At 39.1% G+C, this 57,671-nt stretch carries 56 protein-coding genes, 1 pseudogene and 1 riboswitch (2 of these 58 only partly in view); of the genes and pseudogenes, 40 read left to right on the top strand and 17 right to left on the bottom strand.

Annotated elements, in window-relative coordinates; all coding sequences use genetic code 11:
* Positions 1 to 101, bottom strand: the beginning of a protein-coding gene (locus tag J7W16_RS03295) for a DUF3891 family protein (protein ID WP_210595757.1). Its footprint begins 661 nt before the window's first position; only the first 101 of its 762 coding nucleotides appear in the window; the start codon lies at positions 99 to 101; its stop codon lies off the left edge, out of view.
* Positions 102 to 286: 185 nt separating this feature from the next.
* Here J7W16_RS03295 and J7W16_RS03290 point away from each other — a divergent pair, with 185 nt between their 5' ends.
* Positions 287 to 1,627 (top strand): multi antimicrobial extrusion protein MatE, encoded by a 1,341-nt coding sequence (locus J7W16_RS03290; RefSeq protein WP_210595756.1) that lies wholly within the window; start codon positions 287 to 289, stop codon positions 1,625 to 1,627.
* A gap of 1,785 nt (positions 1,628 to 3,412) precedes the next feature.
* On the opposite strand, the gene J7W16_RS03285 is transcribed toward J7W16_RS03290, so the two are convergent.
* Together J7W16_RS03285 and J7W16_RS03280 are read right to left on the bottom strand one after the other, a co-directional pair.
* Positions 3,413 to 3,604: an alpha/beta-type small acid-soluble spore protein gene (locus J7W16_RS03285; RefSeq protein WP_210595755.1), complete on the bottom strand. Its 192-nt coding sequence runs from the start codon at positions 3,602 to 3,604 to the stop codon at positions 3,413 to 3,415.
* Positions 3,605 to 3,703: 99 nt separating this feature from the next.
* A complete protein-coding gene (locus J7W16_RS03280) occupies positions 3,704 to 4,312 on the bottom strand; it encodes a DedA family protein (RefSeq protein WP_210595754.1) in 609 nt (202 codons plus the stop codon).
* Between the two features lie 186 nt (positions 4,313 to 4,498).
* Here J7W16_RS03280 and J7W16_RS03275 point away from each other — a divergent pair, with 186 nt between their 5' ends.
* Both J7W16_RS03275 and J7W16_RS03270 read left to right on the top strand, forming a co-directional pair.
* On the top strand, positions 4,499 to 5,536 hold the full coding sequence (locus J7W16_RS03275; RefSeq protein ID WP_210595753.1) for an FUSC family protein: 1,038 nt from the start codon (positions 4,499 to 4,501) through the stop codon (positions 5,534 to 5,536).
* Between the two features lie 128 nt (positions 5,537 to 5,664).
* Positions 5,665 to 6,582: a DMT family transporter gene (locus J7W16_RS03270; protein ID WP_210595752.1), complete on the top strand. Its 918-nt coding sequence runs from the start codon at positions 5,665 to 5,667 to the stop codon at positions 6,580 to 6,582.
* A gap of 48 nt (positions 6,583 to 6,630) precedes the next feature.
* Here J7W16_RS03270 and J7W16_RS03265 read toward each other — a convergent pair whose 3' ends face one another.
* On the bottom strand, positions 6,631 to 7,365 hold the full coding sequence (locus J7W16_RS03265) for a hypothetical protein (RefSeq protein ID WP_210595751.1): 735 nt from the start codon (positions 7,363 to 7,365) through the stop codon (positions 6,631 to 6,633).
* A 169-nt stretch (positions 7,366 to 7,534) separates the two neighbouring features.
* Between J7W16_RS03265 and J7W16_RS03260 the strand changes: the two genes are divergently transcribed.
* The 5 genes from J7W16_RS03260 (at position 7,535) to J7W16_RS03240 (ending at position 13,684) form a co-directional block, all read left to right on the top strand.
* Positions 7,535 to 7,966 (top strand): VanZ family protein, encoded by a 432-nt coding sequence (locus tag J7W16_RS03260; protein WP_210595750.1) that lies wholly within the window; start codon positions 7,535 to 7,537, stop codon positions 7,964 to 7,966.
* 484 nt (positions 7,967 to 8,450) lie between these two features.
* Entirely contained in the window at positions 8,451 to 9,182 is a 732-nt protein-coding gene (locus J7W16_RS03255; protein WP_210595749.1) for an HAD family hydrolase, read from the top strand.
* 42 nt (positions 9,183 to 9,224) lie between these two features.
* Positions 9,225 to 10,469: a helix-turn-helix domain-containing protein gene (locus tag J7W16_RS03250; RefSeq protein WP_210595748.1), complete on the top strand. Its 1,245-nt coding sequence runs from the start codon at positions 9,225 to 9,227 to the stop codon at positions 10,467 to 10,469.
* Between the two features lie 384 nt (positions 10,470 to 10,853).
* Positions 10,854 to 11,951 carry a S8 family peptidase gene (locus J7W16_RS03245; RefSeq protein WP_210595747.1) on the top strand — a complete coding sequence of 366 codons (1,098 nt, stop codon included), beginning with the start codon at positions 10,854 to 10,856 and terminating at the stop codon, positions 11,949 to 11,951.
* A gap of 203 nt (positions 11,952 to 12,154) precedes the next feature.
* The gene (locus J7W16_RS03240; RefSeq protein ID WP_210595746.1) at positions 12,155 to 13,684 is read left to right on the top strand and encodes an AbgT family transporter; all 1,530 of its coding nucleotides are present in this window, start codon (positions 12,155 to 12,157) and stop codon (positions 13,682 to 13,684) included.
* Positions 13,685 to 14,121: 437 nt separating this feature from the next.
* Here the strand turns inward: J7W16_RS03240 and J7W16_RS03235 are convergent, their stop codons facing one another.
* Positions 14,122 to 14,919, bottom strand: coding sequence for an SGNH/GDSL hydrolase family protein (locus J7W16_RS03235; RefSeq protein WP_210595745.1), 798 nt, complete (start codon positions 14,917 to 14,919; stop codon positions 14,122 to 14,124).
* A 212-nt stretch (positions 14,920 to 15,131) separates the two neighbouring features.
* Here J7W16_RS03235 and J7W16_RS03230 point away from each other — a divergent pair, with 212 nt between their 5' ends.
* From J7W16_RS03230 to J7W16_RS03215, 4 genes are all read left to right on the top strand, one after another.
* Positions 15,132 to 15,809: a peptidylprolyl isomerase gene (locus J7W16_RS03230; RefSeq protein WP_246879807.1), complete on the top strand. Its 678-nt coding sequence runs from the start codon at positions 15,132 to 15,134 to the stop codon at positions 15,807 to 15,809.
* A gap of 885 nt (positions 15,810 to 16,694) precedes the next feature.
* Positions 16,695 to 17,579 (top strand): YitT family protein, encoded by an 885-nt coding sequence (locus J7W16_RS03225; RefSeq protein ID WP_419095808.1) that lies wholly within the window; start codon positions 16,695 to 16,697, stop codon positions 17,577 to 17,579.
* A gap of 115 nt (positions 17,580 to 17,694) precedes the next feature.
* A complete protein-coding gene (locus J7W16_RS03220; RefSeq protein WP_210595743.1) occupies positions 17,695 to 18,255 on the top strand; it encodes a tyrosine-type recombinase/integrase in 561 nt (186 codons plus the stop codon).
* A 23-nt stretch (positions 18,256 to 18,278) separates the two neighbouring features.
* Positions 18,279 to 19,748: a potassium/proton antiporter gene (locus J7W16_RS03215; protein ID WP_210595742.1), complete on the top strand. Its 1,470-nt coding sequence runs from the start codon at positions 18,279 to 18,281 to the stop codon at positions 19,746 to 19,748.
* A gap of 187 nt (positions 19,749 to 19,935) precedes the next feature.
* Here the strand turns inward: J7W16_RS03215 and J7W16_RS03210 are convergent, their stop codons facing one another.
* Positions 19,936 to 20,259 carry a hypothetical protein gene (locus J7W16_RS03210; RefSeq protein WP_210595741.1) on the bottom strand — a complete coding sequence of 108 codons (324 nt, stop codon included), beginning with the start codon at positions 20,257 to 20,259 and terminating at the stop codon, positions 19,936 to 19,938.
* A 108-nt stretch (positions 20,260 to 20,367) separates the two neighbouring features.
* Here J7W16_RS03210 and J7W16_RS03205 point away from each other — a divergent pair.
* The 7 genes and pseudogenes from J7W16_RS03205 to J7W16_RS22090 all read left to right on the top strand — a co-directional run.
* Positions 20,368 to 21,012 (top strand): annotated as a pseudogene (locus J7W16_RS03205) (M14 family metallopeptidase); the annotation flags it as partial.
* Between the two features lie 249 nt (positions 21,013 to 21,261).
* A riboswitch (cyclic di-GMP riboswitch) is annotated at positions 21,262 to 21,350 on the top strand.
* A gap of 31 nt (positions 21,351 to 21,381) precedes the next feature.
* Entirely contained in the window at positions 21,382 to 21,513 is a 132-nt protein-coding gene (locus J7W16_RS22095; protein ID WP_283246006.1) for a hypothetical protein, read from the top strand.
* Positions 21,514 to 21,928: 415 nt separating this feature from the next.
* Positions 21,929 to 22,918 carry a UDP-glucose 4-epimerase GalE gene (gene galE, locus J7W16_RS03200; RefSeq protein ID WP_210595739.1) on the top strand — a complete coding sequence of 330 codons (990 nt, stop codon included), beginning with the start codon at positions 21,929 to 21,931 and terminating at the stop codon, positions 22,916 to 22,918.
* A 237-nt stretch (positions 22,919 to 23,155) separates the two neighbouring features.
* Entirely contained in the window at positions 23,156 to 24,322 is a 1,167-nt protein-coding gene (locus J7W16_RS03195) for a nucleotide sugar dehydrogenase (RefSeq protein ID WP_210595738.1), read from the top strand.
* Positions 24,323 to 24,549: 227 nt separating this feature from the next.
* Positions 24,550 to 26,370 carry a cell wall-binding repeat-containing protein gene (locus tag J7W16_RS03190; RefSeq protein WP_210595737.1) on the top strand — a complete coding sequence of 607 codons (1,821 nt, stop codon included), beginning with the start codon at positions 24,550 to 24,552 and terminating at the stop codon, positions 26,368 to 26,370.
* A gap of 213 nt (positions 26,371 to 26,583) precedes the next feature.
* Complete coding sequence (locus tag J7W16_RS03185) at positions 26,584 to 27,018, top strand: ferritin-like domain-containing protein (protein WP_210595736.1); 435 nt, start codon at positions 26,584 to 26,586, stop codon at positions 27,016 to 27,018.
* Between the two features lie 902 nt (positions 27,019 to 27,920).
* Positions 27,921 to 28,052, top strand: coding sequence for a hypothetical protein (locus tag J7W16_RS22090; protein WP_283246005.1), 132 nt, complete (start codon positions 27,921 to 27,923; stop codon positions 28,050 to 28,052).
* Positions 28,053 to 28,184: 132 nt separating this feature from the next.
* Here the strand turns inward: J7W16_RS22090 and J7W16_RS03180 are convergent, their stop codons facing one another.
* A complete protein-coding gene (locus J7W16_RS03180) occupies positions 28,185 to 29,081 on the bottom strand; it encodes an oxidoreductase (RefSeq protein WP_210595735.1) in 897 nt (298 codons plus the stop codon).
* A gap of 136 nt (positions 29,082 to 29,217) precedes the next feature.
* Between J7W16_RS03180 and J7W16_RS03175 the strand changes: the two genes are divergently transcribed.
* Positions 29,218 to 30,192, top strand: a complete 975-nt coding sequence (locus J7W16_RS03175) for a ComEC/Rec2 family competence protein (RefSeq protein WP_210595734.1) — start codon at positions 29,218 to 29,220, stop codon at positions 30,190 to 30,192.
* Between the two features lie 265 nt (positions 30,193 to 30,457).
* Complete coding sequence (locus tag J7W16_RS03170; protein WP_210595733.1) at positions 30,458 to 31,195, top strand: HAD family hydrolase; 738 nt, start codon at positions 30,458 to 30,460, stop codon at positions 31,193 to 31,195.
* A gap of 66 nt (positions 31,196 to 31,261) precedes the next feature.
* Here the strand turns inward: J7W16_RS03170 and J7W16_RS03165 are convergent, their stop codons facing one another.
* The gene (locus J7W16_RS03165) at positions 31,262 to 31,978 is read right to left on the bottom strand and encodes a ZIP family metal transporter (protein WP_210595732.1); all 717 of its coding nucleotides are present in this window, start codon (positions 31,976 to 31,978) and stop codon (positions 31,262 to 31,264) included.
* Positions 31,979 to 32,106: 128 nt separating this feature from the next.
* Between J7W16_RS03165 and J7W16_RS03160 the strand changes: the two genes are divergently transcribed.
* The 6 genes from J7W16_RS03160 to J7W16_RS03135 all read left to right on the top strand — a co-directional run bounded on the left by J7W16_RS03160 (position 32,107) and on the right by J7W16_RS03135 (position 36,250).
* Positions 32,107 to 32,244 (top strand): hypothetical protein, encoded by a 138-nt coding sequence (locus tag J7W16_RS03160; RefSeq protein ID WP_210595731.1) that lies wholly within the window; start codon positions 32,107 to 32,109, stop codon positions 32,242 to 32,244.
* Between the two features lie 480 nt (positions 32,245 to 32,724).
* Complete coding sequence (locus J7W16_RS03155) at positions 32,725 to 33,375, top strand: hypothetical protein (protein WP_210595730.1); 651 nt, start codon at positions 32,725 to 32,727, stop codon at positions 33,373 to 33,375.
* 32 nt (positions 33,376 to 33,407) lie between these two features.
* On the top strand, positions 33,408 to 33,608 hold the full coding sequence (locus tag J7W16_RS03150; protein WP_210595729.1) for a hypothetical protein: 201 nt from the start codon (positions 33,408 to 33,410) through the stop codon (positions 33,606 to 33,608).
* Between the two features lie 146 nt (positions 33,609 to 33,754).
* On the top strand, positions 33,755 to 34,957 hold the full coding sequence (locus J7W16_RS03145; protein WP_210595728.1) for a hypothetical protein: 1,203 nt from the start codon (positions 33,755 to 33,757) through the stop codon (positions 34,955 to 34,957).
* Positions 34,958 to 35,017: 60 nt separating this feature from the next.
* Positions 35,018 to 35,638: a hypothetical protein gene (locus J7W16_RS03140; RefSeq protein WP_210595727.1), complete on the top strand. Its 621-nt coding sequence runs from the start codon at positions 35,018 to 35,020 to the stop codon at positions 35,636 to 35,638.
* Between the two features lie 39 nt (positions 35,639 to 35,677).
* Positions 35,678 to 36,250, top strand: coding sequence for a histidine phosphatase family protein (locus tag J7W16_RS03135; RefSeq protein WP_210595726.1), 573 nt, complete (start codon positions 35,678 to 35,680; stop codon positions 36,248 to 36,250).
* A gap of 102 nt (positions 36,251 to 36,352) precedes the next feature.
* Here the strand turns inward: J7W16_RS03135 and J7W16_RS03130 are convergent, their stop codons facing one another.
* Positions 36,353 to 37,837, bottom strand: coding sequence for an arabinan endo-1,5-alpha-L-arabinosidase AbnB (locus tag J7W16_RS03130; protein WP_210595725.1), 1,485 nt, complete (start codon positions 37,835 to 37,837; stop codon positions 36,353 to 36,355).
* A gap of 280 nt (positions 37,838 to 38,117) precedes the next feature.
* Between J7W16_RS03130 and J7W16_RS03125 the strand changes: the two genes are divergently transcribed.
* Positions 38,118 to 38,750 carry a helix-turn-helix domain-containing protein gene (locus J7W16_RS03125; protein WP_210595724.1) on the top strand — a complete coding sequence of 211 codons (633 nt, stop codon included), beginning with the start codon at positions 38,118 to 38,120 and terminating at the stop codon, positions 38,748 to 38,750.
* 24 nt (positions 38,751 to 38,774) lie between these two features.
* Positions 38,775 to 39,749, top strand: coding sequence for an LCP family protein (locus tag J7W16_RS03120; protein WP_210595723.1), 975 nt, complete (start codon positions 38,775 to 38,777; stop codon positions 39,747 to 39,749).
* Positions 39,750 to 39,867: 118 nt separating this feature from the next.
* Here J7W16_RS03120 and J7W16_RS03115 read toward each other — a convergent pair whose 3' ends face one another.
* The gene (locus J7W16_RS03115; RefSeq protein WP_210595722.1) at positions 39,868 to 40,440 is read right to left on the bottom strand and encodes a LysM peptidoglycan-binding domain-containing protein; all 573 of its coding nucleotides are present in this window, start codon (positions 40,438 to 40,440) and stop codon (positions 39,868 to 39,870) included.
* 173 nt (positions 40,441 to 40,613) lie between these two features.
* Between J7W16_RS03115 and J7W16_RS03110 the strand changes: the two genes are divergently transcribed.
* Positions 40,614 to 40,991: a cupredoxin domain-containing protein gene (locus J7W16_RS03110; protein ID WP_210595721.1), complete on the top strand. Its 378-nt coding sequence runs from the start codon at positions 40,614 to 40,616 to the stop codon at positions 40,989 to 40,991.
* A gap of 1,240 nt (positions 40,992 to 42,231) precedes the next feature.
* Here the strand turns inward: J7W16_RS03110 and J7W16_RS03105 are convergent.
* The 3 genes from J7W16_RS03105 to J7W16_RS03095 all read right to left on the bottom strand — a co-directional run bounded on the left by J7W16_RS03105 (position 42,232) and on the right by J7W16_RS03095 (position 44,316).
* The gene (locus J7W16_RS03105; protein ID WP_210595720.1) at positions 42,232 to 42,591 is read right to left on the bottom strand and encodes a DUF2188 domain-containing protein; all 360 of its coding nucleotides are present in this window, start codon (positions 42,589 to 42,591) and stop codon (positions 42,232 to 42,234) included.
* 113 nt (positions 42,592 to 42,704) lie between these two features.
* Positions 42,705 to 43,166: a YtxH domain-containing protein gene (locus J7W16_RS03100; protein ID WP_210595719.1), complete on the bottom strand. Its 462-nt coding sequence runs from the start codon at positions 43,164 to 43,166 to the stop codon at positions 42,705 to 42,707.
* Positions 43,167 to 43,230: 64 nt separating this feature from the next.
* On the bottom strand, positions 43,231 to 44,316 hold the full coding sequence (locus J7W16_RS03095; protein ID WP_210595718.1) for a YkvI family membrane protein: 1,086 nt from the start codon (positions 44,314 to 44,316) through the stop codon (positions 43,231 to 43,233).
* 107 nt (positions 44,317 to 44,423) lie between these two features.
* Here J7W16_RS03095 and nagA point away from each other — a divergent pair, with 107 nt between their 5' ends.
* From nagA to J7W16_RS03060, 7 genes are all read left to right on the top strand, one after another.
* Positions 44,424 to 45,617, top strand: coding sequence for an N-acetylglucosamine-6-phosphate deacetylase (gene nagA, locus J7W16_RS03090; RefSeq protein ID WP_346726892.1), 1,194 nt, complete (start codon positions 44,424 to 44,426; stop codon positions 45,615 to 45,617).
* Positions 45,618 to 45,743: 126 nt separating this feature from the next.
* Positions 45,744 to 46,328 (top strand): glycerol-3-phosphate responsive antiterminator, encoded by a 585-nt coding sequence (locus J7W16_RS03085; RefSeq protein ID WP_210595716.1) that lies wholly within the window; start codon positions 45,744 to 45,746, stop codon positions 46,326 to 46,328.
* 143 nt (positions 46,329 to 46,471) lie between these two features.
* Positions 46,472 to 47,845, top strand: coding sequence for an alkaline phosphatase family protein (locus tag J7W16_RS03080; RefSeq protein WP_210595715.1), 1,374 nt, complete (start codon positions 46,472 to 46,474; stop codon positions 47,843 to 47,845).
* Positions 47,805 to 48,740, top strand: coding sequence for a carbohydrate ABC transporter permease (locus J7W16_RS03075; protein ID WP_210595714.1), 936 nt, complete (start codon positions 47,805 to 47,807; stop codon positions 48,738 to 48,740). The genes J7W16_RS03080 and J7W16_RS03075 overlap by 41 nt, the downstream gene beginning before the upstream one ends.
* Positions 48,741 to 48,750: 10 nt before the next feature.
* Positions 48,751 to 49,590 (top strand): carbohydrate ABC transporter permease, encoded by an 840-nt coding sequence (locus J7W16_RS03070; RefSeq protein ID WP_210595713.1) that lies wholly within the window; start codon positions 48,751 to 48,753, stop codon positions 49,588 to 49,590.
* A 51-nt stretch (positions 49,591 to 49,641) separates the two neighbouring features.
* Entirely contained in the window at positions 49,642 to 50,973 is a 1,332-nt protein-coding gene (locus J7W16_RS03065; RefSeq protein WP_210595712.1) for an ABC transporter substrate-binding protein, read from the top strand.
* Between the two features lie 14 nt (positions 50,974 to 50,987).
* On the top strand, positions 50,988 to 51,809 hold the full coding sequence (locus tag J7W16_RS03060) for an HAD-IIA family hydrolase (RefSeq protein WP_210595711.1): 822 nt from the start codon (positions 50,988 to 50,990) through the stop codon (positions 51,807 to 51,809).
* A gap of 245 nt (positions 51,810 to 52,054) precedes the next feature.
* On the opposite strand, the gene J7W16_RS03055 is transcribed toward J7W16_RS03060, so the two are convergent.
* Complete coding sequence (locus tag J7W16_RS03055) at positions 52,055 to 52,489, bottom strand: VanZ family protein (RefSeq protein ID WP_210595710.1); 435 nt, start codon at positions 52,487 to 52,489, stop codon at positions 52,055 to 52,057.
* A 197-nt stretch (positions 52,490 to 52,686) separates the two neighbouring features.
* Here J7W16_RS03055 and J7W16_RS21860 point away from each other — a divergent pair, with 197 nt between their 5' ends.
* Positions 52,687 to 52,794 (top strand): putative holin-like toxin, encoded by a 108-nt coding sequence (locus J7W16_RS21860; protein ID WP_283246016.1) that lies wholly within the window; start codon positions 52,687 to 52,689, stop codon positions 52,792 to 52,794.
* A 484-nt stretch (positions 52,795 to 53,278) separates the two neighbouring features.
* Complete coding sequence (locus tag J7W16_RS22085) at positions 53,279 to 53,404, top strand: hypothetical protein (RefSeq protein WP_283246004.1); 126 nt, start codon at positions 53,279 to 53,281, stop codon at positions 53,402 to 53,404.
* Between the two features lie 42 nt (positions 53,405 to 53,446).
* Here J7W16_RS22085 and J7W16_RS03050 read toward each other — a convergent pair whose 3' ends face one another.
* Positions 53,447 to 55,129, bottom strand: coding sequence for a methyl-accepting chemotaxis protein (locus tag J7W16_RS03050; RefSeq protein ID WP_210595709.1), 1,683 nt, complete (start codon positions 55,127 to 55,129; stop codon positions 53,447 to 53,449).
* Positions 55,130 to 56,166: 1,037 nt separating this feature from the next.
* Positions 56,167 to 56,349: a hypothetical protein gene (locus tag J7W16_RS03045; protein WP_210595708.1), complete on the bottom strand. Its 183-nt coding sequence runs from the start codon at positions 56,347 to 56,349 to the stop codon at positions 56,167 to 56,169.
* A gap of 95 nt (positions 56,350 to 56,444) precedes the next feature.
* Between J7W16_RS03045 and J7W16_RS03040 the strand changes: the two genes are divergently transcribed.
* Positions 56,445 to 57,470, top strand: coding sequence for a potassium channel family protein (locus J7W16_RS03040; RefSeq protein ID WP_210595707.1), 1,026 nt, complete (start codon positions 56,445 to 56,447; stop codon positions 57,468 to 57,470).
* A 36-nt stretch (positions 57,471 to 57,506) separates the two neighbouring features.
* Here J7W16_RS03040 and gloA2 read toward each other — a convergent pair whose 3' ends face one another.
* On the bottom strand, positions 57,507 to 57,671 hold the final stretch of the coding sequence (gene gloA2, locus J7W16_RS03035) for an SMU1112c/YaeR family gloxylase I-like metalloprotein (protein ID WP_210595706.1). It continues 222 nt past the right edge of the window; only the last 165 of its 387 coding nucleotides appear in the window; its start codon lies beyond the right edge, outside the window; the stop codon is at positions 57,507 to 57,509.

Raw genomic sequence — 57,671 nt, 5'->3', positions numbered from 1 at the left:
ATATAGGCGGTATTCCAATGCTTGCAAATATCGCCAGAAAGCTTTCCATGATGATGCTGTGGGATCATGACCCACTCTTCTTCGCGTTCATAGACAATCACAGCTAACACCTCACTTTAGATTTTGTTTAATTCATTATAGTTTCTTATCATAATGAATTAAAAGTTTCGTATTTGTATCCGTTTTCATCATTGGTCACACAAACTCATTTAAGTCCTGTATAATGACTAACATACTATTGAGATTAACTCAATTTTTCTACTAGGAAAATGGAAAGAAGGCTTTTATGGGAATTCAAAATGAAGAAGTATTGAAAACAACAAGAATCCTCGCGTTTTTTGTTCCATTAGGTTTATCAGCTATTTTAGTTACGTTATCTCATATTATTATAAATGGAACACTAGCAAGAGGTGAGAACGCAGAGGTAATCATTGCTAGCTTTGTGATTGCGATGAGCTTGTTTTCGATTATGGAACGCTTAGGTGTATTACTCAGAAATGCTTGCTCGGCATTGGTTCGTGACAAAGTCTCATTTAAAATGATGACAATTGTGGCAGTCTATGTTGTTTCAGCATTAATGCTAATTTCAGCCATTATTGCGTATACACCTATTGGCTGGTGGATCTTTTCGACCGTATTTGGTGCTGATCCAGCAATGATTAGTCAAATTGTTGGTGTGTATCAAATTCTTATTATTGTGACGTTATTCTCCGCGATTCGCTGCCTGTTTCAAGGCGTGATTATTTTAAATCGCCAGACGAAGTGGTTAACGATCGGGATGGTCATTCGGTTGATCGCGATGTATTTATTATCATTATATTTCATCCATTTTGGTGAAATTAACGCCAAAACAGGTGCCTACATCTTTTTAGCTGGAATGATGATTGAGAGTCTTGTTAGTTATATAGAAGGTCGTGTATTAGTGAAGAAAATGGTTCAGAAAGATCACGAACATCATATTACGACGAAAACCCAAATCTTTCGGTTCTATAATCCACTCATTTTATCCTCGCTCATTATTGTCATGGTTGGACCGGTCATCAATATCTTTCTTGGCAAGACGTCTGAAATTGAGTTAGCTATTGCATCCTATGCTCTTGCACTAAGTATTACCCAGCTATTCTTAAGCTTTTTTAGCTATACCCATCAAATTGTATTAACATTTTACAAAAAACATCCTGACAAAGTAAGAAGCTTCGTCTTAATGATTGGATTCATTCCTGCAGTTATTTTGGCGATCTTTTGCTTTACGCCGATTGGGGCTTTTGTAATTGAAAATGGACTTGGTGCAAATGAACGATTGGTTGCAGCTACATTGGAATGCTTAAAGGTGTTTATGCTAATGTCGCTTGTCTTTCCTTTTATTGATTTCTGCAATGGCTTGTTAATGTTCAGGAGCGAAACAAGAATTATGGTCTTTTCCCAATCCGCCAATTTAATTGCGACATTCTTGATTATGTTGGTCTTTGCAACGATTGCTCCATCATGGAATGGGACGATTGGAGCATTAGCCCAGTCAGTAGGTATGGTTGCGGAGCTTGCAGTCTTGCTGTGCATTTTAGGCAGGGCTAGTGTTAAACGAGGTAAAAGGAATAAATCGAAAGCAGTTGAGAGTCATGTTGGATAATAATTAAAATACTAAGCTAAAAAGGAGAGGAATTAATAGGGCGATACTGAGACAAACAATGGCTGATACCTTTGATTGTGTAATTATGCGTTGATCTCCTTCTTTGATGTTCTCTATAAATGTAAGAGTAAAATAAAAACAGAATATAATAAAAAGTATTGAAACAAGGCTTATCCAACTCGAAACTTCAAAATTCATTGTGACCTCCTGGATCTTGATCTATTATCCGTTATTATAATAGTTTCAACATCAATAAGCTGTAATCCTTCTTGGGTGATGTTGCGGTGGGGGCGGCTCATAAAAGTGCGAATCAGGCTCATAAAGTGGCAGAATCGGCTCATAAGTAGGTCAACCCCGCTCATAAAAGCAGGAATTTGGCTCATAAAGGTGGTCTTGTCGACGATTAACCACTGAATATGGCGTCGAGGAGTTCTGTATCTTCTGAAAACCGTGCGACAATGGCTGGAATTTCGTTAAACTAGAGCATTTTAGCAAGGGGAATTGAATAAAAAGCCAGCCGAAGAGGGTGCGGCTCATAAAAGTGCGAATCAGGCTCATAAAGTGGCAGAATCCGCTCATAAGTAGGTCAACCCCGCTCATAAAAGGAGGAAGTTGGCTCATAAAACAGCCTCCGCCAAGGATTAAAGGCTGAATTCAGCATCGAGGAGTTCTGCATCTTTGAAAATCGAGCAACATTGGTTGGATTTTGATGAAACTAGATCACTTTAACAAGGGAAATTGAATAAAAAGCCAGCCAAAGTGGTGCCGCTCATAAAAGAGTGAATCCGGCTCATAAAGTGTCCGATCTGGCTCATAAGTAGGTCACCTCCGCTCATAAAAGCAGAGATTTGGCTCAAAAAGCAGCCTCCGCCAAGGATCAAAGGCTGAATTCAGCGTCAAAGACATCAGCATCTCTGAAAATCAGGCAACATTGGCTGGATTTTCATTAAACTTGATCATTTAACAAGATAAATTGAATAAAAAGCCAGCCGAAGAGGGTGCGGCTCATAAAAGAGTGAGTTACGCTCATAATGTGTTAGATTTGGCTCATAAGTAGGTCAACCCCGCTTATAAAAGCAGGAATTTGGCTCATAAAGGTGGTCTTGTCGACGATTAACCACTGAATATGGCGTCGAGGAGTTCTGCATCTTCTGAAAACCGTGCGACAATGGCTGGAATTTCGTTAAACTAGAGCATTTTAGCAAGGGGAATTGAATAAAAAGCCAGCCGAAGAGGGGGCGGCTCATAAAAGTGCGAATCAGGCTCATAAAGTGGCAGAATCGGCTCATAAGTAGGTCAACCCCGCTCATAAAAGCAGGAAGTTGGCTCATAAAACAGCCTCCGCCAAAGATTAACTGCTGAATTCAGCATCGAGGAGTTCTGCATCTTTGAAAATCGAGCAACATTGGTTGGATTTTGATGAAACTAGATCACTTTAACAAGGGGAATTGACTAAAAAGCCAGCCGAAAGTGGGTGCGGCTCATAAAAGAGTGAATCCGGCTCATAAAGTATCAGATTCCGCTCATAAGTAGGTCACCTCCGCTCATAAAAGCAGAGATTTGGCTCAAAAAGCAGCCTCCGCCAAGGATCATTCGCTGAATTCAGCGTCAAGGAGACCAGCATCTCTGAAAATCAGGCAACATTGGCTGGATTTTCATTAAACTTGATCATTTAACAAGATAAATTGAATAAAAAGCCATCCAAATCCGATGCAGCATCTATAAAAAGTAAGATAGTAAAGTAAAATAGCCAGGAGCCTTGATGAAAAGGCTCCTGGCTACTATTTATTGCTCCTGATTCATAATTTGGTTTTCAGCCATCATGATCAAACGCTTTGTCATTTCGCCGCCAACCGAACCATTTGCACGAGCGGTCGTATCGGCACCTAGTTCAACTCCTAATTCATTCGCAATTTCCTGTTTCATGGAATCGAGAGCTTGTTCTACACCTGGCACAAGTAATTTGTTTCTTGCCATTTTGCAGCACCTCTTTGCATTGTTTTAGGAACGAGTGAGCACCGACTAGACGCTCAATTATTAGTATGTCCAATTGTTGAACTTAAATAAATGAGTACGTTACTTTCTTCTTTTACGAAGAAATAAGATGATAAAGATAACAAGTCCAATGGCAATTAATGAATAAGCGCCAGTTGAGTAAAGCTTGAAATAATAGAGGATATCTTCCCATGACTCACCAAGCATTACACCAAGAGAGACGAGTAGAATATTCCAAATTAATGTTCCAATCGTTGTGAAAATTAGAAAGACAACGATATTCATCCTAGACATACCGGCTGGAATGGAAATAAGGCTTCGTACTAATGGAATCATTCGACAGAATAACACCGTCCAATAGCCATACTTATCAAACCAAGCATCTGCCCTCCGAATATCTTCCTTTTTTACACGCAGAAGATGTCCCCAGCGATCGACGAGTCGCTCGAGCTTTTCGGTATTCAGAAAAAGACGACCGATTCCGTACAGAATTAAGGCGCCTGCAACAGATCCACCCGTCGCGGCAGCAATGACACCAGGTACGGTCACGCTGGTATATGTCGTCATGAATCCACCAAATGGTAGAATGGCTTCAGAAGGAATTGGCGGGAAAATGTTTTCAAACGCAATCATTAAGAAAATCCCAATATAACCATACTGCTCCAAAAAATCAGTTATCCAATTATGCACGTATTATTCATCCTTCTTGGTCGTATTCTTTACTTATCGTCTACCTTTTTTGGAGGTGGAGTTAAACGATATTATACACAATAGAATAGTAGGTTGAATATAGTTAATTTGTTTTCAATTGCAGAAGATTCATTCCTCATCTAATATAGTAAGTAGGTAGGACGATTCAAGGGAAGGGTGAGTGAAATGACGTTAGGTCCAAGAATAGTAAAAACAGGTCTAGCCGTCACGGTTGCATTATATGTATGCTCGCTCCTTGGGCTTGAACCAGCCATTTTTGCTGGAGTCGCGGCGATCCTAGCTGTCCAACCATCGATTTATCGTACGTGGAAACAGATGATTGATCAGATTATTACAAATACAGTTGGGGCAGCGATTGCTCTTTTGTTTATACATTTAGTTGGAGATAACCCGATTGCGGTTGGTCTTGTGATTATGATTGTGATTTCCTTTAGTTTGAAAATGAAAATGGAAAGTACAATTCCATTAACACTTGTAACTGTGCTTGCCATTATGAGTGCACCAGGAAATGAGGATATCTTTTTCACATTAAATCGTTTCCTCATCATTCTAATTGGAACGTTTTCAGCCATTCTTGTTAATGTGTTTGTCTGGCCTCCTAAATATAGAAAGACATATCTTCAAAAGGTTCAACAGGCATTTACAGACATGTCTTTGCTCGTTAGAACAGCCATCTCAAATGAACTAACAGAGACCACCTATCAAGAGCAAACGAAAAAGTTTAAAAAGGATGTTCAAAAGCTAGAGGACCTATTTAAAATGTTTGATGAAGAACGAGGAAAGCTTGGCAGGTTGAATCAACTACATGCTAGAGAGGTCGTTGTCTTTAAGCAAATGCTCAAAACGATTCAAAAGGGAGAGCAGCTGTTAGAAACGATTGAGGAGCATTACTTTCAAAGTAAGGTTGATGAAGAAGTTGATCAATTATTTGATGACCATCTTGAGCAGCTGGTGAAGCAGCATGAAATCCTACTATTGAAATATGAAGCAAAAATGAAAGAGGACGATCATCACCTTGAAGAAGAGCTGCAAAATCAGCGAAGTGTCTTTTTCGAACAGGCATTAGACCTCCAAACTGACAATAAGGACCAGAACCAAAGGCTGATGATTATTACAGCTTCAATTAATGATTATAGCTTCCACTTAATTCGTTTGAATCATGTCGTGGAGCAGTATTTGAAGGTCAGTCATGGGACGCGTTAAGTATAAGAAAAACATCCATTTAGAGGGTGTTTTTTTTGTTTAGTTTAATGTCTTTAATGAAATTCATCCCATTATGTGTGTGAAAAATGATACAATGGCACACGAAAAAGAAGGGTGGGTGTTTTCCTTTGCGTTCTTATGTATTTCTTATTATTACAATGATCCTTTTTTCGGGGAATATTTTAATTGGGAAGGCAATTAATGATCTTCCACCGGTGACAATTACGTTCGTTCGTTGCTTCATCGCTTTCTTCATTTTGCTACCATTTAGCATCAAAGAATTAAGAAGGAATCGAGATCTCTATCTTCGAGAATGGAAGCCGCTCGTTGGAATGTCGTTAACTGGTATTGTCTTGTTTAATTTCTTTTTGTATGCCTCACTTCAGTACACAACATCCACAAACGTTGCTGTTATTGAAGCGACAACACCAGTGTTTGCAGTGGTACTTGGAATTATCTTCTTAAAGGAACGACTAAACGGGCTACAATATGTCGGAATCGTTTTGTCACTTGTTGGTGCCCTGTGGGTTATCACAAAAGGGTCGTGGGCAGTTCTAAGTCAGCTTCAGTTTAACGTGGGTGATCTTCTTGTTCTCGTCGCTATCATGGCATGGACGATTTATTCATTGCTAATTAAGCAGCATAATCATAAGTTTCCTCTGATTGGAAGTCTTGTGATCATGTTATTTTTAGCTACGGTCGTCCTGTTGCCATTTGCTGCGCTTGAGTGGAGCTCCGAAATCCTTGATTTGCTTAACACGGAGAGGATTCTCGGATTACTTTATTTAGGGATTTTTCCGTCTGTTATCGCATTGATTTTTTGGAATAAAGGTGTTGCGGCAATTGGGCCATCAAGGGCGTCTGTATTCCTAAATCTCTTACCTGTTTTTACAATTGTTGGGGCTGTCGTCTTTTTAGAAGAAACCGTAACATTTGTTCAATTAATTGGTGGTGCCTTAGTCATTGGAGGAGTCTATTTGTCAACAAGGGAAACAAAGGCTAGTAGAGTGGAAATACAGGAAATGAAAACAGGGGTTACTAAGTAAAAGAGTGCTACAAAAGGTAGTAAATCCTTTTTGTAGCACCCTTAATCGTTATCCATATTTTTTAATTTTAGGAGTTAATGATGTGATGAAATGATGCATACTGTCTAGACATTGCTTAGCGTGCTCAATTTCTATCATAGTGCTTTTTAACTTTTCTTTTGCTAAAATCTGATTTTCAAAAACAGCGTACTTTCTCCCTACCTCATCTGGTGAAACGATCACCGCATCTATTTGTGTCAGTTCAACTAAATATTTAGTTAGAGCCGTTTCTGAAATGGATAACCCATATCTCAATAGCAATAATTTTTGAATATTTATGGTACTTAGCTGGGTATTTTTCTTTTTTAGCTCAATAAAAATAAGTGAGAGGGAAACTGTCCGTTGATCTAGTATTTTATTAAGGAATTTCGTCTCCTCAATTGTATGAAAACCTATGAGAGTGGTGAATTCACCTTGGCAGGCCTCTTCCATAACAAGAAGCGCTTGCTGATTTTTTGAAATTAGTTCTTTCCAGATCGGAACACTCCTTTTTAAAAATTGCTGTCCGTTTTTAGTGATTTGGAACTTTTGAAGTTTCTTCGTATTGGTTGTTGGCATGATTAAATTCTCATTCCAAAGATATCGTAATTGATTCCGTATCTGCTTGTTTAGATCTTCATTAAATTTAAAAAAACCATCAAACGTTGGTATGTTGTTTCGAATAGAAACACGATCCTGTTCACCTGTTGTAAATCGTTCTAAGATGATAAGAGCTAAAAGTGATTGTCTTGATAGGCTACTCATTTGATCTCCCTTCTACTGCATCCGCCTTTAGGGATTTCTATAACCTCCATTCCCTGAAAGAGAGTAGTGCAAACAATGAATCTTAAGGGAATCATGTTGATTGCAGTCTAGTAGGTAGAAAGTGAATGAATATGCTATGATAAAAAGTAAAAAAGTGGGAAAGTGATCTATGAATAAATTTCTCCTAACCGTCTGGACTTGTCTACTATTTATGTTTACGTTTAACTCCGATTTCAAAGGACTTTTGCTCGAGCGTCGCATTCGTTTTAATTTCACAACAGAACCTAACTTCTCGCATCTGTTCGACTTCTATACTCTCAGTGATCTCAGCAATCTAGTGATCTTGCAGAAAATAGGTCATTTTTTCTTCTTTTTTATCCTAGCCTTTTTCCTACTTCGAGTTTTTAAACGAGTCAATATCGTGATTCGTTTAGGGATTGCTGTTGCGATACTAACCGAGTGGGTGCAAGCCTTTTCGATGCGGGAGGCAAGACTACAGGATGTCCTAATAGATGTGGCTGGTGTTTTGACGTTTATTGTTATTTATCTTGTCATGAAGGCACGTCTAACTACTCCGTATGGCCATGTTAAAAAGTGGTGAAAGAAAGGAAGATAGAGTAGCACCCTATGCATATATGCTAGGGTGTTTTTATTTGGTTTGTCAAAGGTTCGGGGAGAGTTATTCAGCTTACTTAGGTGCATAAACTAGCGGATTTGGCTCATAACGTTACAAATATGGCTCATAACATCCTGAATTCGGCTCATAACGGACAAGATCCCGCTCATAAATGAAGAAATCCGGCTGATCTTGCTGTCATTTCTATCATTTTATTCGATTTTAAGATGAAATAAAGAGAGTAATAGAAAATAAATATAAATAAAGTTATAAAAATGGATGTATGACCGAGGATTTACTATTAAGGGTTTGGGTTATTGATGCTCAGTTCGCTTAAAGCGAAAAGCAGCCGGAGAGCAATTCATTCATAATAAACAAAAGGTCTATAGAAAATCTGATTGGCTTAAAAATGAAGTAGATGTTTAAGACAAAAGAAGGTTCAAAACAATATCTGTTAAAGGAGAGAGTCATGTTGAAAGACATTAAGTTAGTGCTATTTGATTTAGATAATACTTTATTTGACTTTGAAACCTATTGGACGATAGCGACTAAAGAGTATTTTTATCTCTCAGATATTACAAGGAACTTACCTTTTGAGGAGTTCTTCTCTCGTTTTTCATACTACGATCATTATTTCTGGGAGCGCCATCTTCTAGGTGAGCAATCTTTGGATGAAGTTAGACAGCAACGCCTCATGCACACATTAATCCATTTTAATATTGTAATAAATGCTGAAGAAGCTGATGCTTATTTTAAAGGTTTCTTCAATCTACTGCTTTCGCTGATAAAGAGAGATGAAAAGGTTCATTCTTTTCTAAAGGATTTAAAACAATCGTTTAAAGTCGGTATTGTGACAAATGGAAAAGTAGATGAACAGCGGGCGAAGCTCTCGAGATTAGGATTATTTGAACTATTTACAGAAGATGAGATTTTTATTTCAGAGGACATGGATGTAGAAAAGCCCCACGAGGATGCTTTCTTTTCACCTTTGTTAAAATTTAATGTAAGTCCTACAGAGGTTATTTATGTTGGTGACTCTTGGAGTAGTGATATTGTTGGAGCGATTAATGCTGGAATCGATGCTGTCTGGCTTAATCCAAAGGGGCTTGAACCAAGAGGTAATCTCAAACCATTACTTATAAAAAGCAGTCTAATGGATTTGCAGGACTGTGATCTTTTTAGAATGAAAGTTGGGGTTTAGATACAAAAAAATTGGTGAATTGACCTTATATGGAGTTGAACAATGCTAGGGAGCCATATACATTATTTCCGAGTAAAAAAAGGACTGACACAAGAACAATTAGCAGAAGGAATTTGTTCAGTGTCCTATTTAAGTAAAATAGAAAATAATTATACGATTCCGAGTGAAGAAATTTATGTATTACTGCTACAGAAGCTGGGCGTTAGTTTTGCAGCTAGTCTCGAGCAAAACAAGCAATTTAGGACGATGCTCACAGAGTGGAAAGAAATGTTAGTAGAAAGAAAGTCGAGCTCTAGTGATCACTATCATATACTTAGAAAAGATGTCAAAAAAATATTTGAATTTGAGCTTATTTTATTCTTTCATATCATGGAAATACGATACTTCTTGCAAGCAAAGGATTTTAAAAAAGCTGAATCTGTAAAAAGAAAAATCATTCATTATTTAGAAGAATCTAGCCCTGAGATTAAAGGAGATTTTCTGTATGTCATCGGTCTTCTTTCCTTCTATCATGGGAACATTCAGGAAGCAATTGTGTATTATTATAAGGCCCAGTCTTATTATAGTCAGCCATTAGATCAGGCTGAATTAGATTACCGATTAGGACTTGTTTATACGCAATTATCCAAAGTGATGAAAGCCAACTTACATCTTGAAAAAGCATTGCAATTGTTTTCGCGAGACTATTGTTTCGAAAGATGTATTGACTGCCATATCGTTCTTGGAGTGAATTTTCGAAAAGCAAGAAAATACGAAGAGGCACGAAGTCATTTTCAGAAAACGTTAAAGCTTTTTCGGCATCAGGAAGAGCCTGCTAGATTGGCAATGATTTGTCACAATCTTGGATATGTATCCTATGAAGAAGAGAACTATGAAGAGGCGGTTTCTTCTTTTGAAAAGAGTATTGAGTTAAATGTCGAGAATAATATCTATAAGCTCCAAAGCTATTATTTACTCTCAAGAACTTTTATGAAAATGAATGATAATAGAGCAAAGGTTTCGGTTGAGAAGGCAAAGGAGTTACTCACTCACTTCAATGACCCGAAATTAGCAGAATATGAATTGCATCTAGAAGTTATTTCATATCAGCTTGAGGAAAGGGAAGCTTCGGAGCTTATTGATTTGCTATCAAAACAAGTCATTCCTTTCTTTTTAGACATTCAGCATTTTGAATTTTCCACCGAATACATCAAGTTATTAGCGAATACCTATTTCGGTGAGAGAAAATATAAAAAAGCTAGCGAGCAATTCAAACGATTGATTGAATTAAGCGAAAAGGAGGGATAAGGATGAAGAAAATCGTCATGATCATGACAGTTGTGATTAGTATTGTAGGCAGTCAAGCAGGAGACGTGATTGTTAAAAGTGGACACGATAACTTACCAGACACTGTTACCCAAGCTAAATAGTATTTAAAATAGTCTAACCTCGTACATTGTACGAGGTTTTTTTTCGTGTTGGTCTTTTGAAAATTGTGTGAAATCACGTAAAAAGATGGCTAATTTTAGTCTAGTAATAGGAAAGTTGAATCAATAGAGGAAAACTAGTGAATAGTAACCTTGAAATCTACTAGAATAATCAGTTCGTTTTCCCAATAGGTGCCAAGCGTGACGCGTGTTACGATGGATTTAACCAAGAGTACTTGGTAATTTATTTAGGGGAGGATTTCGAATGAAGTTAAAATGGTCTAGCATTCTCGTTCCACTCGTTCTAGTCTTATGTTTTCTTTTCCCATCAATGACAAGTGCAGCTGTTGAAAAGGAAGACTACCTTATTGGTTTTAAAAAGGCCAATGAAATTAGTGCACAAATGGCGGTTGATCTCCGCGGTGGAGATGTTATTCATGAATACGAACATATCTCAGTCTTACATGTTGAACTACCTCCGCAAGCAGCGAAGGCATTAGAAAAGAACCCGAATATTGAGTACATTGAAAAGGATGAAGAGGTTGAAGCGGCCGCCCAGTCCATTCCTTGGGGTATTACACGAGTTAATACTCAAGCGGTTCACTCGACAAGAAACTTTGGACAAGGTGTCAAGGTTGCTGTATTGGATAGTGGAATTGCTTCACACCAAGACTTACGAATTGCGGGCGGAGTGAGCTTCGTCGCCACGGAATCAAGTTATCAGGACTATAACGGACATGGTACACATGTTGCAGGTACGATTGCTGGATTAAACAATAATCTTGGAGTTTTAGGTGTAGCTCCTTCAGTTGAATTATATGCAGTCAAAGTATTAGATCAAAGTGGTAATGGAAGTCACAGTAATATTGCTCGTGGAATTGAATGGGCTATGAATAATGATATGGATATTGTAAACATGAGCTTAGGAGGCCCAACTGGATCAACAACGCTTCAACGGGCGGCAGATGCAGCTTATAATCGTGGTGTCTTGCTAATTGCCGCAGCTGGTAACACAGGTAGAAGTGGTGTAGGTTATCCTGCACGCTATAGCTCCGTTATGGCGGTAGCAGCAACGGACTCAAATAATGCACGTGCTTCCTTCTCGACATATGGACCGGAAGTAGAAATCTCTGCCCCAGGCGTTGGAATCAATAGCACTTATCCAACGAATAGCTATACTAGCCTCAATGGAACATCAATGGCCTCTCCGCATGTTGCAGGGGTAGCTGCTCTTGTGAAGGCAAAATACCCATCAGCTACAAATGCACAAATTAGACAGCATCTACGTAACACATCTACGTATCTAGGAAGCTCTACTTATTATGGAAGTGGATTAGTTAATGCTCAAAGTGCTGTTAATTAATAATTACAAATAAAGGAGAGCCATCTAAATCATTTAGATGGCTCTCCTTTTCGAAATAGTAGAATATTATTCTATTATTTCGAAAGGTACTAAAATTCCGAATACATCCATATACCTTTACAAAAAGCATTTATTATCTTTATACTAGTAAAGTATTTTTAGTGGAATTGTCAGAATATTGAGTAGATGGAAGGTGTTTCAAAATGAAGAAATCTAAGGGGAATGGTTTATTCCTGCGTTCTTTAGATACGATAGAAGTCGTTGGGAATAAACTGCCGCATCCGGTAACGTTATTCTTTTATTTTGCGTTAGCGGTTGTTCTACTTTCAGCCATTTTTTCTGCAGTTGGCTTACAGGTTAATGATCCGATGAATGAAGGCGAAGTATTACAGGTGAAGAACCTACTAAGTAAAGATGGTATCGCCTATATGTTCACAAGTGCGGTAACGAACTTTACAGGGTTTGCACCACTTGGAACGGTGCTTGTAACAATGCTCGGGATTGGTATTGCTGAGCGCTCAGGTCTGATTAGTGCAATGTTACGAGGTCTAGTAACATCTGTTCCAAGACAGTTAATGACAGCAGCCCTTGTGTTCGGTGGAATTATGTCAAGCATGGCTGCAGATGCTGGTTATGTTGTTTTAACGCCACTTGGCGCTGTTTTATTTGCAGGGCTTGGTCGTCATCCACTTGCTGGTCTAGCGGCGGCATTTGGTGGTGTATCTGCTGGGTATAGTGCGAATTTATTATTAACATCACTTGATCCGCTGTTAGGCTCACTTACACAGGAGGCGGCAGCAACAATTAATCCCGTCTATGCTGAATCGATGAACTTTGCAATGAATTATTATTTCATGATTGTCTCCGTTTTTGTCCTAACGATTGTTGGTACGTTTGTAACGGAGAAAATTGTTGAACCAAGACTTGGTACATTTAAAGGAATTGTAACTGATAAAGTTGATTATTTATCAGATGTTGAGAAAAAAGGCTTAATCGGAGCACTTATTTCATTTATTCTTACAGGTGCAGCACTTTCTCTACTCGTTCTACCAGAATGGGGACCTCTTCGCGGAGAGGGAGATTTGATTGATGCACCGTTCTTCTCATCACTTGTTCCGGTCATTTTGATTACCTTCTTCATCCCTGGTTTTGTTTACGGGAAAATTACAAAGGCAATCAAGGATGATAAGGATGTCGCTGATCAATTATCAGAAACGATGGCAACAATGGGAGCGTATATTGTCCTGGCGTTCGCAGCTGGTCAATTCGTTGCCTACTTTAATGAAACAAATCTCGGTCGAATTCTAGCAATCAAAGGAGCGGAATTCTTACAGGCAACTGGGTTCACTGGAATTCCTTTATTGCTAACATTCATTGTCGTAGCTGGCTTCATTAACCTATTCATCGGAAGTGCATCAGCCAAATGGGCGATCATGGCTCCAGTCTTTGTTCCAATGATGATGGGTGTCGGCTACTCACCTGAATTAACGCAAATGGCCTACCGCATTGCCGATTCAACTACAAATGTCATTTCACCATTAATGCCGTATTTTGCGATTGTGATTGCATTCGCTCAGAAATATGATAAGAAAATTGGTATTGGAACATTAATCTCAACAATGCTACCATACTCAATTGCCTTCTCAATTATCTGGGTATTAATGTTGATTATCTGGATGTTCCTAGGAATTGATCTAGGGCCAGGTTCACCAATTCATTATCCATCTAATTAATTGAATGATTTCTAGTAAGCTGCCTCTTCGGGGGTGGCTTTTTTTGTGGGGTGGCTGTGGTGGGAGTTTAGTTGGTATATAAAATAAATGAATGAAAAGTTAGTGGAAGTGTGTACGGCTTCAGAAATGAAAAGCCAGCGAAAAGTGGGTGCGGCTCATAAAGTAGTGAATCTCGCTCATAAAGAGGCAGATTTGGCTCATAAAACATCGGATCAGGTTCATAAAGAGATAAATTCCGCTCATAATCGAAGCTGCATGGTGGAAGAGTATTTGCATTTAGCTTGAAGAAGTGAATAATGAATGAAAAGCCAGCAAATGTGGGTGCGGCTCATAAATGCCGATCCAACTCATGATTATATGAATAGCTTTTCAGGAGAGCCTGGTTTTGGATGACTCCAAACAAAAAACAAGCATCTTATTAGATGCTTGTTTAGCCTTTATTCATTTAACAGATAAGGAACCATAAAGTCAGCCCAAACTTGGTGGCCTTGTTCATTAGGTCTGTTATTTTCTAAGAGTTCACTAATTGTAGCATCATCAGTGTTTGGCCAGTTTTGCCAGTGATTCGCGTACAAATACTCATTTTCTTCAGCAAAATCTTGTAGAGCTTCAATTTGCTGTGCATAGAAGGTTGGTTTGAAAATTGGGTTTGGTGGCATCAGAACAATCGTTGTTTCAGGTAATTTGCTTTCAAGTTCAGTAATTATTTGCTCTAGGTAATAAAGGGTATCATCAATTGATAGAACGCCATTATCGTTAAAGACAAACGGTTCGAAAAGTAAGAGATCTGGATTGCTTGTAATGACTTGCTCGACATAGTCGCCTTCGATTACCTCACTAGTCGGAATATCATCGACATCAATCACTGTTGTGTTTAGTGTTTGTTCTGGTAGAGATGTAACTAATGCTGAAGTCATGAGGTTTGGCCATGTTTTTTCTGATGCGATCCCATTGGAAAGCGATACCGAGCCAAACGCAGTAATGTTAATTGCTTCGCCCTGTTGCTTATGTGAAGTCGCTTCTTTCAAAATGCCAGTAATTGCAATGGTTTCTTCTTCGTCAGCTGGTTCCTGTTCATGTTCAACTTCCTCAGTCGTGGCTGTGGACGTGCTACTTATTTGCTCCTCTTGTGCATGTGTTGCTATCGAATCAAGCTTCTGGCTGTAATAAAAATGACCAACCAGCACGATGAGGATACATCCAATAATTGATAGTACAAAAAGTAAATTTTTCAAAATGTGTTTACACCTCACTAATTATAGGAACTGCCTAATAAAATAAATAAAATTTTTGGCGAAAAAACAAGAATAATGTCTCTAATTATTATAGAGAAGAAAAAGGTAAAGGGGAAGGATTAATTTATACAATGGAAATAAATGTATAATCAATAGATAAAAGAGTTTACATGATATACTATCTAAATCAAGAGGCTTAGGAGGAAAAAACGATGAAAATGACAATGCAGAAAGATAAGGTTCTATTGCTTATGATTGCAGCGCTCTTCTATTTGATGACAGGCTGTGGAACCCAATCTGAAGATCAAGAAACAACAGGAGCAGTGCCGACAGAGCAGCCAGCAGAAGAGCAAGTGGTTGACTTTTCAAATGAAGAAAATCCTATTGTCACAATAACGATGGAAAATGATGAGGAAATCATGGTTGAGTTATATCCAGAAGTGGCTCCCAATACAGTGGCAAATTTCATTTCATTAATTGAAACAGGTTATTACGATGGTGTGATTTTCCACCGGGTTATTCCTGGATTTATGATCCAAGGCGGTGATCCCGTAGGTAATGGATCAGGTGGCCCCGGCTATTCAATCGCAGGTGAATACGCATCGAATGACTTTGAAAATCCACTTGCTCATCACCGTGGTGTAATCTCAATGGCAAGATCCGGTGAACCCAATTCAGCAGGTTCGCAATTCTTTATAATGACTGAACAAGCACCACATCTTGATGGTGAATATGCGGCATTTGGGAAAGTCGTTGAAGGAATGGAAACCGTTGATGCAATTGTAAATGCTAAAACGAAAGGCGAAAAGCCAATAGAGGATCAGATTATGAAGACTGTAACTGTTGATACTAAAGGGATTGACTATCCAGATCCAGTTATTATTGAGTAGAAGAGGACAAGCTTAGTCATGGCGACTAAGCTTGTTTTTTTGCGAGCTTATTTTGGGTGGGGCTATAAAAAAGTGGATATGGTTTATAAGTCATCAAATCGTGCTCATAAGACAACTGAATGCGGCTTAAATGTCGCATTCAGTTCAAAAAAAGTTCTCTTCCTCCTAATCTCACTATCAAAAGCACTAAAGTTAATGTGCTTGGGCTCATAAAAAGCTGAAACCGGCTCATAAGTCATCAATACCCGCTCATAAAAAGCCAAATCCGGCTCATAAGCCATCAAATCCCGCTCATAAGACAACTGAATGCGGCTTAAATGTCGCATTCAGTTCAAAAAAAGTCCACTTCCTCCTAATCTCACTATCAAAAGCACTAAAGTTAATGTGCTTGGGCTCATAAAAAGCTGAAACCGGCTCATAAGTCGTCAATACCCGCTCATAAAAAGCCAAATCCGGCTCATAAGCCATCAAATCCCGCTCATAAGACAACTGAATGCGGCTTAAATGTCGCATTCAGTTCAAAAAAAGTCCACTTCCTCCTAATCTAAATATCAAAAGCACTAAAGTTAATATGCTTGGGCTCATAAAAAGCTGAAACCGGCTCATAAGTCGTCAATACCCGCTCATAAAAAGCCAAATCCGGCTCATAAGCCATCAAATCCCGCTCGTAAAACAACTGAATGCGGCTTAAATGTTGGATTCAACTCAAAAAAAGCCACTCCCCCTAATCCCATACCCAAATTACTTAAAATTAGATGCAACGCTAGACTTTTTCTCCTCTTTCTCTAGGTAGAAATATTTCCAGCGGTCCTCAACTATGGTTATAATAGAAGGAAATGATCAGTGACTGTTGGTGAAGGGGGTTTTTTGTTGGGAGAGAGTTCATTGCAGCGACAGGTTGAGACTGAATTGCGACACCGGAAGGCTAGTAAGCAAAAAGTGATTAAGCGTACGTTTTTTGTTTTTATCGGTGCGATCATGATGGCGTTGGGGATTGAGGTTTTCTTAGTTCCGAATATGATCATGGATGGCGGGATTGTTGGTATTTCAATTATTTTGTTTAACTTAACTGGGATTAAGCTTGGTGTATTTATCTTCTTATTAAATATTCCTTTCTTCTTTTTAGGGTATAAACAGATCGGTAAGACGTTTGCGTTTTCTACAGTCTTTGGCATTACCGTTCTATCACTTGCGACTAGTTACTTTCATCATGTTGCGGCTTTCACAGAGGATATGCTGCTTGCAACGGTCTTCGGTGGAATGGTTCTTGGAGCAGGGGTTGGCTTAGTTATCCGCTATGGTGGGGCGCTAGATGGAAGTGAGATTCTTGCTATCCTTCTAAATAAAAAGTTCCCTTTTTCCGTTGGCGAATTTATTATGTTTTTTAACATTTTTATCTTTGGTTGGGGTGGCTTTGTTCTTGGCTGGGACCGGGCGATGTACTCATTGCTTGCTTACGTGATTGCATTCAAAACGATTGATATCGTGATTGATGGCTTTGATGAATCGAAATCAGCCTGGATCATCAGCGACAAGCACCAGGAAATTGGAGACGCTGTTGTCTCGCGTTTGGGGCGTGGTGTTACATATTTGAACGGAGAAGGTGGCTACTCCGGTGAGGAAAAGAAGGTAATCTTTTGTATTGTTACTCGGCTTGAAGAGGCAAAACTCAAGTCGATCGTTGAAGAGCTTGATGCCTCAGCGTTCTTAGCTGTAGCGGATATTAATGAGGTGCGTGGCGGACGATTCAAGAAAAAGGATATTCACTAATTGCGATTGCCTCTAAGGCAGTCGCTTTTTTTGAAGCCAGAGAAGGCATGTTACGTGATGATGTTACATAATATATGTTAATATTATAGTTAAGTAACTATTTAAGAGGTGTGAAATGGAATATGTAGAACCGATTAAGGATATTCAAACAATTGAAAGGATGAAGGAAATCCTTAAAAATAGGTCTCATCGTGATTATCTCTTATTTGTTTTTGGGATAAACACGGGAATCCTCGTCAGTCATTTACTTCGAATGAAGGTGTCTGATGTGTTTGAAGATAATCATGTCAAAGACTACTATTCTTTGCAGGAACAAAAGGCAACAGAACCAAAGCTATTTTATATTAATGATAAGCTCAAGCGTATAGTAGCAGATTATATTAATGAATTTACGTTACAAGCAGATGATTTTCTCTTTAAGTCGCAGAAGAACAACTTACCGATTACTAGGCAGCAAGCATATCGAATCATAAATAATGTCGCTAGAGAGGTTGGCCTATCTGAAAAAATCGGCACACATACATTACGAAAAACATTTGGATATCATGCCTATCGTAAGGGGATAGCTGTTTCGTTGCTGCAATCAATTTTTAACCATGCGACACGTGCAGAGACTTTACGGTATATCGGTGTTTATGGGGAACAGCTGAACGTTCAAATTGACGTAAACTTATAAGGGTACGGGCAGAGGAGGAGTCTATGTTAGATCTAAATGTTGATTATTTTATTTTATTAGCAGCATTACTACTAATTATTGGTGTCTTAACGACTAAGTTCTCGACACGGTTAGGGGTGCCAGCACTTGTTCTTTTCTTATTAGTTGGGATGGTAATGGGCAGTGATGGTCTAGGCTTAATCTATTTTGATAACCCTAAAGTTGCCCAATTGGTCGGGATCTTGGCTCTAGTTGTCATCTTATTTGAAGGTGGGTTGCAGACAAAATGGTCCTCGATTAAAGGGGTTGTCAAGCCTTCATTAACACTCGCTACGATAGGGGTTCTTTTAACAACAATAGTCGTTGCGATTGCCGCGAAATTAATTTTTGATGTTTCCTGGCTTGAGGGTTTATTATTTGGAGCGATTGTTGGTTCAACCGATGCAGCCGCGATCTTCGCGGTTTTAAAGGAACAGAATATTCGTGAGAAGCTTAGTTCGACGCTTGAGGCTGAGTCTGGGACAAATGATCCGATGGCTGTCTTTCTTACCTTATCGCTGATCGAATTAATTACTGCTGAGACACCATCTTATCTCCTGCTTGCTGGTTCATTTATTTGGCAAATGGGGATGGGATTAGTATTAGGTTATTTATTTGGACGTTTTGCAAGCTTTGCGATCAACAAGATCAACCTAGATTCAAGTGGTCTCTATCCAATTTTCGCTCTAGCCTTCGCATTGCTTACATATAGCCTTGTTGATTTAGTTGGTGCAAGTGGCTTACTTGCTGTGTATATCGCTGCCCTTGTTATCGGGAATAATGATCTAACCTATCGACATTCGATCTTCAGATTCAATGAAGGATTTGCCTGGATGATGCAAATTTTAATGTTCATCATTCTGGGACTGCTTGTATTCCCATCACAATTCCTATCATGGGAGCTTATTTTGAAAGGGCTGCTGCTTTCAGTTATTCTTATTTTCATTGCTCGCCCGATTGCTGTTTATTTATCGACGATTAAAATGGGATTTACCCGAAATGAACGGACATTCCTTTCATGGGCTGGTCTAAAGGGAGCCGTGCCGATCGTTCTCGCCACATTCCCGATGACAATGGGGCTTGAAAACAGTCAATTGTTCTTTAATGTTGTTTTCTTTGTTGTGTTAACATCGGCATTGATTCAAGGCTCAACCATTTCAATTATTGCTGAAAAATTAGGCTTAAACGGACCGAAAAAAGTAGAAGCTCCTCATTCACTAGAGTTAGTGTCAATTGGGAAGGCGAATGCTGAAATCATTGAGTACGCCGTAAATGAGCAATCCTACATTACAGGACAGACGTTAAAGAAAATCACCTTTCCAAAGCATGTTCTAGTTAGTGCGATTATTCGGAATGGAGATCTCGTTACCCCTCATGGAGATACGATTATCCAAGCTGAAGATATTCTTTATATTCTCGTCCCGAAGAAAAGAAAAAATGAATTGAAGAGCTTTTTAAGCAAGAGGAAAGAATGAAGAAAGAGCCACCGAGGAAAAAAAGTCCTCGATGGCTCTTGTTATTTTTAAGGGAATACAGGCATGCCTAGAACAAAATGTGCAAATGAGAAGAATACAATCATCATCCCAATGCCGATAGCCAAACCAGCAATTGCTTCTTTTTGAAAGTTATATTTCATGTCAATCCTCCTTTGAATGTTAATATTCAAATATGAAGGATTTTATTTAAGACATGTCCTCTTTTTATCGTTAGTAAATTATAAAGGTACTTTCGCTTTGATTCAGGGCTACTAAGAAACGGCTTAGGCACAAAGAGAACAATGCCCTCTAAAGCCTTTCGATCTGTAAGCACTGACTTCCGTTCAGATAGAAAGGGCTGGAACGATTGACCGAGGTAGAACTCGTCGACTGAATCGGATGTGGCAAGAAGCTCATCGCCAGCATGCCCAGAAGAACCAATAGCAATCGTGTCATAACTGAAAGCAACAAATAGAACAAGCAAGACAACGAGTACTTTTAACCCTTTCAAGAGCCTACCTCCTTACGAATAATATTCCTTATTATAGCCTGTATTTATCAAATCGAATAGGAAAATTTTCAATAGGTTGCATGATGGCAAATAGCTGTTGATAAACAAGCACTCACTACAAATGGAACAATGCGTGGCTTACAAATGTCCGAGTATTATAATGAGGTTCTCCTTTCGATTGTTCCAATGGTCAATCCGGATGGTGTCGATCTTGTCATTAACGGTGCCCCGAGACAGGAGCCTTATCGTTCCGAGGTTCTTGAGATTAATAACGGAAGCACTGATTTTTCCGGGTGGAAGGCGAACATACGTGGAGTAGACCTCAACAATCAATACCCAGCCCTATGGGAGGAAGAGGCTGAAACGAAGCCAGATCAACCAGAACCAAGGGATTATCCAGGCGAGCGTCCACTGACGGAGCCAGAAGCTCTTGCCTTAGCTGATTTGGCCAGGACTTCAAACTTTGATCTTGCACTGGCTTATCATACACAGGGTGAAGTAATTTATTGGGGCTTCCAAGGACTTGAACCGCCAGAGTCTGAGGTAATTGTTAATGAGTTCAGCAGAGTAAGTGGATATCGCAATGTCCAATACGTGCAAAGCTATGCAGGCTACAAGGATTGGTTTATTCAGGAATTCAGAAAACCTGGCTATACTGTTGAGCTGGGAAGAGGGGTTAATCCGCTGCCGTTTTCTCAGTTTGATGAAATCTATGAGGAGAATATCGGGATTTTTCTTGTGGCATTGCAGTAGAGTCGTGTTGGTTTCGGTGAGGTTGATAATAGGATACATTCGAATACAAAGTAGCATATTTGGCTCAGTTAATAAGTAACTTGAATTAGTACAAAAAAGCCTATCAAGCAGATGTGTCACAAAATATTAATTAAATAGAACTGGGACATAAGTAATTAATAATTGGAAATTCGACTGATTTTTACAAAAAAATAGTAATTCGCTCGACAGGTTTCAGCATTAAATACAATTTACTTATGATAAATTAATAATAAGAAAAGGCATAACCGTCGAAAGGCGGTGTCGCAAAGCTATAGGGGCTAAAGTCTCAAAGAAGATTATGCCAGCCAGCTACCTCCAATTCGAAATTTGAAAAAGGGGTTATGTCAGATGCCGTATTATTCATTTAAAGAAATTTGGACACCATTATTTATTCTAGGAATTCGTTTCTATAAGTGTATTGAAAATGATCGAATGTATATTAAGTTTGGTAAGGGAAATAGAAAACCAATTACGAGATAATATCAATTTAACTGTTCATATAATAGCGAGGCTAGGACATAACTAAAGTTTCTAACTAAAATACCGAATAATGCAATTGGGTAGTGGATGAAATATACGAAGATTCCTGCGGGGATGAAAAAGCCAAAGGTGAGACCCTGAAGGCTTCACGCGGAAAGAGAAGTATATTTCAGGGGACGGTTTACGTCCGCTAACCACCATTGTTCGGATTTTCTAATCGTTAGATCACTTTTGTCCTAGTCTCTTTTTCTCTTTTTAAGAGTTACTCAGCAGAAGTGGAAAATTCCATCCCGCTACTGCTTATTCTTTCTCTTCTTAAATAATTTTACAATCACTTGCAGAAGCCTCCAACTGGTACTAAGATAAGAGAATATAAGAATAGGTTCAAACTATTAGAAGACTGAGGTGCTTTGATATGAATATTTTAGTCACAGGCGGTGCCGGTTACATAGGATCACATACATGTTTGGCTTTGTTAGAGGCAGGTCACGAGGTAATCATTGTTGATAATTTAAGTAATAGTAAGGTTGACACTATTGATAAAATCAAGGAGTTAACTGGCAAGGAAGTAACCTTCTACGAGATAAATGTAGCGGATGAGGCTGCAGTAACTGATGTCTTTTCTAAGCACACTATTGATGGTGTGATTCACTTTGCTGGACTTAAAGCTGTAGGTGAATCTGTAGAAAAGCCATTAGCCTATTACTATAACAACCTTGTTAGTACAATGGTGGTTGCCAAAGTCTGTCAAGAATTCGGTGTAATGAAGTTTGTATTTAGTTCGTCGGCAACTGTTTATGGTGAAAACCAAGTTCCTTTTATAGAGACGATGGAACTATTGCCAACAACAAATCCTTATGGTGAAACAAAGGCAATCAGTGAACGAATATTAACAGACATTACTAAGTCGAACCCGAAGTTTTCTGTAGCTCTTCTTCGCTATTTTAATCCTGTAGGTGCACATGAAAGTGGGTTACTTGGCGAGTCACCTAATGGAATTCCTAATAATCTTATGCCTTATGTGACACAAGTAGCTAAAGGGAAACTCAACAAGCTTAGAGTATTTGGGGACGATTACCAAACGATTGATGGCACAGGGGTTAGGGATTATATCCATGTGTTAGATTTGGCGGAAGGTCATGTAGCGGCCTTAGACCATTTAACTGAAGGGACTCACATTTATAATTTAGGAACTGGGCAAGGGACTAGTGTATTAGAGCTAGTAAGTGCATTTGAACAAGCGAACGATATTCAAATCCCTTATGAAATTGTGGACAGACGCCCAGGAGATATTGCCAATTGTTATGCAGATGTTTCAAAAGCTAAGCAGGAACTGAACTGGTCTGCTAAACGTGATGTGATTGCAATGTGCCGTGACTCGTGGAGATTCGAAAATAATCATTAAGATATAGGAATTAGTACTATAAATTAGCGTTTTATCAAAACCCAATGAAGTTCCTGTCTTGCACGTTTCATGATGTAAGATGGGGACTTTTTTTGTTAATGAAGGATTGAATAGAATTAATATTTACTCAAAATAGGTATTTTTAGTATAATAGGCATTGAGTATTTTTATAGTAAGTATGTGGTAGGGTATCATGATATAATGAGTAATTGAATTAATTAAAGGATGTGTCCTAAATTGAAAATAGCAGTTGCTGGTACGGGGTATGTTGGGCTATCAAATGCTGTATTATTAGCACAACACAATGAGGTTGTTGCTCTTGATATTGTTAAAGAAAAAGTAGAGATGATTAATAGAAGAGAATCTACGATTGCCGATAAGGAAATTGAAGAATTTCTCACTGAAAGAGAACTAAACCTTCTAGCAACGACCGATCCTAAGATTGCTTATGGAGAAGCGGATTTCGTTATTATTGCAACGCCGACTGATTATGATCCAGAGAAGAACTTTTTTAACACGAAGTCTGTAGAAAGTGTGATTGAAACGGTACTGGCTATTAATCCTGATGCTGTAATGGTTATTAAGTCAACGGTTCCGGTAGGTTATACAGCAGAGATAAAGAGAAAATTTAATACAGAGAACATTATGTTTTCACCTGAATTTCTACGTGAAGGAAAGGCATTGTATGATAATTTGTATCCATCCCGAATTATCGTTGGTGAACGATCAGCTCGAGCTGAGGCTTTTGCTGCTCTTTTAATGGAGGGAGCGATTAAGAAAGATGTTTCCGTTCTTTTTACGGATTCAACTGAAGCTGAAGCAGTGAAACTCTTTTCTAATACGTACTTAGCATTACGAGTGGCTTATTTTAACGAGCTTGATACGTATGCTGAGTTAAAAGGCTTGAACACCAAGCAAATTATTGAGGGAGTTGGACTAGATCCACGAATTGGTGACCATTACAACAATCCTTCATTTGGTTATGGAGGATACTGTTTACCAAAGGATACAAAGCAACTCCGTGCAAACTATGAAGATGTTCCTAATAACATTATTAGTGCGATTGTAGATGCAAATACAACTAGAATGGATCATATTGCTCAAGCGATATTGAGCAAAAACCCGAGTATTGTAGGGATTTATCGCTTAACAATGAAGATGGACTCGGATAATTTTAGGGCGTCATCAGTTCAAGGTGTTATGGAACGAATTAAGGCGAAGGGTATTGAAGTGGTAATCTATGAGCCTGTATTAGAAGAAGATTCATTCTACCATTCCCGTGTAATACGTGATCTGGAAGAATTCAAGTCGATCTCAGATGTGATCGTTTCTAATCGTCTTGATGATGAGTTAGCCGATGTCGAGGATAAAGTCTACACAAGGGATTTATATAATAGGGATTAAAAGATATCGAGACCTGTTGTAAGTCGGTCTTAGAAAAATATAATCAGAGCCGTAATGACCAATTGGTTATTACGGCTTTTTATTGTTGTATGTCTGTTTTTATTATTTAAATATGTAAATGATCATTTTCCCTTTCGACGAGTCTCTAAATCTAGTATCATAGGAAGAGTATACAATTATAGTAAAAAATGTATATAAATTTGAAATAGAAAAGGAGAATTGCTAGAATGAAAAATTTCATACCTAAGGTAGTCTTTATTTTGACCGTATTGTTATTCACTTTTCCGCTATTCTCTTTTGCGGAAGAATGTCAAACAGGGACGTGTACAAATCCAACATATCAAGAGATTAATAGGTTATTAACAGAAAAAGCGTTAGAATATCATATTCCTCCAGAAATAGTAAAGGCTGTTGCCTTCACTGAGTCCGACTGGGATCAGTTTAAAAATAATCAACCGCATATATCAGAAGATGGTGGAATTGGGATTATGCAGATTACAGACAATGAAAACCAGTTTAACTTCAATAGAGAAAAACTAAAGTATGATATTACTTATAATATTGAAGCAGGGCTAAAGGTCCTTAATTATAATTTTCATGAGCGCAGTGGTATAGCTCATGGTGGTGATTTACCGGCTATTAACGAGATGAACCCAAATGTTATTGAACACTGGTACTTTGCAGTGATGGCCTATAATGGTCGAGTTCAAGTTAATAGTCCAGTTTATAAAGATAGTGGTAATCGAAATATGAACTCATATCAAGACAAAGTGTTCACTCGGATTGAAAATACAAATCCAGGTTTATCACTAGCAAGAGAGTTAATAGAGGTGAAGGTTAGTGATTTAGAATACCGAACGGGAGGAACCCTTACCTTTAAAAAAGATTATCAAGTTAGTAGCAAGCTACATTCAACCAACCAAAGGTTTCAAAGATACGACTTAGTTGTTGCTAAACCGAAACTAAATATTAGAACGAACCCGCTTACAACGTCGCGTTCTCTTGGTGAAGTAGGGAATGAAAATGTGTTGACTGTTGTAGAAACATTTAAATATGATCAGTCAACAGCTACGAATGCAGCTCGTAGCAATAACTTTGTCTGGTACCCTGTGGAAGCATCTAATAATAGAAATGGATATGTGGCTTCTAGTTATCTTCAGCCATTCGGCAAACGAATTAAAGGTCCAGATCGCTATGCTACTGCAGTTGAAATTTCAAAGCAGGGCTGGGATCAAGCAAGTACGGTTGTGTTAACAACTGGCCAAAATTTTCCCGATGCACTATCAGGGGCCCCGCTTGCTTATAAGCTAGATGCTCCGATTCTAGTAACGAAAAGCGATCAACTCGTGGCCTCAACAAAGGCAGAAATCCAACGTTTGAAAGCAACTAATGTTGTGATCCTTGGAAGTGAAGCCGCAGTTTCGGGAGACGTGGAAAAGAGTTTGAGAAGTATGGGAATTTCAATCAAACGTATTGGTGGATCAGATCGCTATGAAACAGCTAAGTTGATTGCTGATGAATTAGGAAGCTCTAAAACGACAGCGATTGTTGCCTCAGGTCGCAATTTCCCAGATGCGTTAGCTGTTGCTCCATATGCGGCACAGAATGGCTACCCGATTCTACTTAGTAAAGAGGATCAACTTCCCACATCAACTGAAGCAGCTCTTAAGGCACACAATATACAGGAAACAATTGTAGTCGGCGGGACGGCTGTTATTTCTAATTCGATTAAAAACCAGCTTCCGAAGGCAACCCGAATTAGTGGAGCGGACCGTTATAAAACAGCTGTTGCAGTCTTGAAGGAATTAAACCATACTAGCGATCAAGGTCAAGTGTATATTGCTACAGGAAGTAACTTTGCCGATGCGTTAACAGGCTCAGTACTAGCTGCTAAAAAAGGCAGCCCTGTTCTACTTACAGGTGGCTGGAATGTGGTCGATGGTGATGTACTTGATGTAATTGGACAAAATGAGATAGACTTCTTTAATATTCTTGGTGGTTCCTCTGCAGTAAGTGAGGACGAAATAAATCGTTTAAATATTCAATAAAAATGAAGGCCATCTCTTAGGAGATGGCCCTTTATTTTTATAATTAATTTGACTCAATTGGGAAGAGGCTAACAAAACTGTGTCTTATCGACTGACTTGGCAGAGATGTATTCTATAAATGTTTAATACCTACAGAGCCGGGTATTAGATATATATAACATGACAAAATGATTTGTTATCGAGCAAGCAAATAACTGAAAGGATGATGTGAAAATGGATGCAAAAATGAATGAACTAATTGAAGGTTTAAACGAAGACTTAGCTAATGAATATGCGGCGAGTATTATGTACACAAATAATGCAGCGGTTGTGTCTGGTTTATACAGACAAACATTAAAGCCATTCTTTGAGGCTGAAATTTCTGATGAATTAGGTCACGCGTTGTATCTAGCAGAGAAAATCAAAACACTTGGCGGAACACCTACAACGACACCAGCTGAAGTGAAGCAACCAACAGAAGTTAAGGAAATGCTTGAAGAAGCACGCCAAGCAGAGAAAGATACCATTGAGAGATATGAAGAACGCAAGAAATTAGCAGACAGCCTAGGGCAGACGGAGCTTGTTGTGAAGCTTGAAGATATGATTGCAGATGAAACACATCATATGGAAGAGCTAGATCGCATTCTAAAAGACTCTGCATTTAACTAAGAGATAGAGGGTGACTTAAAAGGGGATGACCTTTTGGGTCACCCTCTTTTTCTATTGGGCAGTTATTTACGATAGTAAGGTATGAGTTGGAGGTAAGTGCTTTGTTTTGGCTTAGGCGAGAGAAAGCTGGAATGCGGCGAGTAAAGTAGTGGATACGGCGAGAAAAGAGGAGCATCCGGCTAGTAATTGAGCAAGAAGTGAGAGAAAGCTAGAATGTGGCGAGTAAAGTGGTGGATGTGGCGAGAAAAGAGGAGCATCCGGCTAGTAATTGAGCAAGAAGCGAGAGAAAGCTAGAATGTGGCGAGTAAAGTAGTGGATGCGGCGAGAAAAGAGGAGAATCCGGCTAGTAATTGAGCAAGAGGCGAGAGAGAGCTGGAATGCGGCGAGTAAAGTAGTGGATGTGGCGAGAAAAGAGGAGCATCCGGCTAGTAATTGAGCAAGAAGCGAGAGAAAGCTGGAATGCGGCGAGTAAAGTAGTGGATGTGGCGAGAAAAGAGGAGCATCCGGCTAGTAATTGAGCAAGAAGCGAGAGAAAGCTGGAATGCGGCGAGTAAAGTGGTGGATACGGCGAGAAAAGAGGAGCATCCGGCTAGTAATTGAGCAAGAAGCGAGAGAAAGCTAGAATGTGGCGAGTAAAGTAGTGGATGCGGCGAGAAAAGAGCAGAATATCGCTAAAAACACAGCACTTAGCGAGAAAACTCTAAAATCCCGCGAGTAAAACTCCTAACCTGGCGAGTAAAAAACCAACACAGCCGAGTAACCCGCCAACATCGGATAGTAATATCCCCAATATACCTACTCGCCTCAAAATTCAACTAATATTCTCCAACCAAACCCTGTTAAATTGATAAAATTAACAATAAATACATAGAAATGAAGAAGCACGGTGGGTAACGTTAGCCTTGATTAACGCAGGTCTAGCTCAAGGAAAAAACCGAACAGGATTCAATTGGTTCTTACTGTCATTAGTGCTTGGACCAATTGCTACGTTTATCTTGTTATTCGTTGACAAACGACCTGAAAATCAAGAATAGTTAAAAGCAGAAGCAACCAGACATCTGGGCTTCTGCTTTTAACCTTTCACAGTAAATAAGACTGGGATCTCAGCCCAGTAGCCACATATAAAATGAATGCCTCTCACTCTCAACCTATAACTTAGCCTACACTCAAATCCTGGTCCTTCTCAAAATTTGTTTTAAAACGACCTTCTCCCAAAGCTGCCAAGGTAAAAGGTGTTTTAGAACAATCGTCATCCTCAACCCGCGTCCAATCGGATAACGCAGTTTCCTAAGCTTTGGTGCTTTAGCAAGTGTGCATATAAGTGTGGCAACCTGATTTGGATCACCGTGTTTCGCTTTACCTGATTCGATATAATGTAAGATGGCTTCCATATAAGATTGATACGAGGAATTAACTGGACGACTAACCTCCATTCCGCTAGACCAGATATTTGTTTTGAATGAGCCAGGTTCGACTAGTGCTACTTGTATTCCATATGGCTTGACTTCCAATCGAAGGCTTTCTGTATAGCCTTCTAATGCATACTTTGAGGCTGCGTATGGAGATAATCCTGGGAATGCAATTTGGCCACTGATACTACTCATATTAATAATCTTACCGTGCTGCTGTTGACGCATTTTCGGGAGCACTGCTTGTGTCACAGCGATCACGCCAAATACATTTGTTTCAAATTGACGTCGGTAATCATCGATGTCGATTTCCTCTGCAAATCCACCAATCGCAAACCCCGCATTGTTTATTAGCACATCAATATGATCGATTGACTCGACCCTCTTTTTCAACTCTTCAACCGAATTCGGATCCGTAACATCTAGACAATGAACATGGATACGTTCAAGTACCTCCTGTTCAGTCACTTTTGCCTTAAATTGGTCTGCCTTTTCGGTATTTCGCATTGTTGCGATGACCTCAAACCCTTCTCTTGCTAGCATTATCGTTGTTAGCAAACCGAAACCGCTTGATGAGCCGGTAATAATCGCTACTTTTTTCAAACTAAGCCCTCCATCCCATCTGTGGACATCAGCAATCTCCAAAGCAATCATACTGGTTCTCTTGCTATCTGTCATCTGTTTGCCCGAATTAGGGCACGACCTTGCAGCAGGTGCATATCCTATAAGAAAGAGTCATTTACCCTATCGAACGTAGCGACTTAGTTGAAACGACAAAGGGGGACTGGATATGAAGGGACGTTCATTCGCACTCTTAGTAGGTTGTATGATGATGTTTAGTGTGATTCTATTGATTGTAAGCGATTACTTAGATTCGTATACCGAGCCCAACCTGATGACAACTGATTCCGTTGAGGTTATTAAGAATGATTTATTTGATCTTACGGAAGATCAGGGCAAGTTGACGATTCGTTATTTATATTTAGATGCTGAAAAAAAATCAGGTGATGCCATCGTAATCAAAACCCCAACCGGCAAAGTAGTGTTGATTGATGCTGGTATTGTTACAACTGGCTTACAAGTTAATGATTATTTAGATAGATTGCAAATCAACAAGATTGATATGGCGATTGCCACCCATCCTCATTATGATCATATTGGTGGTTATTTGACACTACTGCATGAAAAGACTGTTGACCAACTACTTATGCCAAACATTGATCATACAACAGATACGTATCAACAGTTCAGCAATCTAATTCAAGAAAAGGACGTACCGACCAAGTTCCTTTATGCAGGTGATCAGATTATTTTAGAAGAAGGAATCCGGATTGATGTCATTAGTCCAGAGAGAAAAGCGATCGCTCTAGCTAAGGAGCAGAAGCTGTCGACAACCGAAATTAATAATCTTGCCTTCGTCCTGAAGCTTACCTATAATGAAACGACATTTTTATTCACTAGTGATATCTACAAAAAACAAGAAGATCTTCTCCTACAAACAAAGCCTAATTTATTGCGTGCGGATTTTCTACATGCACCACATCATGGAGATCATACCTCCTCCTCTCAAGCATTTATTAATAAAGTGAATCCTCAATTTGCTGTAATGAGTTCAAATATTCTTCAGAGTAAAAAAGTCATTAAGCGCTATAAACAAAGCGATGTAAATGTGTTTACAACAAGCCGGATTGGAAATGTAAAAATCGAATCCGATGGGGTACGTATAAAAGTAACTCCGGAATATGTTCGAGCCTATACGAAGTAATTGTAGGATAGACAACTGAATAAATTGGTTTATTTCGCTAACCAAACAAGTCATAATTAAGCAATGGTGCATTATTATGTTAAAGTATTGGTGAATAGTAGACTGAGAAGGAGCATTCCTTTGAAAAGGATCGAATTGTTTTTTTTGTTTGTTTTTCAAATGGAGAGCGATTAATTTTCACAATAGAAATGTGGACAGAAAAGTATATTCTAGGTAAAGTTCAAAGCAAATTCAAAAAAATTTAATATCTACAGGAGACAAAGTAATGAATAAAAACAAAGCAGCATTTTTTGATATTGATGGTACATTTTATCGTGACTCCTTACTAATTGAACATTTCAAAAGACTGATAAAATATGAGATCATTTCACCGTCTGTTTGGCATGAACAAGTGAAACATACGTTTCAGGATTGGGATAAACGTCAGGGTAATTATGATGTTTACTTACTTGACGTAAGCAAGATCTATGTTGAACATTTAACAAATGTATCAAGAGAAGATATTGAATTTATTGCAAAACAAGTGATTCGTCTTAAAGCAGATCGAGTATATAAATACACGAGGCAACAGATCAAATGGCATTTAGAAAATGGTGATAAAGTCATCTTCATTTCGGGAAGTCCTGATTTCCTCGTATCTAAGATGGCTGAAAAATACGATGCGACTGATTACTGTGGTTCAACCTATCACATCAATGAAGAGGGTTTCTTCACAGGTGATGTTAAGCCAATGTGGGATTCCATTAACAAAGAGAGAATGATCAAAGAGATGGCAGAAAAACATCAAATCGATCTCTCAAAAAGCTATGCATATGGCGATACAAATGGGGATCTAACGATGTTTAAAAGTGTAGGAAACCCTGTAGCGATTAACCCAGCGAAAGAATTGTTAACGGCTATCACAGAACAAGAGGATCTACGAGAAAAGACCCGGATTGTGATTGAAAGAAAAGACGTCATCTATCATATTAATCCTAAGACGAATCAAGTTGTATTTGATTAGAGACGAGGGAGAACCCGATCCTTATTTCAGTGAAAATGGGTCGGGATCTTTTTTTACACCAAACCTTCATTGCAGCAGATCAGTCAGAAAGACCATCGTAATAAACCCTAGGATGAACGTGAGTGTGGAAGCACGTTCATTTCCATCCCCGTGACTCTCAGGTATGAGCTCCTTATACACAACAAAAAGCATCGATCCCGCAGCAAAAGCGAGCCCGTACGGAACAATACTTTGAAAGCTCTCACCGAAAATAATTCCTACAAGGCCAGCAATAAGTTCAATGACCCCCGTCAACGACGCATAGAAAATAGATTTCAGACGGCTAATCTTTTGTGTGAGTAAAAATAGAGCAACGAGAAAGCCTTCAGGAATATTCTGTAATCCAATCGCAAACGAAACAAGTGGTCCAATACCAATCTCCTGACTGTGGCTAATGCCAACAGATAAGCCCTCAGGAACATTGTGAATGGACATCGCCACCAAGAATAACACAACGCTCGATTGACTTGTTGAATCGGATGAGTGGTTGAGATCATCATGAGGGATGATGCCCTCTAGCAAAGTCAGCACCAATGTACCAATTAGTATTCCGATTATTAAGATCGTCATATTCGAGAGCTTCAATGCCGACGGAATTAACCCGTAAGCAGATGCAGCGACCATAATCCCTGCTGTGTAGGCTAACATGATGTCTTTGCCCTTATGTGAAACATCTTTTATAAATAGCACAGGCAAAGCACCAAGGCTTGTACAAAGAGAAGAAATAATAATAGGCAGTACCATTTCGTCGCTCCTCTATTCGTTATGCTTCAATCTATGTTCAGCTTGTCAAAAAAATGTTTTAATTGATTTTTAAAAAAAGTTGTTCATGAGCAACAAACCTGCATAGACTCTAATTAGAGGTGATTAAAATGGAAAAGATAAAAGTGAAAAGTAGACCTAGTGAAAAACCAGAAATAAAGCTTTTAAAAAGTAGGACAAAACGACTCTTAATCACGTTAATTCCGATTGCTTTGGCTGTTTTAATTATGTATGGTGCGAGGTTTTAAAAGGGTTCCTGAGTAAGCATCGAGGAGGTTTTTGCTGAGAGAAGCGATAAGGATTGAACCTATTCATAGCTTTCTCTCTCCTCTTGCTCACTTACTAGCCGGATGCTTCTCTTTACTCGCCGTATTCACTACTTTACTCGCCAGATTCTAGCTTTCTCTCTCCTCTTGCTCACTTACTAGCCGGATGCTCCTCTTTACTCGCCGTATTCACTACTTTACTCGCCAGATTCTAGCTTTCTCTCTCCTCTTGCTCACTTACTAGCCGGATGCTCCTCTTTACTCGCCCCATTCACCACTTTATTCGCCGAACTCTACTCAACACGACTGAACTATCAACTTTAATTCTCGAATAATAATGACGGTATTTTCGGGAAAAATAATTACACAAAAGGAAAAAAATGTTAGAATTAAGTAGTTATTAGCAGTAACTGCATATCAGCTAGTGTAAAAACATGAGTAATGAAAGGAATCGCCTGAAAAATGAACAAGCTAACAATCGTTATTTACTTTACTTTTACTATATTTATGCTAGTAGGTTGTGGAAATACAGCTCAAGAAACGATAACAGATTCACCAGAAGATAATGCTTCTTTACCAGCAAAAGAAGCAAATTCTAATGAAACAGATCTCGCTACTAGTAAAGCAGAGGAGTCAGAAGCTGCGAACTCTTCAGAAGTTACAGTTACTTCTGAAACTGACTCACCTGAAAAAAAGAGCTTAAATGTGAGCATAAACGACCAGGGAGAAACATTATTTCAGTTTTCAAACGAACAAATTGAATACGCACGAGTATGGTTGCAACTAGGACCGAATCAAGAGATAGATGAATTGAATATTCGATTTATTCGAGCGGGCGAACCTCTAAATCCAGAAGATGAAACAAGTGCTAACTATCCAGAAGATGTTATTCAACTTGCAGGTTCTCGTTTAGTTGATGGATCTGTAACTTATAGTGGTAATGGTGATGGGACAATTAATGTTTATAATGTTCCGTTACGTTGGGATGGGCAATACCCTGCTGGTGAAGAATTTTACAGAGAGATTATCGAAAACACGAAGCTCGTGGAAGTGGATATAGGCGAAGATGAGGCAATCATTAAATTAATTAAATTGCAAAATGTCCAGAATTAAATTAGCTTTGCAGTAAATATGGAGGCGATCTAATGGGAGTTTATTATTTTATCATCCTTTTCATAGGTGTTTTCTTTGTTGTCGGAGCGGGGATGCAAGCATTTAAAAGTCTTTCAATGACTAAAAAAAGTAGTGTGTTTCTAGCTATCGGTGTCTCATTAATCGGTTTATCTATCTTTTTATTTTTACCAGAGAGTTCTGATATTATCGCTGAACTTTTGGGAATTGGATAATCAGGTGTAATGAATGTTGAGTATATTTTGCAATTTAGAATACTAGTTGTCGTCAATTGAGGTTTCTTTGTGGGAGCCTCTTTATTTTGGAATGCTATTAAACAGCACAGAATGGATCAGATATATCCCCAAGGGTGTGATTTTCAATGATAGATTATCTTAGTCAGATTTACAAGGATGTAAAAGTGAATTTAGAAAATTATTGGCCAGGTTTTAAAGCTGTTCCGTTTGCACTATATGATCAAAGCAATACATATGTATTCAATCACCCATCATTCAAACATCATCAACAAGACGAGTTTCAAATCTTAAACAGAGATGATCGATTTAACGGATGTACCTTAATTATGTTTGAGGGCTATCCAACAGCTATTGTAGATTTAGAATTGTATGATGAGTATGAAGAGGTTTATTCAATTCTCGTACATGAGTTATTTCACGGCTTTCAGTATGTTCAAGGGGAAAGAAGATTTCCAGATGAAGTGAAGGGAATTACCTATCCATTATCAAAAGAGAATGTAGAATGGCGACATCAGGAGAGGGTAAATCTCTTCCATGCGTTGTTAGAAAAAAATATGGAAAAGAAAAAACAATACTTAACTGCTTTTGTTGCTTTCAGAGAAAAAAGATCGATACATATTTCTGAGCATCTAGTGTATGAAACCTTTACCGAAACAGTTGAAGGACCTGCTTGGTATGTAGAATTTAAAGGGTATAGTGAGAAAAGTCGAGTATCCTATCATTCCGTCCTCCAAAAATATGGGGATAATTTAATCGATAGGTACGAATCCACTACCAATATCCGCAGGAGCTGTTATAGCTCAGGTTTATTTATGTGCTTGTTGTTGGATGAGTTGTCTCCAGGCTGGAAGGAGCAATTTTTTGAGACGAAGGGAACCTTGTATGACTTAGTTAAGCGGCTAGTGGATGACCCATTACATACACCAATAAAAGAGATAGACATCTCGAAGGAAACGGAGGATGTCATTAAGTTCACTCTAGAGGAGAGGTTAAAACAATTTGAAATATTTAATGATCAAGATGACATCGAACTTCATATTGTTGGTCAAATAATAGCTACAGCTTTTGACCCAATGAATATAATACCATTAGAGGACCGGCTGTTACATAAGAATTTTATAAAAATAAAGATGAATGATCACGAATATCTCCTGCAGCAACCTGTTATTGGGTATTGGAATGGTGGAATACACAATATGCATACATTACAGCTGACCTTAAAAACTAATCCTATAGAACAAAAGGATTCACTTATTATCGCAGGTGTTGGAGAGATAAAGGGAAAATATATGAAGCAAGGAAATAGATATCAGTTATTTGTAGATTAAAGCACGTGACGGGCAGCGGTTATAGGAGTGGCGAAAATTTAAGAACTGGAGGTAGATTCTTTGCAGAAAAAACAATTCATTTTTGGTTTTATCCTTGTGTTTTTCTTAGCTCTAAGCTCTGGCTGCACTAATTCAGAGCTGGAGAAGAAGCCAACAATTTCAATCGACTCCGACTCAGACTATGTAACTACCTTTAAGGATTTAAATTTAGGAGTATTATATGATTTTGATTTTAAATTACCGAATGCCGATAACAGCTGGGTAAATCTGTGGGTAGAAAGATACAATGATGGAAAGCTAGATTCTCAACCATTAACGCAATTATCATACGGTAACAGCCCGACTGAAATGGAAGAGGGACATTTGGGATTTGGAATCATCAACCCGAACTCCGAAGCCCCATTAGTGTTTCTGTACGGGCCTGGTGTAAGAACTCAACCATCAGTCATTGAAAAGGAATCTAAGACAATCATGGCAAGTGCTTGGGACTACGCGATTGGTAATGAAGATGTGGAGCTGGAGTTAGGTGAAACAACGATACTAGCGGCTTATCGGGAAACGGAAAGTAACTCATTCAGAACGGTTGATTTACAGGATGAGGAAGCAGTTAAGACAATGATTCAGCAAAATGATACGGTATTATTACTAAAAATAAAAATAGAAGAAGAACCGAGAAAATAAACTACATATCGGTTTGATGTGTAGTGGAGGAGCGACAACATGAATACCGAGATCTATTTTGTTCGACATGCTCATTCTGATTTTTCTTTAGAAAATGAAGAAACAAGGGGATTATCTCCTAAGGGCTGGGCTGATGCCCAAAAGGTAACAGAGATCATGATCAAGGAGAATATCGAACATATACGATCTAGCTCCTATGTCAGAGCAAGACAGACAGTTGAAGGGCTAGCCAACTACTTAGATCAAGAAATTGAATTAGATCCTAGTTTTGTTGAGAGGGATTTGGCATCAAGAGACCATCATTTTGATAAACCGCTTGAAGCAATGAAGTATGTATTTGATCATCCTACCTTTACATTTCCAGGCGGGGAATCCAATCAAGAAGTTACAGAAAGAGGAATAAGTGGTTTAAGAAATGCTGTTGCAAAATACCGTGGAAAAAAAGTTGCGATTGGTATACATGGAAATATTATGACATGTACATTAAGTTATTTTGATAAAAGGTTTAATTTCGATTTTTGGATGAATACGACAAAACCAGATATTTATAAAATAACGATAGATGATGAGTTTAATTTAGTAGGGTTTGAAAGACTATGGGGTATGAAATAGGATGTTTATGAGTGGAGGTAGGTAAATCGCTCATCTTCAATTATGGTTATACATAAAAAATGTCTCAAAAGGGAGCGACCCTTTTGAGACATCAACAGACTTTTATTGGATTTTACTTCCCCATATTGCAATACCTTCTTCAGATAGTGCAGTAAATGTCATGACTACAGCTTCAGCAGTTGGACTCCATTGCTCAAGAAATACACCTTTATAGGTTACTCCATCAATGGTTAATTCTGCAGAATTCTCATCTGTCAGTTTCCACTCACCTGAAACGTCACCGGAGATTGAATTATTTTTTTCTAACTCAATGCTTAATGATTCTTTCACTTCATCTGAAATTTCTTTTCCATGGTTGATAAAGCTATACTCACCACGGATCTCTTTTTCACTAACCTGAGCTAGAGATTCCTCAGTGTATCGATGTGGAGCAACGACTGGCCATCCATCTTCGTTCATAAACATTTGATGAACTCGAACTTGGTGAAATTCTCCTTCATCAGGAAAACGCGTATGGAAGATCAGGAACTGTTCATCTGTTTCCTCATCGTAATAGACTGAATTGTGACCAGGAGATACATATCCAGAGCTGATTTCCGTTTCTGGATTCGTGAACTCGAAGTTCCCCATTAGCTTCACGCCAAATGGTTCAATGGATCCATCATCAAAGACAGTACCAGCAGCACCTTTTACATCCGTCATTTCATTTCCAGCTGCATCATAATAAGGCCCATCTGGATTTTCTGAACGAACGACTCTCATGTTATACCCACCAATAGCATCTAGTCCACCATATGATAAGTACAGATAATAGTAATCTGTTTCAGGACTATATACCATGTACGGTGCCTCAATTCTACTATGGTCTCCGCCAAGTAGCTTCTTACCATACCCTTGACCTTCTAGAGGCATTCCTGTTGTTGCATCCATTTCTAAAATGAAAATCCCACCAGAGTAAGAACCATAAACCATCCAAAGCTTTCCGTCCTTATCAAAGAACGTATGTGGATCGACTACATTTGGGTGTACGGTCGCATTATAGACTTCAGGATAGAAAGCATCGTCGTAAGGAGTTCCGTCAACATCATCTTCTCCTGCACCCATTCCAGATTTCAGAATAATTCCTAAATCCTCATAAGGTCCTTCAATATTGTCTGAAACCGCAACCCCCATTGCTGACCTAGGAGAATCACCTCGACAAGCATTATAATACATGTAATAACGCCCATCTTCTAATTGTGTCACATCAGCTGCCCATAATGTATCTGTCTGTGCCCACTCAAAGGTTTCGCTTAATTCTTCCTTAACATTATCGAAAAGGCTGTTACTAGCGTCTGCACCATCGCCTTCAATTTGTTCCCAATTCATAAGATCATCTGTTTTAGCTGCTGCTAAGTGAGAGCCAAACACATAGTACGTGCCATCATCCTTGATAACGGATGGGTCATGTACGGATACATCCTCAAAAGAAGGAGTTTCTGCTTGATTCGTCTCGTTGGAATTGTCGCTACACCCACCGAGTAAAGCAAAAGTAGTTACAAGTCCCAAAACAGTAAGCTTACTATAGAGTCGTTTCTTTTTATTCATTGTTCCCTCCAACCTCCTTATACGTATAAGTAAATAATAAAAGTGTGCGAAAAGTGGTACGTATAACTTTAAGCGCTTTCAGTATTACTCTAACGTATATTTTGTAATCTTGCAATTAGTATCTATAGATTTAGCTCATTTTGTCTTTTTAATTAAAAACAGTTACTGTATCTGACACCGCTCGCCTAGATATTAAACTGATCTATATCTACTGTGTTGACAATATGTCAACACTATAATACTTTTAAAGTACAAGAGTTCACTAGAAAGGAGAGCTAATATGGAAGAGAACTATAATGAATTAGGCTTGCTATTGAAGGGATTGCTAAAAGAGCAATCTTTATCGATGAGGAAATTAAGCCAAATAACAGGGATTGATCCTGCGGTGATTTCGAAAATTATTAATGGAAAGCGAAAGGCGACTCCAGATCATTTAGAGAAATTTGCGGAACAACTTCCGATTTCAATCACGAAATTGTATAAGGCTTCTGGTTATCCTGTAGATCGCAAGCAGTCGGATCTTTCTGAGTCTGTTGACCATATACATTTGCTCTTGGAAACTAGCAATTTTGTCGATAGAGAGTTTCGGGTAGAAGAGGTGAAAAATGAATTAACAAAATACCAACACCTCGCTCTAAAAGAAGAGGGGACTCAAATGGTACTTGGACAGTTTGAGGAGAAGATGGAGAAGGTGGGTAGTGTTGGCCCTTTTATTCATCACCTAAAGAATATGTATGAGCGGTTCTCGAAGAAAAATGGTTCAAAGAGAGAACTTGCTTTGATGGGGGGAGCACTTCTCTACTTTATCGTAGCTGTTGACTGCATACCTGATTATCTTTTTCCTGTTGGATATATAGATGATGCATTTGTCATCAATTTGGTACTAAATGGACTTTCGATCAAGAAATTTTAACTTGTTAAAAGGATGGAGAAAAGTATGAGGAGAATAGATAAAAAGCAAAAACGTAAAAGTAAACTTGTTAAGAAACTATTGGTTGGATTTTGTCTAATGTTGATGGCGGGTGCCGCGTATTTTGTCTATCAATACCAAGAGGGAGTCAGCATGGCAGAGCCCGTCGATACGCAGGTACAAGAATATGAGTTCCATGGAGAAAAGACCCTCGATGACAAGGTTAATGTTTTGCTGCTTGGAATTGATGCTCGCGAGGAAGAAGGGCAGTCGCGAACAGACTCTATTATGGTAGCGCAATATGATCCTAAGGAAGGGTCAGCCAAACTCATTTCAATTATGCGGGATATTTACACAGAAATTCCTGGATATAAGAATTACAAAATCAATACTGCCTTCTTTCTGGGAGGGCCGGAATTGCTGCGTGAAACGTTGAAAAACAACTTTGATCTTGATATTGAATATTACGCGACTATCGATTTTAAAGGCTTTGAAAAAATGGTCGATGTTCTTGCTCCAAATGGTATTGAAATTGATGTAGAGAAAAAGATGTCTGCAAATATAGGAGTCTCTCTTGAGGCTGGACAACAAAAATTGAACGGGAAGGAGCTATTGGGATATGCACGTTTCCGTAAGGATGCAGAATCTGATTTCGGTCGGGTCAGACGTCAGCAGCAGATCATTAATGAAATGAAGAATGAACTCCTAAGTACAAATGGCGTACTAAGGCTTCCTAAGATGATTGGTGCTGTCCAACCATATATCCAAACGAATATTCAAGGTCAAGATTTACTTAGTTTTATAAAAGATATCGCGATACAGCGACCAGATAAAATAGAAACACTAACCATTCCGATTGACAACTCTTATCAGGATGTAAGATATGAGGGGGTAGGGCTAGCACTTGATATTGATTTTGAGAAAAATAAAGACGCCATACAGTCTTTTTTAAAAGGCGACTCTACCATGGAGCTTTCAGCAGAAGACAGTGGCAATGAATAAAAAATAACGATAAGCTGTGAATCGAACTTAAAAAAGTACAAAAAGGATGGAGAAAGCTCTCCATCCTTTTAACATGTTACATATTCTTTTTTATTACTAAGCTAAGCTAATCATCAAATTACCATACTGGAACAGCAATTTGAGAACCAACAGTTAGTGATCTGTGATCAACATTTGGATTTGCTTCGATTAAGTCTTCAACCGTTACACCATCATAGGCATTGGCAATTTCGAAATAGGTATTACCAGGTTGAATTGTGTGATAGACAACATCAGTAGAACTATTGTCATTACTATGATCAGCAACTGCAACTTCAGAACCAATCATTAGATTATATGGATCAATTCCCGGATTCATCTCGTACAGATCATTTAGTGTTACACCATCATATACACTAGCAATCCCTGAAAGAGTGTTACCAGGTTGAACGGTGTGTGTAACGACATCTCCGCTTTGATTGTTGTTACCTTCAGCATTGACTTGAATTTCTGTTCCGATTGGAATGGCACGTGGATCTAAATCACCATTCATCTCCATTAATTCTTCTACTGTGACATCATGTTCTTGTGCGATTCCCCACAAGGTGTCACCTGATTCTACTGTCGTGGCGGCACTAGCAGAAAAGCTTGTCGTTCCGAGTACCATTCCCATTGCGAGAGTCGGTGCTAGAATTTTCGTTGATTTTTTCATGTCTAATTCCTCCTTAATAGTAGCGTCTACTTTATGCATACCTTGTCATCGATGTTACTAAACATGATTAGACAAATTCCTCTAAAAAAATCTCATAATCTACTGATTGGGTTTCTTCTATCCCTGTCTGTGGTAGTGATACAAGAGGGATAAAAAGTAGGAGGGATGTTTATATGTTAAAAACAAAAGCTCGGGTCATTCTATATGTCGTTGCAGCTGTCCTATTGATTGCTGGTTGCTCTTCGTCTGAGTCATCATCATCTGGAATGACAGTTGAAGTAGAAGGGGTCGACTTTGCATTTGAACCAAGTGAAGTGACAATTCCACAGGGTGAAGAAGTTACACTCACTCTAACGAATAATGGCAGTATTTTTCATAATTTACTTATTGATAATGTTGAAACTGAAGAGGGGCAGCAGGATATCGTATTAGAAGCAGAGGTGAACGAAGAGGATTCGATTACATTTACAGCAACGGAAGCAGGCACATACGAAATCTATTGCGATGAAGTAGGGCATGAAAGTATGACAGGGACATTAATTGTTGAATAATCGTAAGTGAAAAGAAGCATCTTCCCCTAGTAGGGAAGATGCTTTAGTTTGTCGAAAAGTCTTTATGGCGGGGCTTTCGGGCAAGCTCTCATGCTAGGTGCTTCGACTCCGCTACCGGGGGAAGGAGTGAGAGTCTTTTCTCCTACCCTAAACAGAAGCATGATTTACTTTGGAGCAACCTAAAAAGGATAGAAATAAATTCAATGCCGGACATGCTTCTTTCCACTGTTATAGACCGAAATACATAAAATTACAAATGAGGCTGTGACTTAACTAAATTGGCTGACTAGAATACCGAACAAAGTAGTTTAGCGGATGAATTATACGTACACTCCTGCGGGATGCAAAAGCGAGGCCACTGATAAACGTCACTTTTTGAGTTTTTATTTGGAGTAAAAATAGGAGAACAGGAAAAAGTGAGCCATATTATGGATAATCTAGACCTGTGTCCTTATTTATTTTCTCTCTTTTTCATTTAGAACAAGAAGCTGCGGGTTTGCCTCAGCTTCATCTACTACCTTCTGATAATAGGTTAGAGCTTCATCCTCGTTGTGTGAGTTAGGCGTGTCGAAAGTTTATCTTTCAACGAAGAATCTAGTTATCCAATGCTTTTTGAAGTTTTTTGCATTTCTCACAGGTTCCGCAAGATTTTGAAGTGGATCTGTGTAGTATGTGGAATCCACTAACAATGCTTTTATGGTTAACACGCCTTATTTGAGCACTTCATAAAAAAGTTTTGATATTCTCTTGATATTCATTGTTAAGAGCGGAGAAATTCGATCTCCGCTTTCATCTAAGCGGACGGGATGGGAGGGCCGACTCCTGCAGGATGGAAAGGGCAAGGTGGAAATCCACCGGCTTAGCCGGTTAGTTCCACGCCCTCCTGCGGAAAGCGTGCCCCCTATCCCGGTAGCGTGTTCGAAGCGACTTTTTACGGCCACTTTCTTTAAATGCCAATAACCTGTCGGCCGTCTCGCTTCACGAGACTTGGTCGACAGGTTGAGAGTTTGATGATATCGACTTTTCACTGCCTGAAAAATCAACACTTTTTTAGAGACCTCATGCAAAAGCCAGAGGCTCGAGGAGGCTCACCGGCTTCCCGCGGAAAGCGAAGTATATTTCAGGAGGGGTGTCCGTCCACTATCTATCTTTGTTTGGATTTTAAAACGGTTCGGACAGCTTTGTCACGCCTCTTTGTCTAATGCTTGAAATATACTCCAAGCAGAGAAGATGTTTTTCTCTAAGCGTAATTTTCTTGGCGTTCAATTGATCCGTCTTGCCTGTGTATGATCAACTGTGTTTCTTGATTGCTTGCAATCGATTTCGCTTTCTTAAGTGCTTCCTCTTTGGTAGAAAAAACAAAACTCGCTTTTTTCGCGTGCTCTTCCTTAATGGCCCAACCATCTGAATGTGGGATAAGATGCTGAGGGGGTTGTTCTGCTCCGGCCCATTTCTCAGCTTGAGAGATCGCAATCGGAATAGCTCGTCCCTCCGCGTAGCCTTCCTCTGTTAGACGGTTTGCAATATCAATCGCCTTTTTCTTAATCGGTCCTTCAAGATTTTTCATTGAATCAGGATAATCATTCATATCCCAAGGCATGGTATCACTCCTTACAAAATAGTTAGTTATCTATTCCCGTACGAACGCCACGGCAAACCTTTAGAAAAAGACTACCGAAAAGAGGGGATCCTCTAACTCGGTAGTCTTAACAATTAGTGCTGAGTTCTTTGGTTTGATTCATCATCCGAATCTTGACTCATTTTATTGCTGATTGTGTTAATTTCCTCTTCGACTACTTTCTTGATCTCTTGCCCCATTTCCATCTCTTCCTTCATCATCACTCGTACCATTTCTCTTAAATCGTCGACTGTGATGTTTTCTTTAGATGGAGCACTTTTTAGCAAGCTAGATGCTTCATTAATTAATTGCTCGCTTCGTTCTCTAACTGTCTTTGAGACATTTGAAGAGCTTTCGTTAATTAGGCTTGATAGCTCAGACATTTTTGTTTTAAATTCGTAGGCAATATCTTCTGTCTTTGCTTTGCCTAGAACGATTTGATTGCTAATATCTTCTCTTAGTTCTTCCCCTGGCTTTGGAGCCGTTAGTAATGCAGCTGTAGCCCCCACAACACCACCAACGACCGTTCCGATTGCAACACCTTTTTGACTTTTCATTACAAAACCAACTCCTTTTTTAAGTGTGTAGTACCCTATAACCTTAATTAGGAGTTGTGAAACATCAAGTTTGTTTTTCCTGACTCTTTGTGAAGTCTTTCTTAAAGAACCAAGCGTATAGGAGACCTGCAAAAAATAGGAATCCGCCATAGCCAACAGCTGGATATAAGTAGGTAACCAATGCCGAGAAGCCTACCTGGCTCACAGCGAATGCAGCAATCGTCGTTCCGATAATTACCCATACTCGGTATTTCTGATCAATAAAGGTCATACGTGAGACGAAGCCGAATAAATTGCTAACAGCTGTTGAAAATACAGCTGCAAATAAGACGATCGCAAAAATAATTTGAATAATGGGAGAGATCAATGAAGCGATAAAAATCATTGGAACCTCAATTGAAGCAACCTCTGAAATATTCGAAAGGACACTAAAGTATATGGCAAGCACACCTAGTCCTAATCCACCTGCACCAAGGAGAGCGCCCCATAAAAGAGTCGATTGCTTCTCGGCATTTGCTCCCATCGGTGCTAAAATAGCTACAGCGATAACGAGGTTAAAGGAAGCATAATTGAGTGCTGCGACAATCCAATTAGGTGCCGCACCGACGAGCCCATTGGTGACATTCATATCAGCGAATGTGATTGGACTGCGAAAAATACCGTATATCGCAATAAAAAGCACAGCAATTAATAATGCAGGAACAACAAGGCTAATCGCATTAATAACGCCTTTCATTCCTTTAATAACAGTGAACAAAGAGAGGAATGCCATTAAAATGGTGCCCCACCATGCCGACAGGTGAAACTGTTCAACGAAAATTGCTCCTGCCCCTGCAATCATTGCAGCCAAAGCACCAAATAAGAAAACAGTAATAATTAAATCAATGATCGCACCTAAATACTTCCCATTTGAATACTGCACAACTTCAACATAGGATGTTGCACTAAGAGCACGACCAATGCTAAGAATCATATAACCGAATACGAAGAAGAGAACCGTTGCTAAGAGGATTCCCCATAGCCCATATATACCAAAGGCACTAAAAAATTGCAGAACTTCCTGACCTGAGGCAAAACCAGCTCCAACGATGGTGCCAATAAATGTCGCTGCAATTTTTAAAGCATTAAGATGTTCAGGACGTTTAGCCATAAAAACACCACCAATGTGATTATTTGTTAATGAGCTTAGTGTAGACAACTGTTGATTGTTTTATAATTTGCCGGATTGAAGCGAAGTCATGGAAGGATGTGAGTATAGTGAAGAAAACATATTTAATCAATATAGAGATCTATTTAGAAATCGAGGTAATAGAGCAAGGTTATGTCAGCATTTTAAATGAGAAGATTCACTCATTTGGGAAAATGGCTGGTATACAACTAGAACCAACAGCTGTCGTGATTGACTTTAAAAATGAAGCAAAGCTGATCCCTGGCTTAATAGATGTCCATATTCATGGTGCGGCTGGGGCTGATGTAATGGACGGAACAAAAGAATCCCTTCTCACCTTAGCTAGTTATTTACCTTCAGAAGGGACGACTAGTTTTCTAGCGACAACGATGACTCACACCGAGGAGGCTATTGAGCAATCGTTGGGAACAATCGCAGAATACATGAACATCCAAAAGCCTGAAGACGGAGCGGAAATGCTAGGAGTTCATTTAGAAGGCCCCTTTATTTCAGAATCTCACGCTGGAGCACAGCCTGCCATTGCTATTATGGCACCAGAGGTTCCTCTATTTAAAAGATGGCAAACCATTTCAGGCAACCAAATTAAGCTCGTAACATTAGCTCCGGAGAAAGCAGGAGCAACTGAGCTAATCCGTTATTTAAAAGATACAGATGTTGTTGCGTCAGTTGGTCATTCAAATGCTCGGTATGAGGAGGTTGTTGCGGAAGTTGAAAATGGCCTATCTCATGTCACTCATTTGTATAATGCGATGAGCGGCTTTCATCATCGTGAGCCAGGTGTCGTTGGAGCTGCATTCCTTCATCCTAATTTAATGGTTGAAGTTATTGCCGATGGGATCCATGTCCATCCACAGGCAATAGATATGGCTTATCAGCAAAAGGGCAAAGACGGCATCATCTTAATAACGGACTCGATTCGAGCGAAGTCTCTAGAAGACGGTGTGTATCTACTAGGAGGACAAGACGTCTATGTGCATGGCAAAAAGGCGACTCTAAAAGACGGAACTCTTGCCGGAAGTACATTAAGGATGAGAGACGCAATAGCAAACTTCATGGAATTCACAGGCTGTTCGCTCCAAGAAAGTGTCCAAATGGCTTCACTAAATCCGGCTAAGCAACTAGGTCTCGACCATCTTAAAGGGAGCATAGCAGAAGGGAAGGACGCAGATCTAGTCGTGTTAGATAATAGAAATGAGGTAAGGATGACGATTTGTCGGGGGATGGTTGTGTTTCAGAGGGATAAGGATGGAGAAATCTATTAAAAAGCTTTTATTCTTATTGGATTGGACTAAATTTACAAACTATTAATATTTTCTCAACGTTACCTTGATATTCCTCTGGTAGTATAAGATTTGTAGCAGAGGTACGAAGGAGGTTTTGGTTTAGTTATGTCGATTTTACATAGAATTGGCCAGAAACCTATTATTGCAGCACTTCGCTCACCTGCTGAAGTAGAGAGTGCCATACAGAGTTCGATCGATAATATCTTTTTCATGGGTGGAAGTATTCAAGAGATTATAAAAGCAGTTGAGATTGCTAAGCAAGCGAATAAAGGGACATTTATTCATGTGGATTTAATTCGAGGCTTATCTAGTACTGATACAGAAGCTATTCAATTTATCGCCGATTATGTTGGGGCAGATGGCATCGTCACCCCGAAAAAACACTTAATCCGTGAAGCGAAGAAGGCTGGCTTATTTGCGATACTTCATCTTTTTGTGCTAGATTCATTAGCACTAGAAAGTGGATTTAAGTCTATTAAGTCTGCTGAGCCTGACGCCATAGAGTTAATGCCAGGAGTCATCCCTAAAACAATCCAACGTTTTAGCGAGCAGCTAGAGGACATTCCTATTATTGCGAGTGGGTTGATTCAATCAAAAGAAGAAGTAATAGCAAGTCTAGAGTCTGGTGCCACGTCATTATCCGTTAGTGGTAAGGATCTTTGGTCGCTGACGTTTCAAGATCTGCTCTAATAATTTCATAATAACTGTTTTCAATGTATAAGCGAGTGATGAAGAGATAGCACATACATTGGAGAACGCCCAAAGGTTATTTGGTGTGTTCTTCATGTGTGTCTATCTCTTTTTTTATTAATAAAAAAAGGAGGAATTGCAAAATGACTACAAATTCAAACAATATTGTCATTGTAAGTATCGATGGTCTTGCTCAATTTTATATGGAGGATCCCAATGTACACATGCCTCATCTACATGCACTAGTTAAAAGAGGAACTGCTGCGGGGATGAAAAGCATTTTCCCTACTGCTACATGGGCTATCCATACAAGCTTGGCAACAGGCTGCTATCCAAGAAAGCATGGTGTGTTAGGGAACTGGGTCATTGATCGTAATGGACCTAATGGACCTAGAGTTGGTGAGCATTTTGGTGATCGTACATGGTCAAAGGAAGAGACTGTACTAAAGGAGACATTTTACGATGCTGCTAAGAAAAAAGGGTGGTCAACTGCTTCAATTTGCTGGCCGAAAACGAGAAATGCCCCGACCGTTGACCATAATATTCCTGAGTTCTATGAACAAGAACTATTTGAACAGTATTCGACTCCTGCACTTTGGTCAGCATTAAAGGAAAAAGGGTTGCCAATTGAAAACTATGGTGCTTGGAGTACAGATCATGCTCGCGGTCATCTACAAGATTGGTTGACAACTGAAATTGCCAAACATGTCATTGAGGAACATCAACCGAACTTATTAATGGTTCATTACCTTCTCCCAGATAGTTATCAGCATGATTTTGGAACAAGGTCTAATGAGGTATATTGGTCACTTTCTTATATTGATGAACAAATAGGGAAGCTTATTGATTCCTTAAAAGCCCAAGGACTTTGGGAGAAGACAAATATGTTTGTCGTTTCAGATCATGGATTCGTTGATACAAGTTGGACGTTTTATCCGAACCTCTTATTCTCTCAAAAGGGTTGGTTTGATCTAGCCAATTTCGAGACGAATACGAAAGTCGCGGCTGTCTCAAATGGTGGATCGGGCTATGTTTATATCCACGAAAGCGATGAAATAAAACGAAAAGAGTTGATTAGGGAAGTTTATGCACTCTTGCTAGAGACAGAACATGTGAAACATGTCTACTGTGACAGTGAGTTTCATTCACTTGGACTGCCAGAAGTGGGAGAGCTTGATGACCATCGTCCTGATCTTGTCTTTGAAATGGAAGAAGATTGTTTTGTTCATTATGGCTTTGAGGGAGCAGAGGTAATCGCTAAGCAAGCTAAGTTCAAAGGAATGCATGGTTTTTCACCAGAGCTTGATGACATGAAAGCGATTTTTGTCGCTAGTGGTCCAGATATAGAGGAAGGTATTCATTTACCCGAGGTTAATGCAATTGATGTGGCACCGACACTCACCAACCTAATAGGCTATGAACTTGTTGATATTGATGGATCAGTAATTAACTGTATTAGAAAGGGGGAGCCGAGCATTGGAACAAAGTACAGTGACACTCTCATTAAAAGAAAGTAAGCAATTGAAGCGGTCATCAATTCGTTTCCGCTTAAGAAAAACAATTCCATATTGGTTTTTGCTACCGGCACTTGGACTATATGCCCTATTCTTTGTGTATCCATTCGTCTATGCCTTTTTTCTAAGCTTTCATGAATGGAATATGATCAGTCCAGAGAAGATTTTCGTTGGATTTCAGAATTACCTGAGCTTATTCAGTGATGAAGTGTACTGGATTTCAATGAAAAATACCGGGCTTTATGTCCTTATGACTGTACCGATTTCCTTACTTGCAGGACTAGGACTTGCCTTATTGATTGAAGGGGTTAAAAAGGGAAAGGTGCTTTACCGTTTATTATTTTTCTTACCAGTTGTTAGTTCGATTGCGATTATGGGAATTGTCTGGACCTTAATGTATAACCCACAGGTTGGTGCAGTCAATGTTATTCTTGGTTACTTTGGTATTGAAGGTATTCATTGGCTAAACGATCCAACTATTGCATTGATTTCTGTAGCGTTGGTTGGGATTTGGAATTCATTTGGGTATAACGTCATTCTCTTTATTTCTGGATTAAAGGGAGTAGACAAGAATTTATATGAAGCTGCAGCTTTGGACGGGGCAAATACATGGGAGTCATTTAAGAATGTGACGATCCCAATGCTATCACCAGTGACATTTTTTGTGTTTGTCATGAGCGTGATCTCATCCTTTCAAGCTTTTACGACCGTTCAAGTTATGACAAAGGGTGGTCCTAATAACTCTACGAATGTAGCTGTGTATCAAATCTATCAAGAAGCTTTTCAATTTTTCAGTGTTGGAACTGCAACAGCTTCCGCTACGATTTTACTAATTCTTGTTGTCATTTTTACAATTGTTCAACTCGTGGTTGGTAAAAAGCTTGTGCACTATCAATAGGAGGACAGTCATGAAACCAAAACAATTGAAGCTGAAAGACTATTTTCTCGAAACGAGCAGACATACGATTCTGCTAGTGATCGCTTTTGCGACATTAATCCCAATTTTATGGATGTTTGCAACCTCTTTTAAGACACCAGCTGATGTGTTTGCAGGGTCATTATTTTTGCCATCCGAATTCAGTCTGGATGGATATATTCAAGTATTTAGAGATATTCCATTTTCTCAGTGGTTTATGAATAGTACCGTTATTTCCGTTATTCAGACAGGAGGGCAATTGCTGATCGCGATCTGTGCCGCATATGCATTTGCCAACTTCAACTTTCGCGGGAGGGAACCGTTGTTTTTCTTTGTTCTTATGACGATGATGATTCCGCCACAGGTAGCGATGGTCCCTACTTACATGATTATTAATGAAATGGGACTCGTGAATACTTTTGCGGGTGTGATCCTTCCACAGCTAGCAAGTGGATATGCAATTTTCTTATTACGGCAGGCTTTTCTAACCGTACCGAAAGACTTAGGTGATGCTGCAGCAATTGATGGCTGCAATCAACTCCAAACGATGTGGCATGTCTATGTCCGCTTATCGGTAACGGTGCTTGTTGCTCTTGGACTTATTTTATTCGTTAATAACTGGAATGATTATCACTGGCCACTGCTTGTTTTAAAGGATAAGGACTTGCAAACATTGCCAATTGCCTTTGTTCAATTCCGTGAAGAAAATGATTTGGACTGGGTACCTACGATGGCTGTTGCAACATTATCAATTCTGCCGATCCTAGCAATCTATCTAGTGGCCCAAAGAAAGTTCGTTGAAGGCTTTACGCATACTGGTTTGAAAGGGTAATTCACTCCCTTTTACTCATAAAAATTAATTAAAAAATTGGAGGAGAGAGGCATGAAAAAAGGACTATTTTTATTTTTTATGTGTATGATGGCGGTTTTAGTGTTAGCGGCTTGTGGAGGATCTGATAGCACAAGTGGAGAAAGTGAAGAAACAGGTAAGGTAACGGATGACTCTACAAATGCAAACGAAGTGGTTGAAAGCGATGAAGTCGTAGAGATCGAGTTTCTGCACATGCACACTGGAGATGTTGTAGAAAAGCTTGTTGAAAAATACCATCAATCTCAGGATAACGTCCGTGTTAAGGCGACCTTTACTGAAGGTTCTTACGAAGGGATTGTAGAAGAAGTTCAAATGCGTGCAACAACAGGTGATTTCCCAGATGTGATTACAAATGGACATGTGTACACTAGATTTGCGATTGATACATTACCGGTCGTTCCATTGCAATCCTTTATGGATGAAGAAAGCTACGATACATCTGATTTCTTCCCTAAGATGCTTACGCTTGGTCAAAGTGATGATGGCGAGCAGTATGGTATGCCTTTCGCTGTAAGTACTCCTGTTGTATTTTATAATGCTGATCATTTTGCTGAAGTCGGACTTGATCCAGAAAATCCACCGAAAACATGGGATGAGCTAAGAGAAGCAGCTGCGAAATTAACAGTGAATGATCGATTCGGTATTTATTTCGATTATCAGATTACTGGTAACTGGTTGTATCAAGCAATGGTAGAAACGGCTGGCGGTAAAATGATGAAGGATGACTTATCTGGAGTAGCTTTTGATACAGATGCTGGTAGAAAAGCACTTCAATATTGGGTTGACCTAGTCAATGAAGATAAATCTATGCCTAATATTGACCGAACACAAGCGGCACAAAGCTTTATGTCGGGAAATACATCAATGTATGTCACAACAACAGCATCATTAACGAGCTTCCGTACACAATCTGATTTCGATGTGCGTACAGCAGTATTCCCAACAGTTGATGGCCAAGAGCGAGTCGTTCCAGCTGGTGGTAACAATTTATTTATGATGTCAGAAGATCCTAAAAAGCAAGCTGCTGCTTGGGATTTCATTAAATTTGCTGCTTCTGCAGAAGGGACAACACATATCGCTCAAGAGATTGGCTATATGGTTACACGTCAAAGTCCATTAGATGATGCTAGCTTAATGGGAGATTTCTTAGAAGAGGTACCGGCAGCGAAAGTAACCTATGATCAAGTTGATCAAATGGTTCCTTGGTATAACTTCCCGGGTTCTGCTGGGTCAAGGGTCTATCAAATTGTTCAAGACAATATTCAAGCAGCATTATTAAAACAAAAAACAGTTGATGAAGCAATTACCGACGCAGCGGAAAAAGCAAATGAATTGTTGAAGTAAAGGAGATCATACCATTGAATGAGCTTTCCATTTGGCAAAAAGGAGCATTCCTGTTTGATTTAGACGGCTGTATCTATCATGGAGACCAAGCTGCAGCAGGAGCTCATGAGCTAATTAACCTCTTAAGAACAATTAACAAAAAGATTCGTTTTATTACAAATAATTCCTCTGATAATGCGATCGGGATTCAAACAAAACTCGATCAAATGGGGATTAATGTAGAAGAGACAGAAATTATTACGACAACTGATTATATTGGTCACTTTCTATTAGAAGAATATGGTCTTTCAAAAGTAAAAGTAATTGGTAGTCAGACATTAAAGGAATGCATTGCTAAGCAGGGCCATACAATATTGGACGACTTCTCTAGAGAAGTGAGTGATGTTATAGTCATTGGGCGTGATGTTTCCTTTACTTATCAAAAGTTAAAGATGATTGTTAACGAGGCATTGCATGGAGCAAACCTAATTGGTACTAATCCGGATATGACGCATCCAGGGGTAAACGGGGAACTTGTGCCGGAAACCGGCTCACTTGTTGCCGCTGTTGAATCAATGATTGGTCGAAAAATACAAAGTTTCGGTAAGCCAGCCCCTTATCTTTTCGAATATGGGATGTCTTCATGCCATGTTAGTCCAAAAGAGTGTGTGATGTTCGGTGATAATTTCACGACAGATATGGTTGGGGCTATCCAGTTAGGAATGAGTGCTGTTTGGCTAACGGATAGGACTGAGTTTCATCCGAATGAAGCTATAGATATTAATGGCAATGCACCGAAAATAATATCAAGCCTACAATTGCTAGTTGAAAAATATGATCCAGTGTTAGTGAAGTAGCTTTTGAAGTTTAAAGCGTATAAGAGGCTGGACAAAAGTGATTTAACTAATAGAAAATCCGAATAATGATAGTTGGCGGACATAAACCGCTCCTGAAATATACTGCGCTTTCCGCGGGAAGCCGCAACGTGCTAAGCATCTGGTCTATCAAAAGGCTACTGAAAAAAAGCAACGGTTCCGCTCATTGCTTAAAGACCACTAAAAAAGGTGAAAACCGTACCTTTTTCAGTGGTCTCTTTTTTATACTATATTTCCTGCTGTTCTTCAGTTGCATATGTATACTTCTCTCTTACTTGAATCAGCAAATATAAGAAAAAATAGACAGCAACCCCAAATCCATTAACAAAGACATCAATCAATCTCCCGTCTCGTCCAAAGAACGGTTGACACAACTCCAATAGAAGTCCAAATAAACATGCGAAGAGCATGGCATTTTTCACATTTCGTAAGCAGTTATGTAACAGAAATGCGAGGATCAAAAATGAAAGAGAGTGACCTGTCTTTTGAATGACCAGAAATGTGTTAGAAAATGAAAATGGATATAATTCAAAAAATGCAGAGAAATCAGGGTGGAACAGATTAAATTGAAGTGTCCCCTGTGTTAGCAAGTGAAAGAAACTGGTAGTACAGCTAAAAAAGAAAACAACTAACCCCCAGAAGATCAATAGCGCATAATTCATAACATCACTCTCTTATTTATATATTTTCTAGCAGTGTTGTCATGCTTAGTGGTTAGTATACATGCAGAAGCCCGGCTTATTAACCACCGGGAATTAATATTAAATTAGTAGAAATAGGAACGTGTGTTTGCTATAATTGTAAATAACTACATGAAGCAGTGTGGGCTGAACTCCTGTTGAAAGGGGGTGAGCTATTGATGACGACATTTGAAGCACTAAGTTTGCTCGGTCAATTTAGTTTGGTTTTAATAGGTGCCATTACTCTAGTTATAACGTTCGTCGTCTATCTAAACAAAAAGAAATAGCAAACCTAACATAGAAGTAAGGTGAGCTATTTCAAAAGCAAATCCCTATGGTCAGCCGGACATCATGCCGCCTGTAGTTGTTAGGCTGAGTGTTGCAGCACTCAGTCCTTTTTATAGCTAGGTAAGATTAACTATAATTATACATGAACATTGAATGCTATGCTATTAATTAACTGAAATGTTACTCGTTTTAGCGTTTATTTCCTAGATTGGGTCATAAGGAGTATTTTGGAAAAGATATGAAAGAAGAGGATCTCTCTGATGAAGAGAGATCCTCTTCTTTTGTATCTTATAACGAACAATTAAATGCGCTTTAGTTATATAAGGATAGCGATAATATTGAAGAACCAATGTTTGTTCTTTATTTGACAAAAAAATACAAAAAAAGCCGCTTGTTCTTTATAATGTACGGTGGTAAATTTATACTATAAAAACAATTCATAGAAAATTTTATAAATAAAGAAACCTGAATGGAGGCTGACTCATGCCATTAGTAAGGATGAAACGGATTTGGACACCTTTAACGTTAATTGGGATTAAGTTATCAAAAGATGATGAGGGATCGTATTATGTAAGGTTTTGGAGTTCAAATTTAAAGAAAATTAGCTAAGAAAAGACAAGCGAAATCAAAGCTTGTCTTTTCTTGCAATTTTTAGATTCGAAAGGTTTGAATTGATTCTTGAAGTTCCTCGGCCACTTTAGCTAGAGCCATAGAGGATGCGGCAATTTCCTCCATCGTTGCTAGTTGCTCTTGGGAGGAAGCAGAGCTATCTTGACTCGCAGCCACGTTTTTTTCTGAAACAGACTTAACGATCTCAACAGACTCAACGACATGTGTACTAACACTCGTCATTTCTTGGATTGATGTGGAGACCTCATGTACTTTTTTGGTAACAGCTTCGATGCTCTCCTGGATCTCAGCAAAGGTTCTTGTCACTTGATTTGTGGACTTGAGGCCGGTCTCAACGCGGGTTGTTCCATCCTCCATTGATGCAATAACATGATGGGTTTCTTTTTGAATTTCGGTAATCATTGAATGGATTTTCGCTGCTGACTCTTTTGATTCTTCTGCAAGCTTTCGGACCTCATCTGCAACAACAGCAAAGCCTTTTCCATATTGACCCGCACGAGCAGCTTCGATCGCAGCATTTAGGGCAAGAAGATTTGTTTGCTCGGCAATGCCTGTAATGAGATGAACAATATCACTAATCTCAGCAGACTTTGCTCCAAGTTTTTTAACAGATGCCGAAGTGTTCGATACCGCTTCAGAAATACTATGCATTTGCTCATTAACAAGCTCAATAACGTTAGAGCCATTGGTTGTATGATCTGCAGCCTGTTCGGAAAAATTCGCCATTTCTTGGCTGCTACTAGCAATTTGACTCATACTAGCTGACATTTGTTCAACAGCAGCGGAGACCTCATTTAGTTGTTGCAACTGCTGTTCTGCACCCTCTGCTGATTCTAAAGCAAGCTTCGCCATTTGCTCAGTCGCATCGGTGCTTTGTTCAGCGCTTGCTGATAGCTCTTCAGAACTAGCAGACACTTGCTGGCTCGTATCTGTTGTTTGTTGAACAAGTTGGCGTAAGTTGGTCTGCATTTGATTCATCCCAGATGCAAGAACGCCTAGCTCATCTTTCGACTTAATCGAAAGAGCATCCCCACTTAAATCACCTTCAGCGACCTGATGAAGTCGAGTGACTATTTTATTAATGGCAGTTGTTAAATAACGGCTGAATAAGAACGAATAGATAATGGCAGCGAGTAGAATAACAACAGAACCGATAATAATTGTCGTTCTCGTTGTCGTGAAGTTACTTTTACCTTCTTCAAGTAGCTTCATTGCTTCTTGATCGTTAATGGTAACGAGCTGGACAAGGTCCAAAGCCGCTGTCTTATACAGATCTCCGCCTGCTCGAATTCCTACTAATGCTTCTTCGTACTGTCCTGCGACAATTAGTTCTCTGTTGTTTTGAACACGGACTTCAAATAATCCCCAGTCCTTCTTAAAACGATTAAGTGCTTCTTCCTCTTCAACCGTTAATTTTGTCTTACCATAATTACCTACAATAACGTTAATTTGTTCTAAATTAGCTACAGCTTGCTCTGTCATCGTAGCATCTTCGTTCAAAACGGCTTGTACCATTGATAAGCGTGTATTTTCTGTCAATCTATTAATCTCAGCCAAGTACGCTGTCGGCACGAGACGATCATCATACAATTCAACCGAACCATGATGCAAATCTTTCATTGTTGAAATAGTATAAAAAAGCAAACAGGTAAAAACGATAATAATAGTGACAAATGATAGTAAAATCTTTTTCTGCAGATTCATGTTAGCACCTCATTAATTGGATTTACCTTAATTATAGTGAGGACATCTAGTTAATTATGTGATCGAAATCACAGTTTTGGATAGGTGTGATAGAATTTTGTTATTTTTTTTGTGCATAAATGTTTATTTATGGGAAGAGTCATCGTTATGTGGCTCTTTTTTTGTTTTTTTATAGAAATGAAAAGCTGAGGCTCATAAAAGTGTTGATTCGGCTCATAAGTCTGCTGATCTCGCTCATAAAAGTAACAATCCGGCTCATAAGTAACTAGAGCCCGCTCATAAGCCTCATCAATCCAACGATTATCAGCCGAAATCTGATGAGAGGGATCGTCATCTTTGCAGAAGCTAGCATATTGGCTGGATTTTGAGATTAATTGTATTTATAGAAGAACTTTTGTTGAATGAAAAGCCAGCCGAAAAGCTGAGGCTCATAAAAATGTTGATTCGGCTCATATTCTGCTGATCTCGCTCATAAAAAGAGCAATCCGGCTCATAAGTACCTAGAACCCGCTCATAAGCCTCATCAATCCAACGGTTGGCAGCTGAAATCTGGCTGAGAGGGCTTGTCATCTTTGCAGAAGCTAGCAAATTGGCTGAATTTTGAGATTAATTGTATTTATAGAAGAACTTTTGTTGAATGAAAAGCCAGCCGAAAAGCTGAGGCTCATAAAAGTGTTGATTCGGCTCATAAGTAACTAGAGCCCGCTCATAAGCCTCATCAATCCAACGATTATCAGCCGAAATCTGATGAGAGGAATCGTCATCTTTGCAAAAGCTAGCATATTGGCTGGATTTTGAGATTAATTGTATTTATAGAAGAACTTTTGTTGAATGAAAAGCCAGCCGAAAAGCTGAGGCTCATAAAAATGTTGATTCGGCTCATAAGTCTGCTGATCTCGCTCATAAAAAGAGCAATCCGGCTCATAAGTACCTAGAGCCCGCTCATAAGCCTCATCAATCCAACGATTATCAGCCAAAATCTGGCTGAGAGGGATCATCATCTTTGCAGAAGCTAGCATATTGGCTGGATTTTAAGATTAATTGTATTTATAGAAGAACTTTTGTTGAATGAAAAGCCAGCCAAATAGCTGCGGCTCATAAGTCTGCTGATCTCGCTCAAAAAAATCACAATCCTGCTCATAACTAACCTGATCCCGCTCATACCACTCTTCCCATCCACACTTCACAACAGCCAATCCACTAAAATGCAACCAAACCATTTCAATTTCGTATAGAATGAAGAAGAGTGTTAACTGTTTACAACGTTATAATGGGAAGAAAAGGTTTATAATTGTTAAATGGGAGGAGGAATGGTATGTATTTTTTTCTTAGACTTAGTCTTGGATTAATTAGAATGAGGAATCTCACACTTTTTATTACAACAGCGGGTTTTATTTTATTGAGTACCGTGATTATGTATGCTCTTGAACCGGACACTTTTGAGAGCTTGCTGAATACCTTTTATTTTGTGATGACGACGTTCACAACGGTTGGGTATGGTGATTATTCACCTGTGACGATGCCGGCAAAATTGTACTCGGTGTTTATGTTTTTGATAGGAATTGGTTTGCTTGGGGTTGTGATTGGAAAGATTGTGGATTCCTTCGCGATTTTAAGAAAGTTAAGAGAGGAAGGGAAGGTAACGTATATGGATGAGCGTCATATTATTATTATCGGCTGGAACAAGAAGTCAGAGTCTGCCCTTCAAGAGATTCTCGATTCTGATGAGAAGGTCGAGGTTATTATTATTGATAATTTACCGGTAGCTCCATTCGATTTAAGTGATAACCGGATTCATTATATTCAAGGAGATGCGACTTCTCAGGAACCTTATGTTAAGGCGAATTTAGAGAAAGCAAGTGCGGTTATTGTTTTTGCTGATGATACCATTCAAGAGCCCTCGTTGAAGGATGCGAAGACATTACTTATTGCAATCACAATTGAGCGTTTGGCACCACATGTACATACGACTGTTGAAGTGATGACGGAAAAGAATATTTCTAATTTTCATCATGTCAAAGTTGATGAATTTATCCTAGCCCAGGAAACGATTTCGCGGTTAGCGGTACGTTCAGCGTTATACAAAGGGGTCAGTCAAGTGTATTCACAGCTAATTAGTCGACAGCATGGAGAGGATCTATTTCAGCTTTCTAAGAAACCACAATGGCTGACATATAATGATGCTTTTCAGGATTTGTTAAGCCAAGGGGCGACATTAATTGCAGATCGAAATCAAATGGATATTAACCGAAGACTAAATGAGAAGATTCCCGAGGAGGCCGTCCTTTATATCATTTGTAATAAGGAAACGTATCAGAAGCTTAAACTCACTTCTAATTAGAAAAAAATGAAACAAAGCGGATCAGACCGCTTTGTTTTATTTTTCGTATAGTTCAATGGGAAGATCATCTGGATCATGAAAAAAGGTATATCTTTTTCCAGTACCTGGATCGATCCGGATTGGTTCAGGCATAATCTGATTTTGGTGCAGCTCCGCAACTGCTTCTTCAATATTATCCACTTCAAAAGCTAAATGCCGAAG

It is taken from the genome of Halalkalibacter suaedae (assembly GCF_017939705.1).
GTDB classification, from domain to species: Bacteria; Bacillota; Bacilli; order Bacillales; family Bacillaceae_D; genus Halalkalibacter; species Halalkalibacter suaedae.
This window is presented reverse-complemented; position numbering and strand designations above follow the sequence as displayed.

Bases quoted from the DNA above. Each gene is read 5' to 3' on its own strand.
- J7W16_RS03290 (WP_210595756.1), top strand. From the start codon at position 287: ATGGGAATTCAAAATGAAGAAGTATTGAAAACAACAAGAATCCTCGCG.
- J7W16_RS03285 (WP_210595755.1), bottom strand. From the start codon at position 3,604: ATGGCAAGAAACAAATTACTTGTGCCAGGTGTAGAACAAGCTCTCGAT.
- J7W16_RS03275 (WP_210595753.1), top strand. From the start codon at position 4,499: ATGACGTTAGGTCCAAGAATAGTAAAAACAGGTCTAGCCGTCACGGTT.
- J7W16_RS03265 (WP_210595751.1), bottom strand. From the start codon at position 7,365: ATGAGTAGCCTATCAAGACAATCACTTTTAGCTCTTATCATCTTAGAA.
- J7W16_RS03260 (WP_210595750.1), top strand. From the start codon at position 7,535: ATGAATAAATTTCTCCTAACCGTCTGGACTTGTCTACTATTTATGTTT.
- J7W16_RS03255 (WP_210595749.1), top strand. From the start codon at position 8,451: ATGTTGAAAGACATTAAGTTAGTGCTATTTGATTTAGATAATACTTTA.
- J7W16_RS03250 (WP_210595748.1), top strand. From the start codon at position 9,225: ATGCTAGGGAGCCATATACATTATTTCCGAGTAAAAAAAGGACTGACA.
- J7W16_RS03245 (WP_210595747.1), top strand. From the start codon at position 10,854: ATGAAGTTAAAATGGTCTAGCATTCTCGTTCCACTCGTTCTAGTCTTA.
- J7W16_RS03240 (WP_210595746.1), top strand. From the start codon at position 12,155: ATGAAGAAATCTAAGGGGAATGGTTTATTCCTGCGTTCTTTAGATACG.
- J7W16_RS03230 (WP_246879807.1), top strand. From the start codon at position 15,132: ATGAAAATGACAATGCAGAAAGATAAGGTTCTATTGCTTATGATTGCA.
- J7W16_RS03220 (WP_210595743.1), top strand. From the start codon at position 17,695: ATGGAATATGTAGAACCGATTAAGGATATTCAAACAATTGAAAGGATG.
- J7W16_RS03215 (WP_210595742.1), top strand. From the start codon at position 18,279: ATGTTAGATCTAAATGTTGATTATTTTATTTTATTAGCAGCATTACTA.
- J7W16_RS22095 (WP_283246006.1), top strand. From the start codon at position 21,382: ATGCCGTATTATTCATTTAAAGAAATTTGGACACCATTATTTATTCTA.
- galE (WP_210595739.1), top strand. From the start codon at position 21,929: ATGAATATTTTAGTCACAGGCGGTGCCGGTTACATAGGATCACATACA.
- J7W16_RS03190 (WP_210595737.1), top strand. From the start codon at position 24,550: ATGAAAAATTTCATACCTAAGGTAGTCTTTATTTTGACCGTATTGTTA.
- J7W16_RS03185 (WP_210595736.1), top strand. From the start codon at position 26,584: ATGGATGCAAAAATGAATGAACTAATTGAAGGTTTAAACGAAGACTTA.
- J7W16_RS03180 (WP_210595735.1), bottom strand. From the start codon at position 29,081: ATGATTGCTTTGGAGATTGCTGATGTCCACAGATGGGATGGAGGGCTT.
- J7W16_RS03175 (WP_210595734.1), top strand. From the start codon at position 29,218: ATGAAGGGACGTTCATTCGCACTCTTAGTAGGTTGTATGATGATGTTT.
- J7W16_RS03170 (WP_210595733.1), top strand. From the start codon at position 30,458: ATGAATAAAAACAAAGCAGCATTTTTTGATATTGATGGTACATTTTAT.
- J7W16_RS03165 (WP_210595732.1), bottom strand. From the start codon at position 31,978: ATGGTACTGCCTATTATTATTTCTTCTCTTTGTACAAGCCTTGGTGCT.
- J7W16_RS03160 (WP_210595731.1), top strand. From the start codon at position 32,107: ATGGAAAAGATAAAAGTGAAAAGTAGACCTAGTGAAAAACCAGAAATA.
- J7W16_RS03155 (WP_210595730.1), top strand. From the start codon at position 32,725: ATGAACAAGCTAACAATCGTTATTTACTTTACTTTTACTATATTTATG.
- J7W16_RS03150 (WP_210595729.1), top strand. From the start codon at position 33,408: ATGGGAGTTTATTATTTTATCATCCTTTTCATAGGTGTTTTCTTTGTT.
- J7W16_RS03145 (WP_210595728.1), top strand. From the start codon at position 33,755: ATGATAGATTATCTTAGTCAGATTTACAAGGATGTAAAAGTGAATTTA.
- J7W16_RS03135 (WP_210595726.1), top strand. From the start codon at position 35,678: ATGAATACCGAGATCTATTTTGTTCGACATGCTCATTCTGATTTTTCT.
- J7W16_RS03130 (WP_210595725.1), bottom strand. From the start codon at position 37,837: ATGAATAAAAAGAAACGACTCTATAGTAAGCTTACTGTTTTGGGACTT.
- J7W16_RS03125 (WP_210595724.1), top strand. From the start codon at position 38,118: ATGGAAGAGAACTATAATGAATTAGGCTTGCTATTGAAGGGATTGCTA.
- J7W16_RS03120 (WP_210595723.1), top strand. From the start codon at position 38,775: ATGAGGAGAATAGATAAAAAGCAAAAACGTAAAAGTAAACTTGTTAAG.
- J7W16_RS03115 (WP_210595722.1), bottom strand. From the start codon at position 40,440: ATGAAAAAATCAACGAAAATTCTAGCACCGACTCTCGCAATGGGAATG.
- J7W16_RS03110 (WP_210595721.1), top strand. From the start codon at position 40,614: ATGTTAAAAACAAAAGCTCGGGTCATTCTATATGTCGTTGCAGCTGTC.
- J7W16_RS03105 (WP_210595720.1), bottom strand. From the start codon at position 42,591: ATGCCTTGGGATATGAATGATTATCCTGATTCAATGAAAAATCTTGAA.
- J7W16_RS03100 (WP_210595719.1), bottom strand. From the start codon at position 43,166: ATGAAAAGTCAAAAAGGTGTTGCAATCGGAACGGTCGTTGGTGGTGTT.
- J7W16_RS03095 (WP_210595718.1), bottom strand. From the start codon at position 44,316: ATGGCTAAACGTCCTGAACATCTTAATGCTTTAAAAATTGCAGCGACA.
- J7W16_RS03085 (WP_210595716.1), top strand. From the start codon at position 45,744: ATGTCGATTTTACATAGAATTGGCCAGAAACCTATTATTGCAGCACTT.
- J7W16_RS03080 (WP_210595715.1), top strand. From the start codon at position 46,472: ATGACTACAAATTCAAACAATATTGTCATTGTAAGTATCGATGGTCTT.
- J7W16_RS03070 (WP_210595713.1), top strand. From the start codon at position 48,751: ATGAAACCAAAACAATTGAAGCTGAAAGACTATTTTCTCGAAACGAGC.
- J7W16_RS03065 (WP_210595712.1), top strand. From the start codon at position 49,642: ATGAAAAAAGGACTATTTTTATTTTTTATGTGTATGATGGCGGTTTTA.
- J7W16_RS03055 (WP_210595710.1), bottom strand. From the start codon at position 52,489: ATGAATTATGCGCTATTGATCTTCTGGGGGTTAGTTGTTTTCTTTTTT.
- J7W16_RS21860 (WP_283246016.1), top strand. From the start codon at position 52,687: ATGACGACATTTGAAGCACTAAGTTTGCTCGGTCAATTTAGTTTGGTT.
- J7W16_RS22085 (WP_283246004.1), top strand. From the start codon at position 53,279: ATGCCATTAGTAAGGATGAAACGGATTTGGACACCTTTAACGTTAATT.
- J7W16_RS03050 (WP_210595709.1), bottom strand. From the start codon at position 55,129: ATGAATCTGCAGAAAAAGATTTTACTATCATTTGTCACTATTATTATC.
- J7W16_RS03045 (WP_210595708.1), bottom strand. From the start codon at position 56,349: ATGGTTTGGTTGCATTTTAGTGGATTGGCTGTTGTGAAGTGTGGATGG.
- J7W16_RS03040 (WP_210595707.1), top strand. From the start codon at position 56,445: ATGTATTTTTTTCTTAGACTTAGTCTTGGATTAATTAGAATGAGGAAT.